The organism is Paraburkholderia tropica (assembly GCF_914484835.1).
In the GTDB taxonomy this organism is placed as follows: Bacteria; Pseudomonadota; Gammaproteobacteria; order Burkholderiales; family Burkholderiaceae; genus Paraburkholderia; species Paraburkholderia tropica_A.
Genome location: NZ_CAJZAR010000002.1, coordinates 56,434 through 114,104 on the forward strand (window position 1 = coordinate 56,434; position 57,671 = coordinate 114,104).

Sequence of the window (57,671 nt, forward strand, 5' to 3'; positions counted from 1 at the left end):
GACGACGAGCCACCCGTCACAGGCGCGCTCACCCGCGGCGCGGCCGCGAGCGCGCGCACGCCGCTCGAAATCGCCTGCGACAGCGACGCGACGGCGCGGCGGTGGCCGACCACGAGCGCGTCGTAACCGTCGCCGACCGGTTCGTTGAGCACGCTGCGGCAGGTCATGACGGTCTGCGAGTCGAGCGAGCGCACGCTCCAGACCGCGTCGATCAGCGCGTGCGAGCCCGGCCACGATTCGAAGCGCTGCACGTTCACGCTCACGCGGTAGACCGGCACGCCGTCGGGATGCGGCGAACCGTACACGTCGATCGTGTTCAACTGCTGCGTGAGGTCGCCCGAAAGCGCGCGGCGGATTTCGTCGCCGGGCATCGACGCCCAGCGTTCCTGTTCGAGCACGCGCACCTGCGTGGCGTCGGTCTGCACGACGAACTGCGCCTTCGCGACCTGCGGCGGCACGTCGACGGGCGCGAGTTCGATCAGCCACGCCGGGTTGCCGCTCGTCGCGGCGGCGGGCTGGGTGCGCGCCGCGTCGTCGGTCGGGCTCAGCGTGTAGAAGTGGCTCACGGGCGAGGCGCAGCCCGCGAGCGCCGACAAGGCAGCCACGGTAGCGAGGGCGGCAACGCGCCGGAGGGGGCGCCGGCGAAACGTCATGGCTTGTCTCCTGATTTGCCGCGCAGCAGCGATTCGGGATGGCGCTCCAGATAATCCGAGAGCGAGTTGAGCGATTGCAGCGTGCGCGTCAGTTCCTGCAGCGCCTGGTGCACGTCGGACTGCAGCGGCGAATCCTGCTGCAAGGTGGACTGCGCGGCGCTGAAGGTCTTCTGCGCCTCATCGAGCGTGCCCTTCATCTGCGGCAGAAGCTGATCGTTGACCTGGCCGAACAGCTGGTTCGCGCTCTTGAGCGATTCGTTCAGGTTGTTGCCGATCTTGTCGAACGGAATCTGATCGAGCTTCTTGGCGATGTCGGCCACTTGCAGCTGCAGTTCTTCGAGCGAGTTCGGCACGGTCGGCAGCTCCATCGGGTCGCGGTCGAGATCCACCTTGGCCGGACCGGCCTTCGGGAAGATGTCGAGCGCGATGTAGAGCTGGCCGGTGATCAGATTGCCCGTGCGCAGCTGGCCGCGCAGACCGCGCGAGACGAGCCGCTTGATCAGCTCGTGGCTCTGCGGCGTATGCGGCGCGGGCGCTTCGCCGCGCGTGCGGCGCGACAGACGCAGCGGATACAGATCCATCGTCACCGGCATGGTGAAGTTGTGTTCCTTCGGATCGTATTCGATGCCGATATCGGTCACCTGGCCGAGCACGATGCCGCGGAAGTCCACGGTCGCGCCCACCGCGAGACCGCGCAGCGACTGGTTGAAGTACATGACCACGCGCACCGGCGCGCCGTCCGGCTCGTGCATCGCTTCGCTTTCGTCGCTGGCGAGCGTGAAGGTGGCGGCGTCGGGCGCCTGCGGACCCATCGCCTGGCCCGGCGGCGCCTGGAAGGCGAGGCCGCCCGTCACGACCGTCGCGAGCGACTGCGTGTTGACCTTGAAGCCGCTCGAATCGAGCTGCACGTTCACGCCGCTCGCGTGCCACCAGCGCGTGTTGGTGCCCACGTACTGGTCGTACGGCGCGCTCACGAACACCTGCACGGTCACGCCCGTGCCGTCCTTGTCGAGCGAATAGCCGGTGACCTGGCCCACCTGGATGCGTCGATAGAAGATCGGCGTGCCGATATCGAGCGAGCCGAGGTTTTCGCTGTGCAGCGTGTAGCGATGGCCTTTCTCGTCGATGGTCACGGCGGGCGGCGTTTCCAGCCCGGTGAAGTCGCTGGCGGTTTCGTCGGAGCGGCCCGCATCGGCGCCGATATACGAGCCCGACAGCAGCGTGCCGAGACCCGAGACGCCGCTCGCGCCCACGCGCGGACGCACCACCCAGAAGCGGCTGTCCTTCTTGGCGAAGTTTTCGGCGTCCTTCGTCAGCTCGACGGTCACGAACACGCGCGAGAGGTTCGGCGAGAGCTTGATGGCGCGCACCGAGCCGATATCGACGTCCTTGTACTTGACCTTGGTCTTGCCGGGTTCGAGCCCTTCGGCGGTCATGAAGCTGATGGTGATGGTGGGCCCGCGCGTGGCCACCGACTTCACCACGAGCGCAACGCCGATCAGCGCCGCGACGAGCGGCACGATCCAGACGAGCGAGGGCAGCCAGCGTTTGGGCTTGACGATGTCCGGTTCGGGCAGGTCGGGCGGCAAGCCGCCGCCGCCTGAACCCGAGCCGCCGGCGGCCGGGGTGGGTCCTTTCGGACTATTCATGTGGGTGATCCTGAGAGTGTTGCGTGGGTTGTTGCTTGTCTTCGTCTACCGGATCCCAGATGAGACGCGGATCGAACTGCATCGACGCGATCATCGTCAGGATCACGACCGAGCCGAACGCGATGGCGCCGGGGCCCGCCGTGATCACCGCAAGCGACTGGAAGCGTACCAGCGCCACGGTCAGGGTGACAACGAAGACGTCCAGCATCGACCAGCGGCCGATGAATTCGACCAGCCGGTAGAGTTTGGTGCGCTCGGCGGGGCGCCAGGTGGAGCGGCGCTGCGATGTGAAGCAGAGCAGCGCGAGCACCGACAGCTTGAGCATCGGCACCAGGATACTGGCGATGAACACGATCACGGCGAGCGGCGCGTCGCCCGAGGTCCAGAAGTAGACGACGCCGCTCATGATGGTGTCGTCCTCGTCGCCGACCAGCGAGGCCGTGTGCATGACCGGCAGGATGTTGGCCGGAATATAGAGCAGCGCGGCGGCGATCAGCAGCGCCCAGGTGCGCATCAGGCTGTCCGGGTTGCGCGTGTGCAGCGGCGAGTGGCAGCGCAGACAGCGCGGGTGCGCGATTCGGCGCTGCAGCGGCTGCACGTGGCCGCAGGCGTGGCAGGAGATCAGGCCGGCGTCGGCGGCGGTGAGGTATTTGTTCATCGCGAGCCCTCGGGACGGGGATGCGGCGGGGTGTCTTGCCCGACGTCTTGCCGGGCGTCGTGGGCCGTGCCGCGGATTTCCGGGTCGGCGATCGCCCCCGATGCGCCGGCCTGGGCGATCACCGATGGCACGCCCGGATCGAGCAGGCCGAGCGGATCGATGCCGTGGCCGTCGGGCGTGTGCGGGCCTGCGGCGGTGTCGAGGCCGCCGCTGCCGCCCGGACTGCCCGAGCCGCCTGGACCGCCATTCGGACCGCCATTCGGACCGCCGTCCGGCACCGGACCCGCGCCGCCGCGGCGCGCCGCGAGCGCGCTGTCGCGCAGCGCATCGGCGATATCCCAGAGCGTGCGCGAGTCGAACGTCACGACCACGGTGAACATCAGCGTGAGCGCACCAAACGCGAACAGCGCCGTTTCCGGGATCACGCGCGCGAGGCTCACCATCTTCACGATCGTGATCAGCACGCCGAGCATGAACACTTCGAGCATGCCCCAGGGCCGCACGAACTGGATCGCGCGCAGCACGAGATCGAAGCCGGGCGGGATGAAGCCGCGCCGGATCGGCAGCAGCACGTAGAGCAGCGCCACCATCTCGGTGAGCGGAAAAAGGATGGTTGCGCAAAAAACCATCACCGCGACGATCTGCATGTCCTCGTTCCAGAGCACCACGAGCGCGCCGAACAGGCTCGATTCCGTGGTGATGCCGTTGGCGTCGAGTTCGATGATGGGAAACGACTGCGCGATGATGAAGGTGAGCAGTGCGGCGACGGTGATCGCGCAGATGCGGTCGAGCTGTGACGAAGCGCTGTGATAGAGCGTGGCGCCGCAGCGCGTGCAGCGCGCGGTTTCACGCCCGAGCAGGCGAGGTTTGCGGTAGAGCGCGTCGCATTCGTGACACGCGATCAGTTTTTCCTGGGCCATGCGGGCAGGTGGCGCAAAACGACGTGAACGGGGCATGCAGCGCGGGCCGAACGGCGGCACGGCCGCTCGACGTGCGCGGGCGCACGCGGCGCGCTTGCCGGCCATGTTACCAAACGGCCCGTGGCGCGGACGTTTGCTTGCCCGTGGGGTGCGGCGGCGTCTGGACGGCGCCGCGGCGCGTCCTGGCGCGCATGTCGGCAAGCGTCGGCGCTCGTCGGCAAGGCTTAGCAATTTGCGGGCCGAGGTCTCGCCGGACTCGCCGCCGGGCCGTGCTGCATGACGGGCGAGGGAGTGTGCCACGTTTGCGCGGCCCATGCGCGCACGCCGGCAGGCGCACGCGCGGCGGGCACGCCCGGCGCGTGTGCGCGGCAAGCCGCGCTATCCTCTATCCGCAGATGTTTGCAGTCGCGCGCATGGGCTATCTTTGCAGCTGAGGGGCCGATTCGACGGCCCTCCCTCCTCGGGGCCTGCGCGGGCGGCGGGCGTCGTTGTCGGAGGCGGCCGGCGCTCGCTGCGGGGAAGATCATGGAAGGAATGTCCAGGCTGGCGCGTTGGGTCAGAGGGCGGAGCCAGTGGGGGGCCGCGTTTGTGGCCGTGCTACTGGCGGCGATCTGCGTGCAGACCAGCGCGCTCGCGCAGATCGACGCCGACAAGAGCACGCTCGTGGCGATCTCGCGGCAGATGAACGTGCGGGTCGAAGGGCGCTTCATGAAGTTCGACGCGCAGATCGCCTTCGATCCGGCCAAACCGTCGGGCGGCACGGCGCGCATCACGGTCGACACGGGCAGCTACGATCTCGGCAGCCCGACCTACAACGATTCGGTGCGCGGGCCCGAGTGGTTCGATGCGAAGACGTATCCGCAGGCCACGTTCGTGTCCACCGCGATCGTCTCGACCGGGCCGAGCCAGTACAGCGTGACCGGCAATCTGACCATCAAGGGCCGCACCCAGCCCGTGACGGTGCCGGTCGTGCTCACGCAGCAGGGCGGCACGCAGACCTACGACGGCACCTTGCCCATTCACCGGCTGGCGTTCGCCATCGGCACGGGCGAGTGGAAAGACACGTCGACGGTCGCGGACGAAGTGCTGATCAAGTTTCATATCGTCGTCGCGCACAAGTAAGGGCAACGCACGCGGCGGCGCGCTTCTTTTCCATGACGTTGCCGACTCTGGAGACGCACTTGAACAAGCATGCCAAGCACACCGCGAAGTCCGCCGCAAAATCCACCGCGCAATTCGCCTTGCCAAAAGCCGCGGCCGCCGTCGCGCTGCTCCTCGCCGCCTCGTTCGCCGCCCCGCTCGCGCACGCCGCCGACGTCTATCAGCTCGATCCGAACCACACCTATCCGAGCTTCGAGTCCGACCACTTCGGCGGCCTCTCGGTGTGGCGCGGCAAGTTCACGAAGACCACCGGCACGGTCACGCTCGACCGCGCGGGCAAGACCGGCACCGTCGACGTGACGATCGATCCGGCTTCCGTGCAGACGGGCAACACGGAGCTCGACAAGCACCTGCGCAGCGACGAATTCTTCGACGTCGCGAAATATCCGACGGCCACCTACAAGGGCACGCAGATCGTGTTCGACGGCGACCGGCCCAAGGAAGTGATCGGCACGCTCACGCTGCACGGCGTGACGAAGCCGCTCAAGCTCGAAATCGAATCGTTCAAGTGCATGCAGCACCCGATGCTCAAGCGCGAGGTGTGCGGCGTGGAAGCCGAAGCCGAGTTCGACCGCGACGCGTTCGGCATGGACATGGGCAAGAAGTACGGCTTCAAGATGGAGACGAAGCTGCACATCCAGGCCGAAGGGATCAAGCAGTAAGCATTAAGCGCCATGCCTTGCCTGACGCACGCACGCGCGCGCAAAAAGAAAAAAGCCCCGCGATTGCGGGGCTTTTTTTGCACGGCTGCGTTCGAAGGAACGAAGCGCGTGATCTATACCAGCATTAAACCTGTGCGCCGGCGTTCGGATCGTTCGGATCGTACTTGTCCTTCTTGTCCTTGATGAGGTCTTCGCGCTTCACGCCGAGCCACATCGACAGCGATGCCGCCACGAACACCGACGAGTAGATACCGAACAGAATACCCACGGTCAGCGCCAGTGCGAAGTAGTGCAGCGTCGGGCCGCCGAAGAAGAACATCGACAGCACCATCATTTCCGTACAGCCGTGGGTGATGATGGTTCGCGACATCGTGCTCGTGATCGCGTGGTTGATGACCTGCACGACGCTCATCTTGCGTTCGCGGCGGAAGGTCTCGCGAATCCGGTCGAAGATAACGACCGATTCGTTCACCGAATAACCGAGCACCGCGAGCACCGCCGCGAGCACGGAGAGCGAGAACTCCCACTGGAAGAACGCGAAGAAGCCGAGAATGATCACCACGTCGTGCAGGTTGGCGATCACGCCGGCCACGGCGTATTTCCACTCGAAGCGGAACGACAGATAGATGATGATGCCGGCGACCACGCACGCGAGCGCGAGCAGGCCGTCGGTGGCGAGTTCCTTGCCCACCTGCGGACCGACGAATTCCACACGCTGCAGCAGCACTTGCGGATTGTCGGCCTTGAGCGTGTTCATCACCTGGTCGCTTTGCTGCGCCGAGGAGAGGCCCTGCTTGATCGGCAGGCGGATCAGCACGTCGCGCGAGGTGCCGAAGTTCTGCACCTGGGCGTCGCCGTAACCGATCTTGCCGAGCGAGTCACGCAGCGGTTCGAGCGGCACCGCCTGCGGGTACTGCACTTCGATGACCGTGCCGCCCGTGAATTCGATCGACAGATGCAGGCCGCGGTGGAACAGGAAGAACACCGCCGCGATGAACGTAATGAAGGAGATCGCGTTGAAGATCAACGCGTGCTTCATGAACGGGATGTCTTTGCGGATGCGGAAAAATTCCATTTTCTAGTCTCCGTATCAGCGGGGCGAGCCGGTGTTGTCCGGGCCGTTCGCGCCGTTGCGGCGGCGCACCGTGGGCTTGGCGCGCGCGCTGCCCTTCGCGCCGGCCTTGGCCGGTTCGCGTTTGGTGGCGTTCGCGGCGTTGCTGGCGAGGGCACGGCCCGTGTCGGTGTCGGTGTCCGCGTCGGAGAGCGCGGGCGCGCCCGCCGTCTCGGGTTCGGGACGCCAGACCTGACCCACGGCCAGCGACTTCAGCTTCTTCTTGCCGCCGTACCAGAGGTTCACGAGACCGCGCGAGAAGAACACGGCCGAGAACATCGAGGTCAGGATGCCGATACAGTGCACGATCGCGAAGCCGCGCACCGGGCCCGAACCGAACGCGAGCAGCGCGAGACCGGCGATCAGCGTGGTGACGTTCGAGTCGAGAATCGTCGCCCAGGCGTGCGCATAGCCGTTCTGGATAGCCAGTTGCGGCGGCGCGCCGTTGCGCAGTTCTTCACGCACGCGCTCGTTGATCAGCACGTTCGCGTCGATCGCCATACCGAGCGCGAGCGCGATAGCGGCAATACCCGGCAGCGTGAGCGTGGCCTGCATCATCGAGAGCACGGCCACCAGCAGCAGCAGGTTGACCGAGAGGCCGATCATGGAGATCATGCCGAACAGCATGTAGTACGCGATCATGAACACGGCGATCGCGGCAAAGCCGTAGACCACCGAGTCGAAGCCCTTGCGGATGTTGTCCGCGCCGAGGCTCGGACCGACCGTGCGTTCTTCGATGATGTCCATCGGCGCCGCGAGCGAACCGGCGCGCAGCAGCAGCGCGAGGTCGGCGGCGGCTTGCGGCGTGGGCTGGCCCGTGATCTGGAAGCGGTCGCCCAGTTCCGACTGGATCGTGGCCACCGTCAGCACTTCGCCCTTGCCCTTTTCGAACAGCACCATCGCCATCGGCTTGCCGATGTTGTCGCGCGAAACGCTGCGCACCGCGCGGCCGCCCGCCGAGTCGAGACGGATGTTGACCGACGGACGCTGATGTTCGTCGAAGCCCGCCGACGCGTCGATGATGCGGTCGCCCGTGAAGATCACGGCCTTGCGCAGCAGCACCGGCGCGGCGTTGCCTTGCGTGAACAGCTCGTCGCCCGGCGGCACCGGGTCGCCCGGGCTCGGGTGCAGGCCGTTCGGGTCGGCGAGGCGCGCTTCGAGCGTTGCCGTGCGGCCGATGATGTCCTTCGCCTTCGCGGTGTCCTGCACGCCCGGCAGTTCGACCACGATGCGGTCGTCGCCTTGCTGCTGGATCACGGGCTCGGACACGCCCAGTTCGTTCACGCGGTTGTGCAGCGTCTGGATGTTCTGCTTGAGCGCGGCGTCCTGCACCGCTTTCTTGACTGCCGGCGTGAAGGTGCCGACCAGCTGCACGCCGCCTTCCGGCGCGTTCTGCGTGGCCCACACGAGTTCGCCGATGCCGCCCGAACCCGACAGCACCTTGTTCGCCTGGTCGGCCACGGCCGGGTCGGCGAAATTGATCACGACGCTTTGGCCGACGCGGTTCACGCCGCCGTCGCGGATATTCTTGTCGCGCAGGAGCGTGCGGGCGTCGGAAGCGTCGGAATCGAGCTTCTTGTTCAGCGCGCCGTTCATGTCGACCTGGAGCAGGAAGTGCACGCCGCCGCGCAGGTCCAGACCGAGGTACATCGGCAGCGCGTGCAGCGCCGTCAGCCAGCGCGGCGAGGCGCTCTGCAGGTTCAGCGCGACGATGTACTGCGGATCGCTCGGGTCGGCGTTCAGCGCTTTGCTGAGCGCGTCCTTGAGGCGCAGCTGGGTGTCGGTGTCGGCCACGCGCACGCGGATGTTCGCGTTCATCGACGAATTGTCGAAGGTGACGTCGTCGGCCTTGATGTTGGCCGCGGCCACCGCGGCTTCGACCTGCGCGAGCGTGCCGGAGTCGAGTTTGACGGTGGCTTTACCGCTCGACACCTGGACCGCGGGCGCTTCGCCGAAGAAATTGGGCAATGTGTACACGAGGCCGATGACTAGCGCCACCAGCATCACGACATATTTCCAGAGGGGATAACGGTTCATTGGTTGGCCCAACGGGGGAGGGGAATTGCCATCTCGATGCGCGCGCGTCCGGCAAGGCCCGCTTGCCGCCCCGTGCGAGGCGCTTCAGTGCGCCTCAGGGTGATGCAGGGGGCCGGGCCGGACGCGCCGGGCCGCGGACTCAGCCGCGGCCTGAAGTGATCGACGAGGTGATCGATCGTCTCGCGCTTACAGCGACTTGATCGTGCCCTTCGGCAGGATGGTCGTTACCGACGACTTCTGCACGGTGACTTCCGTGCCGTCGGAGATTTCGACGCCAACGTAGGCTTCGCTGACTTTGGTGACCTTGCCGACGATACCGCCGCTGATGATGACTTCGTCGCCCTTGGCCATGGCGGCGAGCATGTTGCGGTGTTCCTTCTGGCGCTTCATCTGCGGACGGATCATGATGAAGTACAGCACGGCGAACATCAGAATCAGCGGCAGGAAGCTCATCAGGCTCGATTCTGCGCCGCCAGCTGCGGAGCCTTGGGCGAAGGCATTGGAAATGAACGACACGTTGGTCTCTCCGTTTATACGATCACTACGATCAAAGGTACGATCAAAAAGCGAGCCGGTTATTCTACCACCGGCTTAATACGCGACGACGACGCCAAATGGGCTTTGCGATCAAGCTGTTAACACCTGGTGCTCACCTGGTTGATACCTGGTTGCCTCGTTGCGCGAAGCATGTGTTGCAGAGGTGTTGCAGCCCGATCGGCGATTCGCCCGGCTCGGCGCCGATGTCGCGAAAGGCAATTGTAAAGTCTGAGGGCGCTTGCCGTCGCGCGCGATCGGAATCCTTCTAAAGCGCGCTCGGGCTGGGCAATCCTGGTCAAAGCGGGTTGAATCCCGCGTCAATCCACCCCGCGTGCGCGGTTTTCGGCGAAACGCAGACGGAAGGCCTCGAAGGTCTTCGTCTCGATCGCCTCGCGCATCTCGCTCATCAGTTCCAGGTAGTAGTGCAGGTTGTGGATCGTGTTGAGCTGCGCGCCGAGGATTTCGCCCACGCGGTGCAGGTGATGCAGATAGCCGCGCGTGAAGTGGCGGCAGGTGTAGCAGCCGCACTGCTCGTCGAGCGGGCGCAGCGAGTTCTTGTGCGTGGCGTTGCGGATCTTGATGTCGCCGAAACGCGTGAAGATCCAGCCGTTGCGCGCGTTGCGGGTGGGCATCACGCAGTCGAACATGTCGACGCCCGAGGCCACGCCCGCCACCAGATCTTCGGGCGTGCCGATGCCCATCAGGTAGTGCGGCTTGTCGGCGGGCAGCTTCGGCGCGATGTGCTGGAGCACGCGCATCATGTCTTCCTTCGGCTCGCCCACCGAGAGGCCGCCGATCGCGTAGCCGTGGAACGGCATCTGCGACAGACCGGCCAGCGATTCGTCGCGCAGATCCTCGAACATGCCGCCCTGCACGATGCCGAACAGCGCGTTCGGATTGCCGAGGCGGTTGAATTCGTCGATCGAGCGCTGCGCCCAGCGCATCGACATGCGCATCGAGTCGGCGGCTTCCTTGTGCGTGGTCGGCACGCCGTTGGTCGCGTAGGGCGTGCATTCGTCGAACTGCATGACGATGTCCGAGTTCAGCACCTTCTGGATCTGCATCGACACTTCGGGCGAGAGGAACAGCTTGTCGCCGTTCACGGGCGAGGCGAAGCGCACACCGTCTTCCGAGATCTTGCGCAGGTCGCCGAGCGAGAACACCTGGAAGCCGCCCGAATCGGTGAGGATCGGCCGGTTCCAGCCCATGAAGCGGTGCAGGCCGCCGTGCGCCTCGATGGTTTCCAGACCCGGACGCAGCCAGAGGTGGAAAGTGTTGCCGAGGATGATCTGCGCCTTCATCTCTTCCAGCTCGCGCGGCTGGGTGGCCTTCACGGTGCCGTAGGTGCCCACGGGCATGAAGATCGGCGTTTCGACCACGCCATGATTGAGCGTGACGCGGCCGCGGCGCGCGAGGCCGTCGGTGCCGAGCAGTTCGAATTTGAGGCCGTTTTGCGGGCGTTCGCCCAGATAGGCGCCGTGTTCGGCGCGTGCGTTGCTGTGCTGACCGTCGGTCATGCGTTTGACTCCTGTGCAACCGGAAAACAGTCCGGCGCGGATGGTGATACGCCGTCGCGCGGGTTGCTTACGCGCGCGGCGGCGGGGAAATGGGGCGTGAACTACGCAACGATCGACGCCACGATCGACGCTGTGCTTTAAGCCTTGAGCGCGTCGGCGGTGCGCGTGAGCAGCATGGCGTCGCCGTAGCTGAAGAAGCGATAACGCTCGGCGATGGCGTGACGATACGCCGCACGAATCGTCTCGATGCCCGCGAACGCGGACACCAGCATCAGCAGCGTCGATTTCGGCAGGTGGAAGTTCGTCACGAGCCGGTCCACCACGCGGAACTGATAGCCCGGCGTGATGAAGATATCGGTTTCGGCCTGGGTGGCCGCGAGCGGGCGGCCTTCGCGGTCAGCGTCGCGCGCGGCCGCTTCGAGCGCGCGCATCGAGGTCGTGCCGACGGCGATCACGCGTCCGCCGCGTGCACGCGTGGCCGCGATCTTGTCGACGAGCGACTGCGGCAGCTGATACCACTCGCTGTGCATCGTGTGATCGGCGATGTTTTCCACGCGCACCGGCTGGAACGTGCCCGCGCCCACATGCAGCGTGAGCGTCGCGCGCTCCACGCCTTGCGCGTCGAGCTTGGCGAGCAGCGCGTCGTCGAAGTGCAGGCCCGCCGTGGGCGCGGCCACCGCGCCCGGATTCTGCGCGAACACGGTCTGGTAGCGGGTTTCGTCGCTCGCGTCGGCGTCGTGCGTGATGTACGGCGGCAGCGGCAGACGGCCGAACTGCTCGATCAGCGTGAGGCAGTCGTCGGGGAAATGCAGCGTGTAGAACGGCTCGACGCGCTCGCCCACCGTCACGTCGAAGGCGTCGGCCAGACGCAGCACCGTGCCGGGGCCGGGGCTCTTGCTCGCGCGGATCTGCGCGAGCGCCGAGCGCGCGCCGGTCAGGCGCTCGACGAGCACCTCGATCTTGCCGCCGCTGGCCTTTTGGCCGAAGAAGCGCGCCTTCAGCACCTTGGTATCGTTGAACACCAGCAGATCGCCGGGCGCGATGCACGCGGGCAGGTCCGCGACGGTGCGGTCGGTCAGCCGCGCGGGCTGCACGGAATTGTCCACTTCCAGAAGGCGGCTCGCGCTGCGCTCGGGCAGGGCGATCTGCGCGATCAGTTCTTCGGGAAGATCGAAATCGAAATCGGAAAGCTTGAACATGCGGCCTGATGAAACGGAAATGCGCCAAACGGCACTGCGCCGACGATGCGGCGCGCGGCGGTGAAAAGCGGTTGTTGCTGCGGTCTTTGCCGCGCCCAAGGCGCGCTGGGGACGCACTCAGGACACCCTCGGGACGCCCTCAGGACGTACACTCGCGCCCCAAAAAAGCGCCCGTACTGTCGGCCCGCGCGCGTTGAAACGCTATGATTGCGGGGGTGCGCTCGACGAGGCGGCCTGCACGGCAGGCGGTCGCGCCGATGCGCCGCGCCTGACCGGAAAGCCGATATTGTACTTGCGAAGCCGCCCATGCCCTCGTCCGTTAGCCGAATGATGTCCGAAGCCGAATCCGCGAGCGTCCCGCACGACGACACGCGTGCGGACGCGCGCGACGAGGCGGCGGACGCGCCCGCGCCGCGCAAACGCGCGGCCGCAAAGAAAAGCGCCGCGAAAAATGCGCCAGCCGCTGAAGAAAATGGCGCGGAAAAAGCCGCTGGAAAAGCCGCTGGAAAAGCCGCGTCGAAAGCGGCAGCCAAAGACGCAGCGAAAGACAAACCCAAGCTCGCCAAAACCGCCGACAAGCTCGCCAAACTCGGCCTGCGCAGCGACATCGACCTCGTGCTGCATCTGCCGATGCGCTACGAGGACGAAACCACGCTCACGCCCATCGGCGAACTGCTGCCAGGCGGCGTCTCGCAGACCGAAGGCGTGGTGTTCGACAACGAAGTCGCGTATCGCCCGCGCCGCCAGCTGGTCGTCAAACTGCGCGACCACAACGGCGACGAACTGCATCTGCGCTTCCTGAACTTCTACGGCTCGCAGGTCACGCAGATGGCGGTCGGCAAGCGCCTGCGCGTGCGCGGCGACGTGCGCGGCGGCTTCTTCGGCATGGAGATGGTGCACCCGGCCGTGAAGGTCGTGGAAGGCGACGCGCCGCTGCCGCAGGCGCTCACGCCGGTCTATCCGTCGACGGCGGGCGTGAGCCAGGCGTATCTGCGCAAGGCCATCGACAACGCGCTGTCGCGCGCGCATCTGCCCGAACTGCTGCCGGAATCCGTCGCGCGCGAATTCATGGCGCCGCTCGATCTGCCCGGTCTAATGGACGCGGTGAAGACGCTGCACCATCCGCCCATCAACGCCGACGAACACGCGCTGATCGACGGCACGCATCCCGCCTGGACGCGCATCAAGTTCGACGAACTGCTCGCGCAGCAGCTCTCGCTCAAGCGCGCGCACGAGGAGCGCCGCACGCGCGCCGCGCCCGCGATGCCGCGCCACGTCGCGGGCCGCAACAGCGAGACCACGCTGCTCGCGCGGCTGCGCGAACAACTGCCGTTCACGCTGACGAACGCGCAGGAGCGCGTGGTCGGCGAGATCGCGCACGATCTGGAACAGCCGCATCCGATGCAGCGTCTGCTGCAAGGCGACGTGGGCGCGGGCAAGACCGTGGTCGCGGCGCTCGCGGCCGCGCAGGCCATCGACGCCGGTTATCAGGCCGCGCTGATGGCGCCCACCGAAATTCTCGCGGAGCAGCACGCGCGCAAGCTGCGCGGCTGGCTCGAACCGCTCGGCGTGCAGGTGGCCTGGCTCTCGGGCAGCCTCAAGGCGAAGGAAAAGCGCGCCGCGCTCGAAGCCGCCGCGCTCGGCACCGCGCAGCTCGTGATCGGCACGCACGCGATCATTCAGGACGCCGTGGAATTCGCGCGGCTCGGTCTCGTGATCGTCGACGAACAGCATCGCTTCGGCGTGGAGCAGCGCCTCGCGCTGCGCGCGAAGGCGCAGAACGCGAAGTCGCCGGACGACGCGAAACGCGAGTTCCAGCCGCATCAGCTGATGATGACCGCGACGCCGATCCCGCGCACGCTCGCGATGACCTATTACGCCGACCTCGACGTCTCCACCATCGACGAACTGCCGCCCGGCCGCACGCCCATTCTCACCAAGCTCGTCTCCGACGCGCGCCGCGAGGAAGTGATCGCGCGCGTGCGCGCGGCGGCGCTCACGGGGCGTCAGGTGTACTGGGTCTGTCCGCTGATCGAGGAAAGCGAGACGCTGCAGTTGCAGACCGCCGTGGAGACTTACGAGACGCTCGTGGCCGCGCTGCCCGAACTCACGGTCGGGCTCGTGCACGGGCGGCTGGCGTCGGCGGACAAGGCGGCGGTCATGGATGGCTTTTCGCGCAACGAAGTGCAACTGCTGGTCGCCACGACGGTGATCGAAGTGGGCGTGGACGTGCCCAACGCCTCGCTGATGGTGATCGAGCACGCCGAGCGCTTCGGCCTCGCGCAGCTGCACCAGTTGCGCGGGCGGGTGGGGCGCGGCACGGCGGCCTCGGTCTGCGTGCTGCTGTACACCGGGCCGCTGTCGCCCACGGGCCGCGCGCGCCTGCAAACCATGCGCGAAACCACCGACGGCTTCGAGATCGCGCGCCGCGACCTCGAAATTCGCGGCCCCGGCGAGTTCCTCGGTGCGCGTCAGTCGGGCGCGGCCATGCTGCGCTTCGCCAATCTCGAAACCGACACCTGGCTGATCGACCCGGCCCGCGACGCGGCCGAACGCCTGCTGCACGAGCATCCGCATGTGGTCACGCAGCATCTGAACTGCTGGCTGGGCGCGCGCGAGCAGTATCTGAAGGCCTGATCCGAAGGCGTCAACAGTTCATTTCTTCAACTAACGGCACGCTTGCGGAACCTGCGGGCGTTCTCGCCGTCTGACCCTGTTCGTGATCCCGCCCCGCATAGGGGCGTTGATTATTGGCGAATCGCCGCCATAGGTGTATAAGTACAAACTATTGATTCACCCTTTTTGATTGGTCCCTAGAAATGACGCTCACTGAATTGAAATACATCGTCGCGGTTGCTCGTGAGCGCCACTTCGGACGGGCCGCGGAAGCGTGCTTCGTGAGCCAGCCTACGCTGTCGGTCGCGATCAAGAAGCTCGAAGACGAACTCAACGTGCAGATTTTCGAGCGCGGCACGAGCGAAGTGAGCGTCACGCCGATCGGCGAACAGATCGTCACGCAGGCGCAGCGCGTGCTGGAGCAGACGCTCGCCATCAAGGAAATCGCCAAGCAGGGCAAGGACCCGCTGATCGGGCCGCTGCGCCTCGGCGTGATCTACACGATCGGGCCGTACTTGCTGCCCACGCTCGTCAAGCAGATGATCAAGCGCGTCCCGCAGATGCCGCTGATGCTCCAGGAGAACTACACGCTCAAGCTGATCGAGCTGCTCAAGCAGGGCGAGATCGACGTGGCCATCATGGCGCTGCCGTTCCCGGAAACGGGCCTTACGCTGCGTCCGCTCTACGACGAGCCGTTCGTCGTCGCGCTGCCGTCGGGCCATGCGTGGGAAAAGCGCCCGAAGATCGACCCGGACGATCTCAAGCAGGAAACCATGCTGCTGCTCGGCAGCGGCCATTGCTTCCGCGACCACGTGCTGGGCGTGTGCCCGGAACTGATGCGCTTCTCGCAGAACGCGGACGGCATCCAGAAAACCTTCGAGGGCTCGTCGCTGGAGACGATTCGCCATATGGTCGCGAGCGGCGTCGGCATCACGGTGCTGCCGCGCATGTCGGTGACCGAGGTCAAGCCGCATGCGGGCGGCGTGGATTCGGGCCTGCTCTCGTATGTGCCGTTCGACGAACCCGTGCCCGATCGCCGCGTCGTGCTCGCGTGGCGCAAGAGCTTCACGCGCATGCCCGCGATCGAGGCGATTGTCGATGCGATTCACGCCTGCGAACTGCCCGGCGTGAAGAAGATCGAGACGCCGGTCGAGACGGTCTGAACACCTTTCCTCTCAGTTGTTGCACCGCGCCCTGACACTGGGCGCGGTGTTTTCCTTCCTGCCGCGCGGCATTCGCCTGCGTTCTTCTGCCTTCCCTCCGACGCATCTTGCGACCCCAATAAACTCAGCCTATTTGATAGATTAAGTAAATCAAATTATCACTATCAATAGCGTTTGATACAGTTTCCTCAACCGATCCCCAACACGATCAACCGGAGGAAGCGATGCAAAACCAGGCCAACACGACCGCTACGACCACCGCCCCGACGCGCACCGCGTCGAGCCTGCGCACCGTCGCGTTTTCGCTGCTCGTCGACCGCGCGCTGTCGGCCTGATCTGGCCTGATTTGGGCTTGATCGCCCGCCGCATCGCATTCCCCGCAATTGGCAGAACGCTGAAACCCCCACGAAATACAGGAGTCCAGGATGACCGAACGCACTCTCACCTCGGCCGCAGGCGCACCCGTCGTCGATAACCAGAATTCGCAGACCGCCGGCCCGCGCGGCCCCGTGATGCTCCAGGACGTGTGGCTGCTCGAAAAGCTCGCGCACTTCGACCGCGAAGTGATCCCCGAGCGCCGTGTGCACGCCAAGGGCTCGGGCGCGTTCGGCACGCTCAAGGTCACGCACGACATCTCGCGCTTCACGAAGGCCAAGGTGTTCGGCGAAGTCGGCAAGGAAACGCCGATGTTCATGCGCTTTTCGACGGTCGCGGGCGAGCGCGGCGCCGCCGACGCCGAGCGCGACGTGCGCGGCTTCTCGATCAAGTTCTACACGGAAGAGGGCAACTGGGACATCGTCGGCAACAACACGCCGGTGTTCTTCATCCGCGATCCGCTCAAGTTCCCGGACTTCATCCACACGCAAAAACGCGATCCGCGCACCAATATGCGCAGCAACGTGGCGGCGTGGGACTTCTGGTCGCGCCATCCCGAATCGCTCCATCAGGTGACGATTCTCATGAGCGACCGCGGCATTCCGAAGAACTATCGCCAGCAGCACGGCTTCGGTTCGCACACGTTCTCGTTCATCAACGCGAACAACGAGCGCTTCTACGTGAAGTTCCACTTCAAGTCGGCGCAGGGCGTGGAGAACTACACCGATGCCGAAGCCGCGCAGGTGGTGGCGCAGGACCGCGAATCGGCGCAGCGCGATCTGTACAACGAGATCGAGAAGGGCAATTTCCCGAAGTGGCATTTCCGCGTTCAGGTAATGCCGGAAGCCGATGCCGCGAAGGTGCCGTACAACCCGTTCGACATCACGAAGGTGTGGCCGCACAAGGATTACCCGCTGATCGACGTGGGCACGATCGAGCTGAACCGCAATCCCGAGAACTATTTCGCCGACGTGGAGCAGGCCGCGTTCACGCCCGCGAACGTGGTGCCGGGCATCAGCTTCTCGCCCGACCGTCTGTTGCAGGGCCGCCTGTTCTCGTACGGCGACACGCAGCGTTACCGTCTCGGCGTGAACCATCACCAGATTCCCGTGAACGCGCCGCGCTGCCCGTTCCACGCGTATCACCGTGACGGCGCGATGCGCACCGACGGCAACCTCGGCGGCAACGTGAATTACGAGCCGAACCGTTTCGGCGACTTCGCGCAGCGTCCGGGCGCAGGCGAGCCGCCGCTCGCGGCCGGTGCGGTCGATCACTACGATCATCGCGAGGACGGCGATTACTACAGCCAGCCGGGCGCGCTGTTCCGTCTGTTCGACGCCGGTCAGCGCGAGCGTCTCTTTGCGAACATCGCGCGGCATATCGCCGGCGTGCCGTCGGAGCTCGTGCAGGTGCAGCTCGAACATTTCCGCCGCGCCGACCCGGCTTACGCGGAAGGCGTGATCGCTGCGATGGCGGCGCTCGCGGAAGCGAAGTGAAGCGATAAAACAGCAGGCAAATCAGGGAGCCGCGGCGGGGCGCATCGACGTCCCGCCGCATCAGCTTCCGGTGGCGAGCCTCAAGCAAAGGAGCAGGATCATGACCCGAACGATGACGATGACGCTCAAGACCGTCGGCCCTGGCCGCGGCGCGGAGATGGCGCGCACGCGCGCGCAAGGCACGCAGTTCGTGCGCAACGTGGTGAGTTTTGCGATCGTGACGAGCGCGCTCGTGGCGGTCGCCGCGCAAGGCCTGGCGCATTTCGCCGCGCGCTGACGACGCCGGGAACACGCGCTGCTTGAGCCTTGTCCGACCTTGGGGCCGGATGCCCTTGGGTTTTACGCTACACTGACGCCCGATCGAGCGTTCGCGAATCGCCTGCCGTATCGACGTATCCAGGCGAGCGCGGCGTCAGCGACCGGAAGTCTCACTGCTACAAAATAGGAGTCGTCATGGCCAAGAAATCTGCTGTGCAGCACGTGAATATCGGCATCAGCGACAAGGATCGCAAGAAGATCGCGGACGGTCTCTCGCGCCTGCTCGCGGACACCTACACGCTGTATCTGAAGACGCACAACTTCCACTGGAACGTCACGGGTCCGATGTTCAACACGCTGCACCTGATGTTCGAAGGGCAGTACAACGAACTGGCGCTGGCCGTCGACGCGATCGCCGAGCGCATCCGCGCGCTGGGCGTGCACGCGCCGGGCAGCTACAAGGAATTCGCGAAGCTCTCGTCGATCCCGGAAGCCGACGGTGTGCCGGCCGCTGAAGACATGATCCGTCAGCTCGTGGAAGGTCAGGAAGCCGTGGTGCGCACCGCGCGCGCGATCTTCCCGGCAACGGAAGCCGCCAACGACGAGCCGACCGCCGACCTGCTCACGCAGCGCATGCAGACGCATGAAAAGACCGCGTGGATGCTGCGTTCGCTGCTGGCTTGATCTGCGTTTGATGCGCACGATCCCTGGCTGAAGCGCCATGCGCCGATGCAGGGACACAAAGCCCGCTGGTTGATCTGATGGATCCGGCGGGCTTTTTCATTTGGGCCGCGTGTTTGGAGGTTCGTGCGCCAGGGCGTTCGGACGCATCGCGCCCGATTTACACCGCACTCGCCGATGATGAACTCGCGGCGAAGCGCCGCCGCCGTGGCCTACAATAGCGGCATCGTTTTTCGCGCTCCCATCATGTTCGCCCGACTCCCGCTCTATCTGCGGCTCGTCCGCATGGACAAGCCGATCGGCAGCCTGCTGCTGCTGTGGCCGACGCTCAACGCGCTGTGGATCGCCTCGAACGGCCATCCGTCGCTGTCGCTGCTCGTGATCTTCACGGTGGGCACGGTGCTGATGCGCTCGGCGGGCTGCGCGATCAACGACTACGCCGACCGCGACTTCGACCGTCACGTCAAACGCACCGCCGAACGGCCGATCACCTCGGGCCGCATCCGCGCCTGGGAAGCGGTAGCGATTGCCGCCGGTCTTGCGATCGTCTCGTTTCTGCTGATCCTGCCGCTCAACGGGCTCACGAAGCAGCTTTCCGTCGTGGCGCTGTTCGTGGCCGCGTCCTATCCGTTCACGAAGCGCTTTTTCGCGATTCCGCAGGCGTATCTGGGCATCGCGTTCGGCTTCGGTATTCCGATGGCGTTCGCCGCGATTCAGGACCACGTGCCCGCGCTCGCGTGGATCATGCTGATCGCCAACGTGTTCTGGTCGGTGGCCTACGACACCGAATACGCGATGGTCGATCGCGACGACGACATCAAGATCGGTATCCGCACCTCGGCGCTCACGTTCGGCCGTTTCGACGTGCTCGCGATCATGCTCTGCTACGCGGTCACGCTCGGCATCTACGTGTGGGTGGGCATGACGCTGCAGTTCGGCTGGCTCTACTGGCTCGGTTGGGCGGCGGCGGCGGGCTGCGCGATCTATCACTACACGCTCATCAAGAACCGCGAGCGCATGCCGTGCTTCGCCGCGTTCCGTCACAACAACTGGCTGGGCGGCGTGCTGTTCGTGGGCATCGCCGCGCATTACCTCGTGGCCGGTTCCTGAGTGCGACTGCGACGCAGGATTCGGATGTAAAAAAAGCGCCTCGATAGTCGAGGCGCTTTTTCTTTGTGCTGAGGTTTTGTGCGGCGCTTGTTCTGCGCTTGTGCGTGGCAATTTTGCGTGGCGTACTGCCGTGCCGCGAACGTCGAGCAAAATGCCGACGCAAGGCCGCCAATCGCGCGTGACAGTCGAACGCCGCCACGCGCGCCGCTTCCGGCTTGCGGCTTACTGCTTGCCGAATTCCTCGCCCATTTCCTTCGCACGCGCGTCGGCGGCCAGCGCGCCGCGCACGATGGCGTCCTTCACGGCCGAAGCGTCGAACGACGCAAGCGCCGCCGCCGTGGTGCCGCCCTTGGACGTGACGCGCTCGCGCAGCACGGCGGGCGTTTCGTCCGACTGCAGCGCGAGTTGCGCCGCGCCCGCGAACGTGGCGATGGCGAGCGCGCGGCCCTGCTGCTCGTCCATGCCGAGCTGGCGGGCGGCTTCCTCGAGCGCTTCGATGAAATAGAACACGTAGGCCGGGCCGCTGCCCGAGATGGCCGTGACGGCGTCGATCTTGCTCTCGTCGTCGAACCAGACGGTCTGGCCGACCGCGCCCAGCACGTTCGAGGCGAGTTCGCGGCCCGCTGCGTCCACGCCGCCGCTCGCGACGAGGCCGGTCGCGCCCATGCCGATCAGCGCGGGCGTGTTGGGCATCGTGCGAACGATGCGCGTGTGGCCCTTGAGCCAGCGCGAGAGATCTTCGATACGGATGCCCGCGAGAATGCTGATGACGACCTGATGCGCGCCGAGGTGCGGCGCGAGCGATTCGGCGACGACCTTGGCGATCTGCGGCTTGACCGCGAGCAGGATGGCGTCGTAGTCGGCCAGCGCCGCGTCGGCGCCCGCGCCGGTGCGCACGCCGAACTGTTCCTCGCTGCGTTTGCGGGCGTCCTCGTTCGGATCGATCGCGTACAGGTTGGCGGCGGGAACGCCCTTGCGGATCAGACCGCCGATGAGTGCGGCGGCCATGTTGCCGCCGCCGATGAAGGCAATTTTCATGGTGTGGAGTGCGTACTTGAATCAGTGGGAGTAATCGCGCCCGCCAAAGATCGCGGTGCCGACGCGCACGATCGTGGCGCCTTCGAGCACGGCTGCTTCGAGATCGGCCGACATGCCCATGGAGAGCGTGTCGAGCGCGAGGCCGTCGGCGCGCAGCGCGTCGAACAGCTCGCGCAGCTGCCGGTGCGGCGCACGCTGTGCCTCGGGCGTGTCTGCCGGCTCGGGAATGGACATCAACCCGCGCAGGCGCAGGTTGGGCAACGCGGCGATTGCGTGCGCGATTTGTACGGCTTCCTCCGGCGCGGTACCGCTCTTGGAAGCTTCGCCGCTCACGTTGACCTGCAGGCACACGTTGAGCGGCGGCATGCCCGCGGGTCGCTGTTCCGACAGGCGCTGGGCGATCTTCAGTCGATCGATCGAATGAACCCAGTCGAAACGCTCGGCCACGGGCCGCGTCTTGTTCGATTGCAGCGGCCCGATGAAATGCCATTCGAGGCTCGCGCGCAGGTCCGCGAGCGCCTCGATCTTGTCCACCGCTTCCTGCACGTAGTTCTCGCCGAACGCACGCTGACCGGCGGCGTGCGCGGCGCGCACGTCGTCGGCGGGGAAGGTTTTCGACACCGCGAGCAACGCAACGGATTCCGGCGCGCGCCCCGCACTGCGGGCGGCAGCGGCGATGCGCTCATGGACGGCTTCGAGATTGTGGACGAGATCGGTCATCGGATTGGAGGCCGGCCGCGCAGCGCTGCCCGCGGCCGTTACGGCGCACATGAAACGAACGAAGGCAATTATACGGACTGCGCCGGGCCGCGAAACCTCCGCCAAAAGACGTAGGGCTTTTCCGCGTCATGCGACGGTCAAATTCTGTCGGCGCGCCTGGGCGGCGCGGGCCTGACAGGCTGGCTCCTACGCCATCAGGCCGACTGTTGGCGTGATCGGCGGATCGCTACGCTGGGACGTGTTTTTTCAATTCGCGGCCAGCATATGTTCGACCAGCTCAATCCAGTGCGTGACCGGAATCGGCGTGCCGCTTTGCAGGTGCGCGATGCAGCCAATGTTCGCCGAAACGATCAACTGCGGCTCCAGCGCCTTGAGCCGCTCCACCTTCTGGTTGCGCAGCGTGTACGAGAGGCGCGGCTGCGTGATCGAATAGGTGCCCGCGGAGCCGCAGCACAGGTGACTGTCCACCGGCAGGCGCACGTCGAGCCCGAGCGCGCCCAGCACGTGTTCCACGCCGCCGCGCACCTGCTGGCCGTGCTGGAGCGTGCAGGGCGGGTGATACGCCACGGTATGGATGCCGCGCCGGCGCGTGGCTGCGAGCAGTTGCTCCTCGAATTGCGGCAGGATCTCGGCCAGGTCGCGCGTGAGTTCGGCCACGCGCCGCGCTTTCTCCGCGTAGGCCGGATCGTGGCGCATCAGGTGCGCGTATTCCTTGACGGTCGCGCCGCAGCCGGAAGCGTTCATCACGATCGCCTCCACGCCTTGCTCGATATACGGCCACCAGGCATCGATGTTCGCGCGCACGTCGTTCAGGGCGTCGTCGGCGTAACCCATGTGCAGGCGGATCGCGCCGCAGCAGCCCGCCTGCGGCGCCACCACTGTCTCGATACCCAGTGCGTCGAGCACGCGCGCCGTGGCCGTGTTGATGTTGGGCATCATCGAAGGCTGCACGCAACCGGCGAGCATCAGCATCTTGCGCGTGTGTTTCGCGGTCGGCCAGGCGAGCGGGCGCTGGCGTACCGGTACCTTGTCGCGCAGCCGTCGCGGCAGCAGCGCGCGCACCTGCTGGGCGAGGCGCATGGCCGGCGAAAACAGCATGCGTCGCGGCAGAAAGCCCGCGAGGAAGCGCCGCGTGAGGCGCTGGCGCAGCGGGCGCGGCGCCCGTTCCTCGGCGAGCTTGCGGCCGATTTCCACGAGCCGGCCGTACTGCACGCCCGAGGGGCAGGTCGTCTCGCAACTGCGGCAGGTCAGGCAGCGGTCGAGGTGGGTGAGCGTGCTTTTCGAGACCGGCGCGCCTTCCACCATCTGCTTCATCAGATAAATGCGGCCGCGCGGGCCGTCGAGCTCGTCGCCGAGCAGCTGGTAGGTCGGGCAGGTCGCGGTGCAGAAGCCGCAATGCACGCACTTGCGCAGGATCGCGTCGGCTTCGTCGCCGTCGGGGGTGTTGCGAATGAAGTCCGCGAGGTTCGTCTGCATCGCCGCGTGATGGTCAGGTCAGAAGTCGGAATACAGGCGGCCGCGATTGAAGATGCGGGCCGGGTCGAACGCGGCTTTCAGGCCGCGATGGATCTTCATGAGCGGCGCGGGCAGCGGCGTGAACACGCCCGCGCTGCGGTCGTACTCGCGGCCGGTGCGGAACATCGTGGCGTGGCCGCCCGCCTGCTTGGCGGTGATGCGCACGGTCTGCGCGTCGGTTTCGGTGATCCACCAGCGCTGCGCGCCGCCCCATTCCATCAGCTGCGCGCCGGGCAATTGCAGCGGTTCGGCGATCGACGGCAGCGCGAGGCGCCAGAGGGCGGCATTGGGCGCGATCGAGGCGAAAAACGGGTCGGTTTGCTCGCGCAGGCACGCCCAGAAACGCTCGGCTTCCACGGCGTCCACCACCTCGCCGCCCAGCGAGGTGCGCGCGGCTTTCACGCCGGCCTCGGCACCCGCCAGACGCACGACCAGCGTGCCGTTGCGCCAGGCGCTGGCCGTCATCGGCAGCGGGCGGCCGCCCCATTCGTTGAGCTTGCGCACGGCGTCGGTGCCGTTCATGTCGAAGCGCAGCGTGGTTTCGGCCTGCGGCACGGGCAGCACCTTGACCGACAGTTCGAGCATCAGGCCGAGCGTGCCGAGCGATCCCGCCATGAGCCGCGAGACGTCGTAGCCCGCCACGTTCTTCACGACCTGGCCGCCGAAATGCAGCACCTCGCCGTGACCGTTCATGACCACGGCGCCCAGCACGAAGTCGCGCGCCGCGCCCGCCGCCGCCCGGCGCGGCCCGGCGATGCCGGCGGCAATGCAGCCGCCGAGCGTGGCCTGAGCGCCGAAGTGAGGCGGCTCGAACGCCAGCATCTGTCCGCGCGCGGCGAGCGCCTGCTCGATTTCGAGCAGCGGCGTGCCCGCGCGCGCCGTGATCACCAGCTCGGCCGGATCGTACGCGACGATGCCCCGGTGCGCGCGCGTGTCGAGGACTTCGCCTTCGAGCGCCTGGCCGTACCAGTCTTTGGTGCCGCCGCCGCGAATGCGCAGCGGGCGGCCGTCGGCGGTCGCCGCGCGAATGCGCTCGGACCAGACCGCGACGATGTCGTCCTCTTCCATGTCGTCCATGGCGCGTTTGTCGTTGTGGTGCGTTCGATTGTACTGACGCGCCCCGTGCTGACAAGCCGGGGCAGGCCCGCATGGCGCACGCTTACAAGCGTGTTTGACCCGGTGCGCATGACACGCCGCAAGCCGCATGCGCGGCGCATCGCGAGGGGGCAAAACTGGCGTGCGCCGCCGCGTGCGCGCTCGCGCCGTCCGTTGTGGCTGCCGCCGCGCGGGGTGGATGAGGCGGATGAAGCGCGTGGCTCTCCCGCCCCGGCGTGTGCGTCAGGGTGTGCGTCAGGGTGTGCGTCAGAAGCGCGGCAGATCGGGATGCGGCAGCAGATTGCCGCGCACATGCATGCGTCCGTATTCGGCGCAGCGCGCGCGCGTGGGGATGCCCTTGTCGGGATTGAGCAGCCCGGCCGGATCGAACGCGTGCTTCACGGCATGGAACGCGTCGCGCTCCTGGGGCGAGAACTGCACGCACATCGAATTGATCTTTTCGATGCCCACGCCGTGCTCGCCCGTCACCGTGCCGCCCAGTTCGACGCAGGTTTCGAGAATATCGGCGCCAAAGGCCTCGGCGCGGTGCCATTCGTCGAGGTCGTTGCCGTTGAAGAGAATCAGCGGGTGCATGTTGCCGTCGCCCGCGTGGAACACGTTGATGCAGCGCAGCCGGTACTGCGCCTCCATCTCGTGAATGCGCGCGAGCAGCGGCCCGATGGCGCGGCGCGGCACCGTGCCGTCCATGCAGTAGTAGTCAGGGGAAATGCGTCCAGCGGCGGGGAAGGCGTTCTTGCGGCCCGACCAGAAGCGCAGGCGCTCTTCCTCGGTGCGCGAGATCTGGATGCGCGTCGCGCCGTGCTCGCGCAGCACGACGGTCGTGCGCGCGATCTCGTCGGCGACTTCCTCGGGCGTGCCGTCCGCCTCGCACAGCAGGATCGCGGCGGCGTCGAGGTCGTAGCCCGCTTTCACGAATTCCTCCACGGCGCGCGTGGCGGGCTTGTCCATCATCTCGAGACCGGCCGGAATGATGCCGGACGCGATGATGCCGGCCACGGCGTCGCCGCCTTTCACCACGTCGTCGAAGCTCGCCATGATGACTTGCGCGGTCTGCGGACGCGGGATCAGCTTGACGGTCACCTCGGTCACGATGGCGAACATGCCTTCGCTGCCGATCATGACTGCGAGCAGATCGAGCCCCGGCGCGTCGAGCGCCAGCGAGCCGAACTCCACGATCTCGCCGTCCATCGTCACCGCGCGCACGCGCAGCACGTTATGCACGGTGAGACCGTACTTGAGGCAGTGCACCCCGCCCGAGTTTTCGGAGACGTTGCCGCCGATCGTGCAGGCGATTTGCGACGACGGATCGGGCGCGTAATAGAGGCCGTAAGGCGCGGCCGCCTCGGAAACGGCCAGATTGCGCACGCCCGGCTGCACGGTGGCCGTGCGCGCGTAGGGATCGACTTCGAGAATGCGCTTGAAGCGCGCGAGCGAGAGCACGATGCCGTGGCGGATCGGCATGGCGCCCCCGGAGAGACCCGTGCCCGCGCCGCGCGGCACGATCGGCACGTCGAGCCGCCGGCAGATCTGCACGATGCGCTGGACCTGCGATTCGGTTTCCGGCAGCGCCACCGCGAGCGGCAGGCGCCGGTAGGCCGCGAGGCCGTCGCACTCGTAGGCGACCGTGTCTTCTTCCCGGTGCAGCAGGCAGTGCGCGGGCAGCACGGCCATCAGCGCCTGAACCACTTCGCGCTGCCGCTGCGCGAGGGCTTCGGGCGAGAGTTCGGGCATCTTCGCCTCGGGTGCGTTCATGTCTCCTCCTGCTCGTGTGGTTCGCCGCGTACGGCGATCGCTGCGGTCGCTGTGTTCGCTGTTTTCGTTACGGGCGCGCGTCTCGCGGCGCGCCTCGCCAGCGTCAGCTTACGCCGCCCAGCTGAAGATCTTGCCGGGATTCATCAGATTATGCGGATCGAGCGCGCGTTTGATGGCGCGCATGGTGTCGATGGTATCGGCGCCATGCTCCTCCACGAGAAAGTCCATCTTGTGCAGACCCACGCCATGCTCGCCGGTGCAGGTGCCGTCCATGCGGATCGCGCGCTGCACGATGCGATGGTTCAGGCGTTCGGCTTCGTCGATCTCCTCGGGCTTGTCGGGGTCGATCAGGATCGCCACGTGGAAGTTGCCGTCGCCCACATGGCCCACGATCGGGCAGGGCAGGGGCGAGGCCTTCAGGTCCGCTTCGGTTTCCACGACGCATTCGGCGAGGCGCGAGATCGGCACGCAGACGTCAGTGGTCACCGCGCGGCAGCCGGGCTTCAGTTGCAGCATCGCGAAGTACGCGCTGTGACGCGCGTTCCACAAGCGGCTGCGGTCCTCGGGGCGCGTGGCCCACTCGAAACCTTCGCCGCCGTTTTGCGCTGCCAGTTCCTGCACGGTTTGCGCCTGCTCGGCCACGCCCGCTTCGGTGCCGTGAAACTCAAAGAACAGCGTGTGCTTTTCGCGCAGACCGAGGTTCGAATGCTTGTTGATCGCGCGCACGGCGAGTGCGTCGATGAACTCCACGCGCGCGATCGGCACGCCCATCTGGATCGTTTCGATCACGGCGCGCACGGCTTCGGCCATCGAGGGAAACGCACACACCGCCGCCGACACCGCTTCCGGCTGCGGATAAAGGCGCACGGTGATTTCGGTGATCACGCCGAGCGTGCCTTCGGAGCCCACGAAAAGGCGCGTGAGGTCGTAGCCCGCCGACGACTTGCGCGCGCGCGTGCCGGTCTTGATCACGCGACCGTCCGCGAGCACGGCGGTCAGACCGAGCACGTTCTCGCGCATCGTGCCGTAGCGCACGGCGTTGGTGCCCGAGGCGCGCGTCGCCGACATGCCGCCGATGCTCGCATCCGCGCCCGGATCGATCGGGAAGAACAGGCCCGTGTCGCGCAGCGCTTCGTTGAGCTGCTTGCGCGAGATGCCGGGCTCGACGGTCACGGTCAGGTCTTCGGCGTTGATCGCGAGCACGCGGTTCATCTGCGAGAGGTCGATCGACACGCCGCCTTGCACGGCCAGCAAGTGGCCTTCGAGCGAGGAGCCGTTGCCGTACGGAATGATCGGCACGTTATGGCGCGCGCACAGCTTGACGATGGTTTGAACCTCTTCGGTGCTCTGCGCGTAGACCACGGCGTCGGGCAGTTGCGGGTCGAAACGGGATTCGTCACGGCCATGATGGGCGCGCACGGCTTCGGCGGTCGAGACGCGTTCGCCGAATGCGCTGCGCAAGGCGTCGAGGAGTTCGGCGGGGAACGGGCGGCGTGCGAGGGCCGGCGGCGCGGGATGATTCACGCGGGTGTCTCCTTCGTTGGTCGCGGCCGATCGCGCAGATCGGCCTCTATGCGTGTGGGACGTGCTATCGGGTGCGTTTCATGGGTGCGTTTCATTTTACGCTGAACGTTCGCGGACGCGTTCGCGCCTCGGCGGGCGCGGGCGGACGCATGTTGCACCGCACGACGGGCACGCGGCGGAGCGCGCGGCGAAGCGCACCGTGGAGGTCACGGCCGTACCTATAATGAGCCGCGTGAGCTTTACCGCATGCCAGTCGAGGCACGACGGATTTGCGCACCGCGCATCAACGAAATCTGGAGAAACACGATGGGCAATCGCCTGAGCAAGATCGCCACGCGCACCGGCGACGACGGCACGACGGGACTCGGCGACGGCAGCCGCGTGGGCAAGGACGACGCGCGCATCGCGGCGATCGGCGACGTCGACGAACTCAATTCGCAGATCGGCGTGCTGCTGTGCGAGCCGCTGCCCGATGACGTGCGCGCCGCGCTCGTCGCGATCCAGCACGACCTGTTCGATCTGGGCGGCGAGCTTTGCATGCCCGGCCACACGATGGTCAGCGACACGCATCTGGCCCGCCTCGACGACTGGCTCGCCGAGTACAACGCCGCGCTGCCGCCGCTCAAGGAGTTCATCCTGCCGGGCGGCTCGCGTGCCGCCGCGCTCGCGCATGTGTGCCGCACGGTCTGCCGCCGCGCGGAGCGGGCGATCGTCGCGCTCGGTCAGTCGGGGGCGACGATCGAAGCGGCGCCGCGCCGCTACGTGAACCGGCTCTCGGACCTGCTGTTCGTGCTCTCGCGCGTGCTCAACCGCGCGGCGGGCGGCGACGACGTGTACTGGCGTCACGACCGTGGCGCAGCGGGCGGTGCGGCAAACGCTGCAACAGACGGCGCAACGAGCGGCGGCGAATTCTCGAACGAGTGAGCCTTAATTGGGGTATGAGTGCGTCGCGATGGTTGCTCCCGTTGCTCCGGTAACGCCGGGCAATTAGCGTCGGCGCGCAGCCCCAGCTCGCGGCACCCTTGCGCTCCGGCTGGAAACCGCGCCACGCCCGCTCATGCTGTGGTGCGACAAAATGCCCGAGTCGGCGTGCGGCGTTAAACATGTATCGTATATACATCTTTAACGAGGAGAAGCCGCAAATGACTGCGCTCACCGCTGACCAGATCGCCCGAGTCAAGGCCACCGCGCCCGTTTTCGCCGAGCACGGCACCACGATCACGAAGCACTTCTACCAGCGCATGTTCAACGCGCATCCAGAGCTGAAGAACATCTTCAACCAGACGCATCAAAAGAGCGGCAGCCAGCCTGAAACGCTCGCGCGCGCGGTCTACGCCTACGCGGCCAACATCGACAATCTGGGCGTGCTCGGCGGCGCGGTCACGCACATCGCGCACAAGCACGCGAGCCTGAACATCCGTCCCGAACACTATCCGATCGTCGGCCGCCATCTGCTGGGCGCGGTCGTCGACGTGCTCGGCGATGCCGTCGACCAGCCGACGCTCGACGCCTGGGCCGTGGCCTACGAGCAGCTCGCGAACATCATGATCGGCGCCGAGGCGAAGCTTTACGAAGCCGCGCCGTGGAGCGGCTTCCGTCCGTTCAAGGTGATGCGCAAGCAGGTCGAAAGCGACGAAATCACCTCGTTCTATCTGGCGCCCGCCGACGGCGCGAGCGCAGGCGGCTTCGAGCCGGGCCAGTACGTGAGCGTGACGCGCTATGTCGACCAGCTCGGCGTCGATCAGCCGCGCCAGTACAGCCTGTCCGACGCGCCGCACGGCCGCTGGCTGCGCATCTCGGTCAAGCGCGAGGACGGCCGCGCCGACACGCAGCCGGGCCACGTCTCGAACATCATGCACGCCGATGTCGAAGAGGGCACGATCGTCCACGTGAGCGCGCCGATGGGCGAATTCACGCTCGACCGCAAGAAGACCACGCCGGTCGTGCTGATGAGCGGCGGCGTCGGCATCACGCCGATGACGTCGATGCTCGCCACGCTGCTGGCCGAGCGCAGCGAGCGCCAGATCGCGTTCGTGCACGCCTGCCGCAACGCCCGCGTGCATGCGTTCAAGGACTGGCTGCGCCGCAGCGCCGCCGAGCATCCGAACCTCAAGCGCGCGGTGTTCTACGAAGCCGTGGGCGCGGAAGACCGCGCGGGCGTCGACTACGATTTCGAAGGCCGCATGGACATCGGCCGCATCGAAGCCGCCGTGATGCTGCCGGACGCCGACTACTACCTCTGCGGTCCCGTTGCGTTCATGCGCGAGCAGAAAGAAGCGCTCGTCGCGCGCGGCGTCGATCCGGCGCGCATCCACACCGAGATCTTCGGCTCGGGCATGCTGTAACGACACGCGGGCGCGTCAAAGCGTCGTCGCCATGAAGAACGCCGCGCGGGCTGCATGTCCGCGCGGCGTTTTGCATTGAAGGCGCGAAGGCGTCGTCGATCAATCGTTCGACGCGCGCCGGTTCACCGCGCGATAGCCCGACGGCGAGATCGACAAACGGCGTCGAAAGATCCGCGCGAGGCGTTCGCCGCGCGGCACGCCGCAGCGCTGCGCGATTTCGTCGATGGGGAGATTGGTTTGCGCGAGCAGCAGACAACTCGCGTCGAGGCGCGCGCGCAGCAGATATTCCGAAGGCGTGAGGCCCGTCTGCGTCTTGAAGTGACGCAGGAAGTTGCGCATGCTCATTTGCGCGACGCGCGCGGCGTCGGCGACCGAAATCGGCTGATGGTAGTTCTCGCGCAGCCAGTGCGCGGCCGAGCTGATCTTGCCGTTCGGGCTATCCGATTCGCCGTCGTCGAGCATCGGGCCGAGACGTTCCCACGCGCCGGGCATCGTATCTTCCGAGATCCGCTGCGCGAGCGCCACGCCGTGATTGCGCTTGAGCACCTTGAGCGCGGCGATCAGCGCTTCGGGCGGCGTGACGACCGAGGCGCACGCGTGATGCGCTTCGAGCGCGCGCCGCAGCCGTTGCGCCGAAGCCGCCGCGATCAGGCCGCTGCGCAGAAACGAGACGTCGGCGGCCGCGAGCACGGTGCGCCCTTCGCCGAGCGCGCGAATGATGCGCACCTTGGGCGCGAGCGCCTGCAGGCGCGCGAGCAGGCGTTCGTTTTCGCGCGCCTCCTCGGCGCCGGGGCCGCCCGCGATGAACAGCGTATCGAAGCCGTTGCGCAGCGGGCCATGCACGCTGTCGGTCCAGATCCGCAGGCCGCAGCCGCTCGCGACGCTGCCGCCGTCCTCGGAGAGCACGACGAGCGAATAGACGGGGAGCGGTCCCGTGCCGGAGTCGTTCGCGAGACGAAAGACGTCGGCGAGCAGGCTCACGTCGCCGAGCGGAAAGCCCTCGAAAACCAGGATGCCGATGCGTTTGGCCATGGTCGCCAGCTTCAGGTGGGGGCGCGTCCGCAAGGCGGTTTGCCGGCAGATCACCCGATCGATGTGCATGGCCGGTTCCTCGCGCAAGAATGGATTCGCAGGAGTACGTTGCATTGTGCGGGGCGCTCGCGCGCCACGTTCGACTGGGCTCCATGATAGGACGCGTGTCGCGCGCGCCGCGCACCGCAGTCGGAAAACGCCGAGAGATTGGCAGAATGGCTCGATATGCGCTGGTTAAGCTGGCCTCGCGTCGTTCGTGGACGGGCGCGGCATGATCGCTGCACGTCCGGTCAGACGACGCAGCGAAACGATGTCGCAAATCGACGCCGCAAATCGATGCCGCACACCATGCGGAACATGACGCAAAAAACCACGCGCGGCGCACCCGGCGGCGCGATCCACCGAACGGCGAGGCGAACATGATCAAGCTGCGCAAGGCGGTCTTTCCGGTTGCCGGTCTCGGCACGCGATTTCTCCCGGCCACGAAGGCGAGTCCCAAGGAAATGCTGCCGGTGGTCGACAAGCCGCTGATTCAGTACGCCGTCGAGGAAGCGGTCGCCGCCGGCATCACCGAGCTGATTTTCGTGACGGGTCGCGGCAAGCGCGCGATCGAGGATCATTTCGACAAGTCCTATGAGATCGAGCGCGAACTGGAAGCGCGCGGCAAGGCGGCGCTGCTCGCGACCGTGCGCAGCATCAAGCCGTCGCATGTCGAGTGCATTTTCGTGCGTCAGCCGGAACCGCTCGGGCTCGGCCACGCGGTGCTGTGCGCGCAGAAGATCATCGGCGACGAGCCGTTCGCCGTGCTGCTCGCCGACGATCTGATCGACGCGCAGCCGCCCGTGCTCGCGCAGATGGCGCGGCGCTTCGATCACTATCACTGCTCGCTCGTGGCGGTCGAGGAGATCGCGCGCGCGGATGCGGGCGCGTATGGCGTCGTGAAGGGGCGCGCGTGGGACGACCACGTGTACCGCATGTGCGGCATCGTCGAAAAGCCCACGCCCGACGAGGCGCCGTCGACGCTCGGCGTGGTGGGCCGCTACGTGCTGATGCCCGGCATCTTCGAGCATCTGCGCCGCTTGCGCCCCGCGCCGGGCGAGGAACTGGAGCTGAGCGACGCGATCCAGTCGATGCTTGCCGACGAACAGGTGCTCGCGCATCGATTTACCGGGCGGCGTTTCGATTGCGGCAGCAAGCTCGGCTATTTGCAGGCGACCGTCGAGTACGCGTTGCGTCATGCCGAAGTGGGCGAGGCGTTCGGCGCGTGGCTACAGGCGCGCGAGGCGGACGCGCCGGATGCATTGCACGCGTCGCACACGTCACACAAGCCGCACGACGGCCACGGCGCGCCGGACCTGCATCTCGTGCGCGATACGGCGGATGCCGAACTCGCCGCGGACGCCGATGCCGACGCCGCCGACGATTTCGCCGCGCCGCTTACGGCGACCTGAATACACGAAGCGAAAACGCGGGAACGTGCGCGCGATCTTCGCGCGCACACAGGCATCACGCGTCACACATCGCGCATCACGTATCGCACATCGCGCGCATTCAACGCAACGGCGAAGATCGCGTCGACAATCCTCTCGCACGCGCGATCAGGCGCCACCACGCGCCACCACCCGCTACGAAAAATACGCCTTCGTATTCGCATGCACATCGTCGCGCGCGAGGATTTCCTCGGGCGTGAGCCACGCGTACTGACTGTGCTGATCGAAGCGCCCGACCGGCACGGTGCTGTCGAGCGTGAACGCGTAGGCGAGCACCACATAGTGCGTGCCGATCCCGTTCTCCGCCGCGAAATTATCCGGGTACAGATGCTCGTACACGCCGCCGAAACGCGCCGCCGCGCGCTGCATGCCCGCGATGCCCAGCTCCGTTTCGACGATGCGCGTGAACGCCGCGTCGAGCCGTTCCTCCTTGCGAATGCGTCCGCCCGGCACGAACCAGGTGCCGCGCGCAGGACGATTGCGCCGCTGGCCGAGCAGCACGCGGCCTTGCGCATCCACGACGATCAGGTCGATCGCGACGAGCGGCGCGAGGCGCACCACGTCGAGAAATTCGGTTGGCGACAGCATGAGCGAGCGGTCCAGTGGGAAGGGAAGGGCACAGCCCGACGCGCGCTCGCCTCGTATGCGTGGCGGACGACTGGACGAAACCGGCGAAGCAGGCCGCAGCGCGTTCAACAGCAGTCTAGGCGTGCCAATTTTGCGGCGCACTGTCGTTTGCCGCCTAAGTTTCGCTATCGCGGGCCAAGTTGCGCATTCCCGGTTGCCGCGGCGATTCGATTGGCGTAACGATCCCACGTATTGAAGCGGCGGCGTGCAATGCAGCCCCGACCGCGCACGCCGATGAGATTCAACGCGCGACGTATCCCGCCGGCGTGATCGCGTTCGCCTTCGCGATCGCCGCGTTCCCCGACACCACATAGACCGGCGATTCGGTCAGGCTCAGCGGCAGCATGCCGTCCTTGTAGCTCATCGTGCGCGCGTTGCCCATCATGTCGAACACGCTCACGTTGCCCGCGCTGCCGCGCGCGTCCACCGGCAGCGCCCAGTTGGTCGCGCGTTTCGCGTCGAAGCCGACGTTCGCGCTCCAGCGCGCGTCGTCGTGGCTCCAGAGCGCGGTGACGATCTTGCCGTCGGGGCGCGCGAACGCGTACGCGTAGACGCCCGGCGGCGTGTTGCGCAGCGCGCCGAGCGTGATCGTGCCGTCGACGATGCGCGTCATCGCCGCGACCGCGAGCGCGGCCGGTTTCGGGCTGATGTTGCCCGCGCCGTACGCGCCATCCGCGTGATCGAGTTCGAAGAACACGCCATAGCCCGCCGAGGTCTGCGGCATGTCCTGCGAATAGAACACGAAGGTCACGTCGGCGCCTTCGCCGAGCATGATCAGATGCGTGCGCGCGACCACCGCGCCTTGCGCGTAGAGCGTTTGCGCGTCGGGATAACGCGGGCCATATGTCTTGCCGATGTCGTAGCTGATGCCGGTTTCGGTGACGAACAGCGGCGCGCCGGGCTTGAGCAGATCGCGCATCGTGGCGCGCAGATCGCGCATCGCCATGGGCAGCGCGGGGCCTTTGCCCGTGGGCGTGTCGATCACGCGTTCGGGCGGATGCGAGGGGCTCGTGCCGAAGTCGTAGTAGCCGTGGATCGTCAGGCCGTCGAGATAGTTCTGAATGTTCAGTTTTGCGAAGTGTTTGAGCCACTTGGTGTTGTCGCTGACGCCCGAGTACGTGAGGCCCATCACGACGGCGTTCGGATCTGTCGCGTGGATGCCCTGATACACCGACGCATAGGTCGCGACGAAATTCGCGTCGGAGTCGCGCCAGGGCAGGCCGCCGTCGGGGTCGGGTTCCCACGTCACCTGATAGTAATTGCGCGACTGGCGCGGGAAAATCTTGGCGCGCACGCGCGCGGACTCGGTGCCCACGCGCGTCATGAACTCGCGCAGCGCGGCCTGCGAGGCGGGCGCGTAGCTGTGCGTGAAGTTGGTGTCCGTGATCTTCGCGGCCTTGTCGGGCGGCGCGGCCCACTTCGGAATGCCGTCGAGCAGGATCAGCCGCATGATGTCGCCGCGCTCGAACCAGCTCGCGAGCTGCGGTTTGGACGGATCGAAAGTGTTCGGCGCGTCCGGCTCCATCGTGTACCACTTGCGCTCGTCGTTGGCCCACGTGAGGCCGAGATCGGTATAGAGCGGACGATAGCCGTCGCCGCCGCAGCAGTGCTGGCCCGGCGCGATGAACGCGGTGCCCTGGCCGCCGAAGCGGTGCAGGTCCTGACGCGCGAGACGCGGCTCGGGCAGCACGGCGCTCACGTCCGGCAGCACGCCGAAACTCGCGATGCCGCCCGGACGCGTGCCGCGTCGAGGCAGCGTGCCGTCGGGGTCCGATGCCATCGACGCGAGCGTGGCGCTGAACGCGAAGTAGCCCGCTTGCGGCATCGTGCAGGTGAGCGTCGTCACGCGCTTGCCGGGCGCCACGGCGAAGGAGCCGGTCGCTTGCGGGCGGCTCCACGTGTCGTCGATCTGCCATTGGACCTTGTCGTTGCCGCGTGCGCGCGTGACGACGTCGATGCGCACGCTCTTGCCGCGAGGAAAGAGACGCGTGCCGTCGCTGCCCGGCGTGTCGGCCGTGATCGGATCGTCGCCCGCGGGCGCGGCGGCCGCGTCGCCGGGCGCGTTACGGCACACGACGGCCTCGTCGGCGCGGCAGGTGGCGGCGCCCAGCGCGCCGAACATCAGCACGCACGCGAAGAATGCGAACCTCGCGCTTGCGCCACGTTGGCCACGCTGGCCACGTAGGCCGCGTGTCGCGTGGTGATGGCGCGCGTTGTCATTGTGCTGATGTTTCGAACGCTTGAGTGTTGCGGCCACGCTTGCCGCCACGTTCACGAGCGCAAACACAGCGGTCTGCGCGATGGCGCTTCGCAAGCCGCGTGTCAGCCACGCGTCGGGGATCGATCGATCCGACCTGTCACGTGCGATGAATGCAGTCGTGTGCGGCGCAGCAGCACCTGGCGCGATTGGCCAGGTTTTGCGCGCATTGTGTGTCGGCCACGCATCACGCGAACGCGCGAGTGCGGATATCGTGCAATATCGCAGCGGATTCATCGGCGGATTCCTGACTCGGTTTCGCGGGTTAAAAGAGCATGAAAAACCAAGCCTAAAGGCTGCCGATGAACGTGCGCCGCCAGGCTTCAGTCGTTTCGCGCAATTCTGTGCGCTGGCCCACATAATTCACACAAATACGCCAATGCGTATCGATAAAACAACTGCAATTGTTATCTGATATTGTGCAGTGCAACTTGATTTAAAAACGTCTAATATCCTGTCAGTGCGTATGAAATTGACGCTTTCAGGTTAATTTTACGTCTTTAAATCAGACGAATAAGCGCGCTGTCTTTGTATTCCCGCCTCATTCCATCCTGCGCGATGCGTAAAGATCGGAAGACTCCGTAGTATTCGTCGTATCAATGGTGCGTTTGTCGAGGCTTTAATCTGAGCCATTCCGCGGACCACCGGCCATTATTCGACATATCGATCGAATGGTCGCCGGGGCGGATTGCGTCTGATCGAAGCCGTGATGCACATGCTTCAAATCGGTCCGCGACCGGACTAAATGCGCCAATGTCTCGCCACTTTCGGTCAGTCGTCGTTGCGCGATTTTTTATCTGCCTATGATGCACTGCACACGGAATGCTATTACCAGGACTTTTCACTAGGACGGGGGCTGTTTAGGGGAAAAGCATGGCATACGCAAGTCTGGATTTGCCGTCGTTTGCTCACCCGCATTTCGTTACCGCGGGTGTGAGTCGTGAAGTGCGTCATATCGCAATACTGCTTTTCGATGGCTGTTCGTTGCTTGGTGCCGGTATCGTGGCGGAAGTGTTTCATGTCGCCAACGAGTTGTCGTCCGATACCGCCAGGCGCTCGCCTTACGATGTCAGCATTCTTTCCGCCGATGGCGGCAACGTCACCTGCTCGTCGTCGGTGCGCGTGTGGACGGACGGCCTCGATGCGCGTCATTACGTCGGCTTCGACGCGCTGTTCGTCGCGGGCGGCAAGGGCGCTTTCGCCGCGGCCAACGACGAACGCTTGATCGCGTGGCTGCGTCATGTGCATGCGAACACCGCGACCATCCGGCCGATCGGTGAAGGACGTTCGTTGCTCGAAGCCGCGAATCTGTGCGGCCAGCGCACGCAGCGCGAGTTCGGCTCCTACGCGATGCAGAACACGCGTGAGGACGCGGGCGGCGACGCCGGCGACCGGCTCGAGTCGATGAAGAGTGCGCTTACGCTCGTCAAACGCGATCTCGGCGTGGACGTTGCGCGCGCCGTGACCGAGCGGCTGATGCCCGATTCGGGCGGCAACCTCTTGCCGTTTCTCGGCGATGCGCTCGGCAGCGCGCCCGCCGACAAGGTGAGGGCGGCCGCGCGCTGGCTGCAGGAGAATTGCCAGCGGACGATCTCGATCGCCGACGCCGCGCAGGTTGCGGCGATGAGCGAGCGGAATTTTCTGCGCCGTTTCAAGCTGGAGATGGGCATCACGCCATCGGACTATCTATTGCATGCACGGTTGGCGATCACCTGCAGTCTGCTCACGGATTCGGAGTTGCCGGTCGACAAGATCGCGCGGCGCACGGGCATGGGCAACGGCGACCGTCTCGCGAAAATTTTCCGTAAACGCATGATGATCTCGCCCTCCGAATATCGCGAGCAAAGCCGCCGGGAAGCGGGCGGATGAACCTCGCAGCCGCTCGCCGGCATGCCGCGCGAAGCTGCGCGGTATGGCGCGGCGGCGCACGGGCATGCACGAGTCCGCATGAACATACATGAGCCCGCATGAGCCGCTAGTGCGCGGATACTGAGCCACAAGCCACAGGTCCGATAGCCGCCTGTCTGCATGTCGACGCGGCCGTCCATCGCCTCTATCGTTTTGCCGCCGCTTGTTCGCGGTCCCGGGTCGCTTGTCGCGAGACACGGCGATCCCGCCAGATATGCAGGAGTCCGAACATGATGCAAAGATCAGGGATTCAGCAATCCGCCGCTCAACCACCGATGCCACCTCTGCCACCCATGGCGTCCGAGCCGACGCCGCAAGCGCCGATCGCGCAGGACACGGCGTGCACGCGCATCGTCCCCGTCGTGCTGGCGGGCGGTTCGGGCACGCGGCTGTGGCCGATGTCGCGCGAGCACTTTCCGAAGCAACTGATTGGCGTGGTCGGCAGCGACACGCTTTTGCAGGCCACCGTGCATCGCCTCGACGGCTTCTCGCCCGAATGGCAGGTCGCGGGCGCGCCGATCGTCGTCTGCGGCGAGGCGCATCGTTTCGTAATCTCCGATCAATTACACGCGTGCGGCATCGATGCGCGGCTCGTCGTCGAGCCCGCACGCCGCGACACCGCGCCTGCGCTCACGCTCGGCGCCGCGCTCGCGAGCGCCAACGGCGACGACGCGATTCTCGTGGTGATGCCGTCCGATCACGCCATCGCCGACGTGAAGGCCTTGCAGCGCGCGCTCGAATGCGCCGCGCGCCACGCACAACGCGGCGCCATCGTCACGCTCGGCGTGCCGCCGCGCTCGCCGGAAACGGGCTTCGGCTACATCCGCATCGGCGAGGCGCTCGAAGCGGGCGCGCATCGCATCGACGGCTTCGTCGAAAAGCCCGCGCCGGAACTCGCCACGCAGTACGTGGCGCAAGGCGGCTACTGGTGGAACAGCGGCATCTTCGTGATGCGCGCGAGCGTATGGCTCGAAGCGCTGCGCGCGTTGCAGCCCGACATGCATGCGGCCTGCCTCGCGTCCTTCGTCGGCGGCCAGCAGGACGGCGACGTGTTCCGTCCGTCGGCGCAGGCCTTCGCGGGCACACCCGCCGATTCGATCGACTACGCGGTGATGGAGCGTCTTTCGGGCAGCAACGGCTGGGCGCCCGAGGGCGTGGTGGTGGCGCTCGACGCGGGCTGGTCGGATCTCGGCTCGTGGGACGCCGTGTGGGCCGCGATGGACAAGGACGAAGCGGGCAACGTGGGACGCGGGCGCGTGATCTTCGAAGGCGCCGTGGCGAGCTACGCGCATTCGGAAGGCCGCCTCGTGGCGTGCGTGGGCACGACCAATCTCGTGGTGGTCGAAACCGCCGACGCCGTGCTCGTGGTCGATCGCTCGAAAGTGCAGGACGTGAAGGGACTGGTCGCGCGCATCAAGGCGCAGCATGCGCCCGAAGCCGACGCGCACCGCAAGGTGCAGCGCCCGTGGGGCTTCTACGACTCGATCGATCAGGGCGAGCGCTTCCAGGTCAAGCGCATCGTCGTGACGCCGGGCGCGCGGCTCTCGCTGCAGCTGCATCATCACCGCGCCGAACACTGGACGGTGGTGCGCGGCACCGCGCTCGTCACACGTGGTGAGGAATCCTTCCTGTTGAGCGAGAACGAATCGACCTATATTCCGCTGGGCACGCGCCATCGACTCGAGAATCCCGGCAAGGTGCCGCTCGAGATCATCGAGGTGCAGTCGGGCGCGTACCTGGGCGAGGACGACATCGTCCGTTTCGACGATACCTACGGACGCTGCAATTGAGCGGCCCGGCACGATCGGCAAGGTGACCGACATGCGCGAGCTTCAAAATCTGATGGCGAGAGTGCTGGACGTGACGGCGGTGTTCGTCGGCGCGAGTGTGGCGGCGCAGATTCGTTTCGACGATCTCACGCCGCGTGGCATGAACGAGGCATTCGTTTTGCTGGCGGCGGCGTTCGCGCTCGTGATCTTTCCGGCGTTCGAACTCTATCAATCGTGGCGCGGCCGTTCCAAGGCGTTGATGGCCGGGCAGGTGGCGGTGGCGTGGATCGTCGTGCAGGGCTGCGCGCTGATCGCCATGTACTCGACGATGCATCACGTCGATGCGGTTTCGCGGCTCTGGTTCGCGTACTGGACCGCGGTGGCCGCCGGGCTCCTGATTGCATGGCGCGTGATCGCGCACGGCGTGCTCTCGCACGTGCGGCGCGCGGGCATGAACCTGCATCAGGTGGCGATTGCGGGATCGGCGGCGCAGTGCGACGAGATCGTGCGGCGCATCGATTCGGAACCGGGCTCGGGCTTTCGCGCTTCGGCGCTTTACAACACCGTGCCCGAGACGCCGCCGCGCAACGGCACCGGCGCCGCGCTGTGCGACACGATCGAAGGCTTCGCGCAGTACATCCGCGAGCACGATGTGCACGAACTGTGGCTTGCGCTCTCGCTCGCTGAGGAGCGCACGGTGGTGCGTCTCGTCACCGAGTTCCGCAACGACCTCGTGAACATCCGCTTCATTCCCGACGTGCGTTCGCTCGCGCTGTTCGACACCAGCAGCGTGATCGAGCTGCTCGGCGTGCCCGCGATCAATCTCGTGGCCTCGCCGCTGCCCGCGAGCGCGCAGTTCAAGAAGGCCGTGTTCGACCGCGTGTTCGCGACCTGCGCGCTCATTAGCCTGACGCCGGTGCTGCTCGGCATTTCGGTCGCGGTGAAGCTCTCGTCGCCGGGACCGATTCTGTTCAAGCAGCGCCGCAAGGGCGCGGACGGCCGCGTGTTCACGATCTACAAGTTCCGCACGATGCGCGTGCACTGCGAGGCCGCCGGCACGCTCAGCCAGGCCACGCGCGGCGACCGCCGCGTGACGCGTGTGGGCGCGTTCCTGCGCCGCACGAGTCTCGACGAGCTGCCGCAGTTCTACAACGTGCTGCGCGGCGACATGTCGGTGGTCGGCCCACGCCCGCACGCGCTCGAACACGACGACCTCTATCAGCGTGTGGTGACGGGCTACATCCACCGTTACCGCATCAAGCCCGGCATCACCGGCTGGGCGCAGGTCAACGGTTTTCGCGGCGAGACTGACCGGCTCGAAAAAATGGAGCTGCGCGTCGCGCACGATCTGTATTACCTGGGCCACTGGTCGTTCTGGCTCGACATGCGCATCATCGCGGCGACGATCGCGCATGGACTGTTCAGCCCGAACGCCTATTGAGCGCTCGGGCCCTGGAGCCGCGCGGTCCGGTCCCCGCGCGGCTCCCGCATGCGAAGCGCGCAGCCGACGCGCGGCGCATGGGTTTCACCGGATCTCGGGAGACGGAAGATGGCGATGAACTATGTTGACGGCGGCTACGCCGTGAGCACCGAAGAGCGGTATCTGGGCGATTACCTGCAAACGATCGTCGCCAACTGGCGCACGATCGCGATCGTGACGCTCGCGGTCACGCTGCTGGGCGCGAGCTACGCGTTTCTCGCGAGGCCGACGTATCGCGCCGACGTGATGTTCCATCTCGTCGACAAGGCGGACAACGGCAAGAAGGATGCGGGCCTGCCGCCGATCAACGGCATGTTCGACGAAAAGACCTCGGCCAACGGCGAGATCGAGATGTTGAAGTCGCGGCTCGTCACGCAGGAAACGGTGAACCGGCTGCATCTGGACATCGGCGCGAAGCCGCGCGAAATGCCCGTGATCGGCGGCCTGCTCGCGGGGCTCGAAAACGGCAGCTGGGGCATCAAGCTGCCCGCGTTCCTGCGCTCGAATAATTACGCGTGGGGACGCGGCGAGATCACGGTGTCGCGTTTCGATACGCCCGACGCGCTCTACGACCAGGACTTCACGCTGGTCGCGGGCGAGGACGGCGCGTATGTGCTGCGCGACCCCGAGGGCGTCGCGCTACTCGAAGGCCGCGTGGGCGAGGATGTCTCCGCCAACACGGCCGACGGTCCGATCTCGCTGCACGTCGACCGCCTGAACGGCCCGGCGGGCACGCCGTTTTCGCTGACGCGCGCCTCGACGCTCACCACCGTCGAGCGGCTGCAACGCGCGCTCGACGTGTCCGAAGTGGGCCTGCAGTCGGGCGTGATCCGCGCGAGCCTCGAAGGCCACGACAGCAAGCTCACGGCCGGCATCCTCAACAGCATGGCGCACGAGTTCATCCGCCAGGACGTGCAGGGCCGCTCGGCCGAAGCCGAGCATATGCTCGCCTTCCTCGACGAACAACTGCCGCAACTGCGCAAGCAGCTCGACGACGCCGAGCAGAAGTACAACAACTTCCGCAATCAGCACGGCACCGTCGATCTCGGCGAGGAAAGCCGCCTGCTGCTGCAACAGGTCGTGGACAACAAGACGCGTCTCGAAGACCTGCAACAGCAGCGCGCCGAACTCGCGCAGCGCTTCACCGAGCATCACCCGGCCGTGGCCGCGCTCGACGCGCAGATCGCCGCGCTGTCCAGCTCGCAGGGCGCGCTCCAGAGCAAGGTCAAGAGCCTGCCCGACACCGAACAGGCGGCGGTGCGCCTGCTGCGCGACGTGCACGTGAATACCGAGCTTTACACGAACCTGCTCAACAGCGCCCAGCAACTGCGCGTGGCGAAGGCCGGTCAGGTCGGCGACGTGCGCGTGGTTGATTTCGCGGAACCGCCCGACGATCCGGTGCGCCCGAAGCGTGTGCTCGTGATCGTGCTGTCGATCGGCGCGGGCATCGTGCTCGGCATCCTGATCGCCTTCATGCGCAAGTCGCTGTACGGCGGCGTCGAGCGTCCCGACGAACTCGAAGCGGCGCTCGGCGTGCCGGTCTTCGCGGTGGTGCCGCGCAGCCACAAGCAACTGCGCCTGCAACATCATGTGGCGTCGCGCCGGCGCGGCCTGCACGTGCTCGCGCAGCAGTCGCCGCAGGACATCGCGGTCGAAGGCGTGCGCAGCCTGCGCACCACGCTGCAGCTCTCGCTCAACGAGGCGCGCAACAACATCGTGATGCTCACGGGCTCGCGGCCCGATATCGGCAAATCGTTCCTCTCGGTCAATCTCGCGGCGCTGGTCGCCTCGGTGAACAAGCGCGTGCTGATCGTCGACGGCGACATGCGGCGCGGCGACGTGCACTCGCACTTCGGCATCGCGCATCAACTGGGTCTCTCCGACGTGCTGCTCGGCGCTGACCTGAACGCCGCGATCCAGCGCGAAGTGCTGCCGGGTCTCGACGTGCTCGCGAAGGGCTCGCTGCACGCGCATCCGTCCGAGCTGCTGATGAGCGCGCGCTTCGAATCGCTGCTCGAAGAACTCAAGTCGAAGTACGACATCGTGATCGTCGATACGCCGCCGGTGCTCGCGGTGACCGACTCGACCGTGATCGGGCGTTATGCGGGTACGACGCTGCTCGCGATCCGCCACGGCCGGCATCCGCTTTCGGAGCTGGAAGAGACGGCCAAGCGGCTGCGCAACGGCGGCGTGAATCTGTGCGGCGTGCTGCTCACGGACGTGCCGCAAACGGGCGCGTTCGTCGGCGGCGGCTATCGCGGCGGCTACTACGGTTACGAAAGCATCGCAGGGTAAGTCCGCGGCGCGCCGGCCCGCGCGCGGGCGGCCGATGCGCCGAACAATCCATTTCGCTTTGACGCGAGGAGAGAACGATGGCTCGGAAGGTTGCGTTGATCACCGGCATCACCGGTCAGGACGGTTCGTATCTGGCAGAACTGCTGTTGAACAAGGGCTACGAGGTGCATGGCATCAAGCGCCGCTCGTCGCTGTTCAATACCGATCGGATCGACCATCTGTATCGCGACGTGCACGACCCGGAGCAGGGCATCCAGCTGCATCACGGCGAACTCACCGATTCGACGGCGCTGTTGCGCGTGATCCAGCGCGTCGGCCCCGACGAGATCTATAACCTCGCGGCGCAAAGCCACGTGGCGGTCTCGTTCGAGGAACCCGAATACACGGCGAACGCCGACGGACTCGGCACGCTGCGCATTCTCGAAGCGATCCGCATTCTCGGGCTCACGCAGAAAACGCGCTTCTATCAGGCGTCGACTTCGGAACTCTACGGGCTCGTGCAGGAAGTGCCGCAACGCGAGACCACGCCGTTCTATCCGCGCAGCCCGTATGCGGTCGCCAAGCTGTTCGCCTACTGGACCACGGTGAACTATCGCGAAGCGCACGGCATCTACGCGTGCAACGGCATTCTGTTCAATCACGAATCGCCGCAGCGCGGCGAGACCTTCGTCACGCGCAAGATCACGCGCGCGATCGCGCGCATCGCGGTCGGCCTGCAAAAAGAGCTGTATCTCGGCAATCTCTCGGCGATGCGCGACTGGGGCCACGCGCGCGATTACGTCGACATGCAATGGCGCATGCTTCAGCAGGAGACGCCCGAGGATTACGTGATCGCGACCGGCGTGCAGTACAGCGTGCGCGATTTCGTCCGCACGGCGGCGGAGGAACTCGGCATCACGGTGCGTTTCGAGGGCACGGGCGTCGATGAAGTGGGCATCGTCGAGCACGTGGAAGGGCGCGAGACGCGTCTCGCAGCGGGCGATGTGATCGTGCGCGTCGATCCGCGCTACTTCCGTCCGACCGAAGTGGAGACGCTGCTCGGCGACGCCACCAAGGCGCAGGAAAAGCTCGGCTGGCGTCCGACCACGTCGTTCCATTCGCTCGTCAAGGAAATGGTGCGCTCCGACTACCAGATCGCACGCCGCGACGCGCTCGTTACGCTCGCGGGCTTCCGCGCGCTCGAACATCACGAGTGACGAGCATGGACACGAACTCCCGCATCTTCGTGGCCGGCCATCGCGGCATGGTGGGCTCGGCGCTGGTGCGCGCGCTGCAGGCGCGCGGCTACTGGAACCTCGTCACGCGCACGCGCGCGGAACTCGATCTCACCGATCAGTCGGCCGTCGATGCGTTCTTCGACGCCGAGCAGATCGACGCGGTGCTGCTCGCGGCCGCGAAAGTCGGCGGCATTCTCGCGAACTCGACGCAGCCCGCGCAATTCGCGTACGACAATCTCGCGATCGAAACCAATGTGATCCGCGCGGCCTACAACACGGGCGTGGAGCGGCTGGTGTTCTTCGGGTCGTCGTGCATCTATCCGCGCGAATGTCCGCAGCCGATCCGCGAGACCTATCTGCTGACCTCGCCGCTGGAGCCGACCAACGAGGCCTATGCGATCGCGAAGATCGCGGGCCTCAAGCTCTGCGAGGCGTACAACCGGCAGTACGGCACGCACTACGTTTCGCTGATGCCGACCAATCTCTACGGTCCCAACGACAACTACGACCTCGGCAGCAGCCACGTGCTGCCGGCGCTGATCCGCAAGGCGCACGAGGCGCGCGCGAGCGGCGCGCGCTCGTTGACGGTGTGGGGCTCGGGCACGCCGCGCCGCGAGTTCCTGCACGTCGACGATCTCGCGGATGCGACGATCTTCGTGCTCGAGCACGAGACCGGCGACGGCGTCTACAACGTGGGCGTCGGCGAGGATCTGTCGATCCGCGAACTGGCCGAGCGCATCTGCGAGACGGTGGGCTTCGACGGCGAACTGGTGTTCGACACCAGCAAGCCCGACGGCACGCCGCGCAAGCTGCTCGACGTCTCGCGCCTCGGCGGACTCGGCTGGCGCGCGCATATCGGGCTGGGTGAGGGACTCGCGCGCACTTACGGCGACTTCCTGCACACGCACGGCGCGCCCGTGCCCGAAGCCAGCGCCCACGCCCACGCCCACGCCTGAGCGGCCCGACTGACACGCGGTTGTTGTTGGCGGCGGGCGTCCTGTGCGGACCGGCGAATGGCGCCCGCTTTTTTTTCCGGTCCGGCGTGGCGTCGCGCGCCGTTCGGACAGGGCAGAACACGACAGAGCACGAACCTGGCACGAGCCGATGAGAATCCTGATCTACGGTCTGAATTTCGCGCCCGAAGTCGCGGGCGTCGGCAAGTACACGGCGGAAATGGTCGACCAGCTCGTGGCGCGCGGCCACGAGGTGCGCGTGGTGTGCGCGCCGCCGTATTACCCGCAATGGCGTGTGCAGGACGGCTATCGGGCGTGGCGCTACCGGCGCGAAAACTGGCACGGCGTGCCGGTGTCGCGCGCGCCGCTGTGGGTGCCGCCGAAGCCCGGCGGACTCAAGCGCATCATCCATCTGGCGAGCTTCGCGCTGATGTCGCTGCCGGTGCTCGTGCGCGAGGCGCGCTGGCGTCCGCAGGCCGCGATGCTGATCGCGCCGACCTTGTTCTGCGCGCCGGGCCTGCTCACGGTGGCGCGCTTGATCGGCGCGAAAACCTGGCTGCATATTCAGGACTTCGAAGTGGACGCCGCGTTCGATCTCGGCCTGCTGCAAGGCGGCGCGGGTTCGCGCGTCGCCAGCCTCGCGCGCGCGTTCGAACGCGCGGTGCTGCGGCGCTTCGACGTGGTCTCGTCGATCTCGCCGCGCATGGTCGAGCGCGCCGTCGACAAGGGCGTGGACGCGGCGCGCGCCGTGTCGCTGCCCAACTGGGTCGACACGCACGCGATCTTTCCGCTGCCGCAGCCGAGCGTCTATCGCGCGAAGCTCGGCATTCCGCTCGATCATACGGTGGTGCTGTACTCGGGCAGCATGGGCGCGAAGCAGGGCATCGAAATTCTCGCCGATGTGGCGGCGACGCTCGCGGTGCGACCCGACATCAGCTTCGTGTTTTGCGGCGACGGCGCGGGCAAGGCCGATCTCGAAGCGCGCTGCGCGACGCTGCCGAACTGCCACGTGCTGCCCTTGCAGCCGACGGCGATGCTCAACGAACTGCTCAATGTCGCCGACATACACGTGCTGCCGCAGCGTAACGACGCCGCCGATCTCGTCATGCCTTCGAAGCTGACCGGCATGCTCGCGAGCGGGCGCGCCGTGGTGGCGATGGCGCGGCCCGGCACGAGTCTCGCCGACGTGGTGACGGAAACCGGCATCGTGGTGCCGCCCGAAGACGGCGCGGCGCTTGCGCAGGCGATCGTCGCGCTCGCCGCCGATCCGGCGCGGCGCGCGGCGCTCGGCCAGGCCGCGCGGCATTACGCGCAGCGCATGCTGTCGCCGCACGCGATCATCGGCGCGCTGGAGGCGCGGCTGGCGGCGCTGGTGGGTGCGATCGTGGGCGACGAGGCGGTGGTGGCCGCGCAGGCGTCGGCGCAAGATCAGGCCGAGGCGACCGGCGCGCCGCTCAGCGAGGTCGAGCACCGCGACGCGTGATGGGTGTGTGGGATCGCGGCGGCTTCGGCGCGTGTTACGGCACGCGCCGAAGCGATTCAGTTTCGTGGCGAGCTTCGTCGCGTGCGCGATACGTTGCGCGTCACCACGGCGAGCGATACAGCTGCGCGGCGGCCGCGCGTTGCGAGCCATACGGATTGCCGTAGATCTTGGCGGTCGGCGAGGTGGTGCTTGCGCCCCAGTCGTAGGCCGCCCAGCCGCCGCCTTGCGCGCCCGAGGCGGCGTTGTCCGGCCTGGCGTGCGTGATGCGGCTGTGCGTGCTGCTGCGGCCCGCGCTGGCGCCGTTCATCGCGCTGGCGCCGCGCGCGCGGCTCGATGCGCCGCTACCTGTCCCGCGGCCGCCGCCGCCCGATGCGCCAGTGCCCGTCGCATAGAAGTCGGTCGGGCTCACGATGTGCATCCGCGATTCGGTCGTCAAAGCTTTTTCCTGGCCTTCGGGCGAGGCGCCGTCGCTGCTATAGGCGCCACCGCCGCCATACGGATTGTGTGACGCACCCGGGCTGCCGAGCAGGCGCTGTTCGTCGGCGCGAGCGCGGCGCGCGGCGGCGGTGAGTGCGCTCTCCCCGCTGGCGGAGCCGCGCTGGCCATTCGCCGACGCCGAGGTGCCCGACGCCGCGTCGCCCTGCGCGTGCACGATCGACGGCCACGCCGCGAGCGCCGCGCAGAGCGTGACGAGCGCGGCAAGCGGAATCATCGGCGGATACGGACGGCGAGGCGTGATCATGAGCGTCATTCCCGCGCGCCGCACGGTGCGGCGCCATGCTTGCATGGTGCCCACGCTGCGTCGCGTGGCTGCGCCAAAACCCCGGCCATCTCGGCCACGCGTGCGAGGCGCGCGGGCCGCCGCCCGATAATGGAGGCGCTTGCCGTCGTGCAATCGAAGCCGCGCCACCCCTACAGCAGCATCACGACCGGCAAGATCGACAAGATCGACAAGAGCCACAAGATCAACAAGCGAAGTCGAACCGGCCCCGACGGGCAAGGAGCGCGCATGGCTGAAACGGGCGAAGGATACGCGGCGCACGCCGCTGGCGCGATGCCGCCGCCGCGTGCGCAGGAAGCCCCCGCCGCGCGCGCGGATCTGCCTGTGATCGATCTGAGCCGCGCGGGCAAGGGCAATTACGTCGCGCGGCGCGGCAAGCTCGTGCAGGCCGCGTGGTACATCGTCGAGACCTGCGTGCTCGATAACCGCCTGCTGCCGTTCTCGGCGCTGCGCGTGGGGCTGCTGCGGCTGTTCGGCGCGAAGGTCGGGCACGGCTGCCGCCTCGTGCATCCGATGCGCGTCAAGGCGCCGTGGAATCTCGAACTCGGCGATCACTGCTGGATCGGCGTCGACGTCTGGCTCTACAACCAGGCGCCCATCCGCATCGGCTCGAACGTCTGTCTTTCGCAGGGCGCGTTTCTGAGCGCGGGCTCGCACGACATGCGCACGAACATGGATCTGCGCGTCGCGCCCATCGTGATCGAGGACGGCGTCTGGGTGTCGTCGAAATGCGTGGTGCAGATGGGCGTGACGATCGGGCGCTCTGCCGTCGTCACGCCGCTCTCGGTCGTGCATCGCTCGCTCGAAGCGGGCGGCGTGTATGGCGGCAATCCGTGCCGGTTCATACGCTGGCGTTTCGAGTGAGCTGCGAATAAGCCGCGAATAAGCCGCGAACAAGAAAGCGCGCGAACATAAAAAACGGGCCCTTGAAACAGGGCCCGTTTTGCGTGAAGCGCGTCACTACGCGAAGCGTCGTCGATCAATAGCCATACCCCACGGCTCGCCCGGCCGAGGCCGCCTGCGTGCTCGGCAGGATCAGGTTCACCACGCGGCTCCACTTCACGAGCGACGAGGCGTCGACGAAGATCACATCGCTCGGATTCAGCTCGAACTCGTCGGCGGTGGCCATCGATTCGGGCGACGAGGCGTCCAGGTGATACACGGTGCGGTGGCCTTCCTTCTGTCCGCGCACGACGTAGACCTGCGAGGCGTCGCCGGAACCCTGGCTGATGCCGCCCGCGTTGCCGAGCGCCTCGTTGAGCGTGAGGCGGCCGTTGTCGAGCGGAATGCTGCCCGGATGCCCGACTTCGCCCAGCACGTAGACCTTGCTGTCGTTCTCCGAATAGACGCGGATCAGGTCGCCGTTCTGCAGGATGATGTTGTCGGGATTCACGCCCTTCTTGATCATGTCGGGAATGTTCACGAGCACCGTCTTCTTGCCGCGCGTCACGCTCACGCGCGAACGGTCGCCCGCCGCCGTGAAGCCGCCCGCGCGGTTGATCGCCTCGGGCAGCGACATCGTCATGTCGTTGAGCACCATCAGGCCCGGCGTGCGCACCTCGCCGTCCACATAGACGCGGCGGCTGCGATACGCCTCGATGCGCAGCGTCACCTGCGGATTGTGCAGATAGTACGAGAGCTTGCTGGCGACGAGATTGCGCGCGTCGAGTTCGGTCAGTCCGGCCACGTGGATCGGCCCGACGTACGCGACCTGGATCGTGCCTGACGAATCGACCGTATAGCCCGACACCACCTGGCTCGTGCTCTGATCCTGCTGGCTGTTGCTGCCGGTCGAGGAGGTCGGCAGATTCATCTCGGGGTGATCCCAGACGACGATGGACAGCACGTCGCCGGGGCCGAGCGTATAGGGCTTGGGCGTGCCGAACAGCGACTCGACGTCGTTGGGCACGATAGTCGGTCTCGCGGCGTGTTCCTTCGCGATCAGCGCGGGGTTGATTTCGATGAGCGCGTTCGGCGGCGGAGCGTCGTTGTTCGTGCCGCCCGAAGCGTGCGCCGCTTCGGTGGCGGCCTTCGCCTGCGTGACGCTCGACGGCGCGGTCATGCCCGGCGAGAACGCGCAGCCCGCGAGCAGCGAAACGAGCGCGGCCAATGCCGTCGCCGCGCTCAGCGCGCCGCGCCGTTTTGCGCGTCCGTACGGTGCGGATGCGCCTGCTTGTGTGATCGCCTGTGTGACTGCCTGTTTATCCGCGAGCGCCGCAGCGTCGGCGCCCGTCACGCTCGAACCACCCGATATGCTGTGTGACATAGCCTTGTCCCCTCAGTTCAGGAATCGCTTACCCCCGGCCGGCGCGCGCATCGCGATCTCGCGCGGCGCCGTTCCGTCGCGACGCGGCCTGACTGCACCGTGTCCGATTTTCAATCGTTATCCTTATGACATTCAGTTGCGCAGCGTCACGGTCGCTTCCGGCTGATCGGCGGTATCGACATGCAGCGCGCGCTGCGTGCGGGCCCGCGCGGCGGCGTGCGACGGATGCTCGTGCAGCAGCGCGAGCAGCGAGCGCACCATGCCGCCCATCGCGAAGCGCGCGTCGAAGGTGCGTTTCGCCTGCGCGCGCATCATGCCGCGCTGTGCGTCGTCGAGTCCGCGCCACGCCGAGAGCAGCCCTTGCGTGCCCGCGACCGTGTCGGGCGCGACGAAGCCCGCGCCGTCCGATTCGATTTCGCGCCACACGTTGACCTTGTCCGAGACCAGCACAGGCAGGCCGCACGCCAGCGCCTCGGCCACCGACACGCCGAAATTCTCCTGATGCGAAGGCAGCACGAACACGTCGCTCGCATGGAACGCGCCCCACTTGAGATTGCCTTGCAGCATGCCGGGCCAGCTGATGCGATGCGCGATGCCGTGCGACTGCGCGATCGCCTGCAAGGCGGGCTGCCAGTCGTTCTTGTCGGGGCCGGCCATCAGCAGATGGGCGTCGGGCGTCGCGCGCGCATGCTCGGCGAACGCGTGCACGAGCAGGTCGCAACCCTTCTTCGGATGCAGGCGGCCGAGAAACAGCACGATGCGCTTGTTGCGCAGATGCGGCGACGCCTGCAAAAACTCCTCGCGCAGCGTGTTCGCGTCGAGCGTGGGCGGATTGGTGCCGAACGGCACGACGCGTTCGTTGGCGCGATAGAGCCAGAACGATTCGCGCGCGAGCAGGCGTTCCTCCTCGGTCGTGAAGATCACGGCGGCGGCGTCGCGCAGCACGCGGTATTCGGCCCACGGCCAGTACGCCCACTTCTTCAGATGCTTGAGCGGATAGGTGAGGCGGAACCACGGATCGAGCATGCCGTGCGCGTAGACGTAGTAGGGCAGGCGCGTCGAGCGCAGCGCGCGCCACGCGCCGTAGCCGTGGTATTGCCAGAGGCCGTGGACGATGGCCGCGTCGAAGCGCGTGGCGTTCGCGCGCAGCCACTGCGCGTAGGCGGGGCAATAGCCGTAATGACCGCGCGCGGGACCGAGCGCGTGCAGCGGGAGCGGAAAATCGCGCACATAGGGCGCGTCGATCGGATCGAGCGAGACGACTTCGATGCGATGGCCGAGCGCCGCCATCGCAAGACCGCTTTGACGCACGCCTTCGATGGGACCGCCCGAACGCGGATCGACGGTGGACACGAGATGCAGGATTTTCATCGGGGCTCCGGGGTCGCGTAGGGAGAGAGCGGCGCCGGCGCGGGCGCCGGAGGTCGGAAGGCGGGCTCGGCGCGTTCGCGCCGGCGCGGGCGTTGCTGCGGATGCGCGTACGGATCGCCATGGGAGCGGCGGCGCAGTATGTCGATGCGGTAATGAAGCTGCGAATACAGCGCGACCACGAGGCCGAGCGCGATGCCGTAGACGAGCCCGGAGAAACGCGGCCCGAGCGGATTGCCGCCGATCGACGCGCCCGGCAGCGCGGCCAGCACGAGGATCGCCATGCTGAACGGCATCAGCAGCGGCTCGCGTGGCGCGAGGCGGTGCCAGCGCCGGAACGCGACGCCGCCCGCCACGAGCGCGACCAGCACCGCGATCGGCATGCAGGCGCCGAACACGATGCCTTCGGCGTAGAGCTGATAGACCCAGAAGTTGTGGCCCGCGACCCAGTCGCTGGTGTCGAAATAGTCGGACTTGCTGAAGGTCTCGCGCACGTAGGGGAAGTAGATCGGCGAATAGCGGTAGACGTGGCCGTAGCCCTTGCCGAACAGCAGCGTTTCCGCCGACGCCGTCACCTGATCGTATTGATCGCGGATTTCGGCGATGCGCGTGATGGTGGTCGGATCGCGGTCGGAGTCGGAATTCTGCGCGGCGTTAATGCGCTGCGACCAGTGATTCGTGATCGACGGAAAGAGCCACGCGGTGCCTGCCGCGAGCGCCACGACGCAGAGCAGCGCTGCGAGCGTGCGCACGGCCGATTTGATCAGATGGCTGATCGACGGCGCGGCGAGCCACGCGGCGAAGATGGTGAGCATCACGGTCGCGACCAGCAGGCTGCGCGTGACGCTCAGCAGCTCGACCACGAGCGTGGCGAGGAACACCAGCACCATCCACACCGAAAAGCGCCGCGCGACGATGAACTGATGCAGCAGCATCGCCTGCAGGCCGAGCATGGTCGGCGAGACGATGCGAAAGCGGATATCGGACAGCGGCCCGCCCACGGCGAACATGCCGAACAGGAACGTGAAGATCAGGCCGAGCACGTTCGCGTAGTAGAGCGCGTTCTGCATCTGCGCGAGGCGCACCGGATGCCACGGCCGGCACATCGCGAAGTAGCCGAGCGCGAACAGCAGAAACGGCAGGATCACACGCAGATAGTTGCCGATCGGATTGTGCTGAAGCAGTTGCGCGACGAGGCTGCCGCCGAGACTCAGCGCGAGCATGATCGTCACGAATGAACGCAGCCGGGACTCGCGCGTGAAGCGCGGGCCGATCATCATGAGGATGGCCGCGCCGGCCAGCGCCGGAAACACGACCAGCCATTGCGCGCCATGGCCGAACTGCGAATCGGGCGCCTTGTAGTCGAATGCGAGCGGCACGAAGCACAGCCAGATCCAGAGGACCGCATGTTTGTTTCGCATCGGCGTTCCTCCCGCAGCGGTGCGTGGTTGCGCATACGGCCAGCGCCGCATGCGGAGTTTCGCCCCAATATAAAACGCCGCGAACGCGTTGCCATGCCGCTGGCGCGAAGGGACAGAATTGTGGCGGGCCGAAAAAAATGATCGATCGGGCGTGATGGGGTCTGTCCGAGAATGCCGGGAAGTTGGCGCACGCCGACAGGCGCGCTTGCGCAAGATGGGGGCGACCAGGTCGGTCCGACGGGGGCGCGGACGCGGATCGAAGTCACTGCTGAAGTTACTGCTGACGTCACTTCGGAAGTCACGCCTGAAGCCCCTTCGGAAACCGTATCGGAAGCAGCAACGCCAGCCACACCGGAAGCCACATCGGAACGCGGATCGGCTCGCCAGCCGGACCGCCATTGCGAGGAGCCGACATGAACCTGTTGCGCGGCGCGCCGCCCGCGGTGCGCGGACGATCGATCGAGCTCGACTTCGTGCGCGGCATCGCGATCCTCGCGGTGATGGGCTTTCATTTCCACACGGTGCACACCGGTCACGCGTGGGTCGACTTCATCGAATATCCGCTCAAGAGCTTCGGCCACGAGGGCGTCAATCTGTTCTTCACGCTCTCGGGTTTTCTGGTCGGCGGCCTGCTGCTGCGCCAGTACGCGCAGAACGGCCGCATCGCCGCGCGCCGTTTCATCGTGCGGCGGATCTTCAAGATCTGGCCCGCGTATTACGTGCTGATCCTCTTTCACGTGCTGGCCGGACGGCATCCGCGCGACACCTTCCTGTGGCAGAACCTCACGCATCTGCAGAACTATTTCGGCACCTCGATTGCGCAGACGTGGAGCCTCGCCGTCGAGGAGCATTTCTATCTGTTCCTGCCCGCGCTGCTGATCGTGCTCGCGCATTTCCGGCTGCGCGCCAATGCGCTGATCGGCGTGATGGCCGTGCTTTGCACGCTCGTGCTCGGCGCGCGCAGCATCGCCGTGGCGAGCGGCAATCTCGACGCCGCGTTCAACTACACGCAGTACCGCATCGACAGCCTGCTGTTCGGCGTGATGCTCGCGACCGTCTACTGGATGAAGCCCGAAGTCTGGCGCGGGCTCGCCGCGCGCAAGGGCTGGCTCGTGGGCGTGGTGGTGCTGCTGGTCGCGTGGCTCACGCTGGCGACGCGCCATGTCGCGCTCGACGAGAGCATCGGCTTCACGCTTCAGGCCGCCGGTTTCTGCGCGCTGATCGTGCTCGTGCTCGAACATTCGGGCGGGCTGCGCGCGTCGTGGCTGTATCGCGCGATTGCGTGGCTCGGCGTGTATTCGTATGGGATCTATCTCTGGCATTCGCTCGCGCTCGCGCCCGGCGATTTTCTGATCCGCAAGCTCGACGCGCTGCACGTGCCCGCGCTGGCCGCGTGGCCGGTCGTGCTCGGCGCGCAGTTCTTCGTCGCGATCGTGCTCGGCTATGTGACCACGCGCGCGATCGAGTTTCCGTTCCTGCGTCTGCGCGATGCGGTGTTTCCCGACCGCCGTCCGGCCCGCGCGAGCGCGGCCTCGGCGCCGACCTCACCGGCGCCTGTCACGGCGACGCCCGCGGCAGGCGCAAGCGACGTCGATGGCAAGGTGGGCGGCGTGGCGTGAGGTGGCCCGCGCTCACCATCACGCTCAAACCATCGCGTTCTGCAAGGTCTGCTTGAACTGATCGAGCGTGTTGCGCGCGAGCAGATGCGCGTCGGCGCGCGCGATGCCCGCGCCGGGCGCGCGCTCGCGCCAGCTTTGCGCGAGCGTGCCGATCGCGCGCGCGATGGTGGCGGGTTCGAGATCGTCGAGCAGCGGACCGAGCGCGCCGTCGCGGCAGAACCAGCCGATCAGGCCGTCGGCGCTCGCGAGCACCGGCTTGCCGAAGCGGTACGCCTGCACCAGCACGCCGCTCATGCCGTAATGCCTGCGGTAGCCGAGCCACACGGCGTCGCAGGCCGAGAACAGATCGCGCTCCATCTCGTCGGGCACGAAGCGGTCGAGGATCACCGGCGCGGGCATCAGCTGCGGCGCGTGCGCGTTGATGAACGCGCGCGTTTCCTCGTCCTGCTGGCCCGCGATCACGAGGCAGGGCGCGCCGTGCATCTGCGCCAGCGCCTCCATCAATTCGCGGATGCCCTTGCGCTCGCCGATCGCGCCGTAGACGAGCAGATAGCGCGTCTGCGCATTGAGCCCGAGACGCGCGCGCGCGATCTGCGGATCGACGGCGTCGATCTCGGGAAACGGGTCGGCGACGTAGGCGAGGCGCGTCGAGCCCGCCACCGATGAGACAGACGAGGCCGACGTGGCCGACCGCGTGCGCGCGAACCACTCCGGCAGCGTCGGATCGATGGTGAGCAGCGTGCGCAGGCCGCGCGCGCGCACGCCGCGCCGGAACAGCATCGACTTCACGAGATCGACGAACGGACGGCGCGGCGTGCGCAGCCCCGCCTGCGCGTGATGGAAGGTCATGCCCATCACGATGGCGATCCACGGCGTCTCGCCGAACGGCGTGTCGAGGGCCGCGAGCGTGTAGAAGAAGTAATCGGCGTAGGGCACGACCACGAGGCGCACGCGCGTCGAGCGGCTGATCTCGGCGAGCGCGCGTGAATAGAAGTCGCGAAAGCGCATGTAGACGCTGCACGCGTATGGCAGGCCGCGCGGCACCGTGTGCAGGTCGAGCAGCATGACGCGCCGATCGGGGCGCGCCTCGCGCTCGATGCGCTGCACGAGCGGATGTTCGGCGTAGGCGGTATCCGTGACGACGAGACAGCGGTGGCCGGCTTCCACGCACGCCTGCGAGACCCATTCGACGTAGCGCCAGCGATGCCCCGTGAAGTTGGGCTCGATGATCGCGATCCATGCGTCGTCGGCCGCCGCGCCGTCGCTGGCGGAGCCGGTGGCTGTGCCGGGCCCGACGGCGTCGTTTCCGTCGGCGGCATCGTCGGCGTCGTCACGGCGGTATCTGGCGATCGACACGGTATCCATGTAGTCGGCCCGTCTGAGGATTGTGCGTCTCACCATAGCAGCGCGGCGCGCGCGCCACGCGCCAAAATGCGGGCCGGGGTGGCCGAAAACGCCTGGCGGCGCGACGCCGGTTATCCGCCTGGCGCGCTGCCGCACGTTGACACACGCTGTCACGCGGCGCGTCCGATTCCGCCTGGCAGATGGCGTCTGGTGACGTTTGCGCCGGGTTAACGTCGCAAGGTCGGCCCCGCGAGACCCGGGGCGGCGGCGCGTATACGGCGCGCTCGCGGCGACAGGACAAAGGACAACGCAAGGAGAAGCGGATTGCGCGCGATGCGGGTGCCGGCGTGGCCGGTCAAGGCGGGGTTCGGTCCCGGCGCGGCGACGTGGGTGTTGCTGCAGCAGGTCGTCGTGCGCGGCCTCGTGGCCGTCAAATTTCTCGTGATCGGACGCATTCTCGGGCCGTCCGCGATCGGTCTCGCGAGCGTGGCGCTGCTCGCGGTCGCGATCGCCGAAGCGCTCTCCGACACCGGGCTCGCGCAGGCCGTGATCCAGGGCCCGACGGCGCCCACGCGCGATCAGAACGGCGCGATCTGGACCACGCTCGCCACGCGCGGCCTGCTCATCGCGCTGCTGCTGGTCGCCAGCGCACCGCTGATGGACGCGCAGTTTCAACTGGGCGGCGCGCTCGGCCTCGTGCAGCTCGCCGCGCTGCTGCCGTTCCTGCGCGGACTGGCGTCGCCGGCCTATTTCATCGCGCAGCGCGAGCGGCGCTTTCAGCATATCGCGGGCATCGAAATCGCCGCCGCGTGCGTCGATTGCGCCGTGGGCGTCGGCCTCGCGCTGGCGGGCGCGGGTCCGTATGCGCTGCTGTTCGGCATGATGGTCGGCGAGGCCTTCAAGAGCGTGCTGACGTGGACCACGCTCGCGCCGCGTCCGCCGATCCGGCTGCGCTGGTCGGGCATCGGCCATTACGTGGGCTTTTCGCGCTGGATCTGGGCGAGCAGCGTGATCATCCTGATCACCAATCAGTTCGACAAGGTGGTGGTCGGCAAGCTGCTCGGGCCGACGCAGTTGGGCGCGTGGCAGATGTCGTCGAAGCTCGCGCAGATGCTGCTCGCCGACGCCGCCATCGCCATGTCGCAGTATCTCTTTCCGACCTTCGCCGCGCATCATCGCGGCGGCGCGCAGGCGGCCGCGCGGCTGTTCCGTATTTATCTCGGCGTGACGGCGCTCGGGCTCGCCGCCGTGGTGATCGTGCTGCGCTTCGCCGCCGAGCCGCTGTTCTCGATCGTGCTGGGCGCGGCGTGGCTTTCGGCGGTGCCGCTGTTTCGCATCTTCGTCATCAACATGGCGATCAGCGCGCTGAACTCGGTGCTGGCCTCGTATCTCCGTGCGGTCGGCGACGCGCGCGCCGTGACGGTCGCCTCGCTGATCCAGGTCGGCACGCTCGCGGTCAGCGTGCCCATCGCCACGCACCAGTGGGGCGTGATGGGCATTGCGTGGTCGATGACGCTGGGGCTTGCGTCGGGCGCGGGCTGGATGCTGTATCGCGTGGGGTGCAAGCGCTGAGCGGCGTGTGAAGCGCATCGCACGATCAGCGCCTGAAATGCGCCTGAATCGCGCCTCAAATACGACTCAGACGCACTCAAGCACGCAGCGACGCCTCGACGATTTCCGCAAGCTGATGCCCGAGCGTGGGCGTGTTGAGCCGGCAATAGGCCGCGTGCGCGGCGGCGGCCATCTCGCGCATCGCGTCGGGCGGCAGCGCCCACGCGCGGCGCAGCGTGGCGGCGAGCGCCGGCGCGCCGCCGTCGCGGCCGAACAGGAAACCGGTGCTGCCGTCCTCGACGTAGCCCGGCTCCGGTCCCATGTGCTGACGCAGCCGGTCGTGGACCACGGGCGGCAGACTCAGCGCGAACATATGCACGACCGACAGTCCCGCCGAACCCGGATAGCAGCCCACGCGGCAGCGGCGGCTGATGGCGGCGATGGTGTCGTCGTCGTAGAGCGCGCCGTACCAGATCACCTCGCCGCGGTCGCGATAGCGGCGTTGCAGGCTCGCGGCATGTTCGCCGCCGCCGATCACGTGCAGCGCGATATCGCAGCCTTCGCGATGCATTTGCGCGATCACTTCGATCAGGCGCTCGATCTGCGAATCCTCGCGCAGCCGGCCGATGAACAGCACGCCGTTTTCGGTGCCGGTTTTCGCTGCGGGCTCGACCGTCGACGACACCGTGAGCGAGTTGTTGGCGACCACGAGCTTGCGCGCCGGACAGCCGATGCGCACGAGCGAGCGCCGCGACGCCTCGGTATAGCAGACGTAACGCTGCGCGAGCGCGACGGCGAGCCGGTAGCAAAGCGTGCGCACGAGGCCCGCGTGCTTGTGGCGATACAGTCCCTGACCGTGGATCAGCACCGGCACGCGCATGGCGCGGCCCGCGACGAGCGCGAGCCACAGCGAGAGATAGCGGACGTCGGCGAAAATCAGCACGGCGTCGGGACGTTCGAGAACGATGCGTTCGAGCACGCGGCTTTGCATGCGGAT

The 57,671-nt window shown here is 66.8% G+C and carries 45 protein-coding genes and 1 pseudogene (2 of these 46 only partly in view); 22 read left to right on the forward strand and 24 right to left on the reverse strand.

Going from position 1 to position 57,671, the window contains the following annotated elements; translation table 11 throughout:
- The 4 genes and pseudogenes from LDO54_RS01060 to LDO54_RS01075 form a co-directional block, all read right to left on the reverse strand.
- Nucleotides 1–653, reverse strand: the 5' portion of a protein-coding gene (locus LDO54_RS01060; protein ID WP_224004830.1) for a PqiC family protein. 118 nt of this gene lie to the left of the window's left edge; 653 of the gene's 771 nt are visible here — the first part of the coding sequence; its start codon is at nt 651–653; its stop codon lies beyond the left edge, outside the window.
- The gene (locus tag LDO54_RS01065) at nt 650–2,302 is read right to left on the reverse strand and encodes an intermembrane transport protein PqiB (RefSeq protein ID WP_224004833.1); all 1,653 of its coding nucleotides are present in this window, start codon (nt 2,300–2,302) and stop codon (nt 650–652) included. The genes LDO54_RS01060 and LDO54_RS01065 overlap by 4 nt, the downstream gene beginning before the upstream one ends.
- Nucleotides 2,295–2,960: a paraquat-inducible protein A gene (locus LDO54_RS01070; protein ID WP_224004836.1), complete on the reverse strand. Its 666-nt coding sequence runs from the start codon at nt 2,958–2,960 to the stop codon at nt 2,295–2,297. Before LDO54_RS01070 ends, LDO54_RS01065 begins: the two co-directional genes overlap by 8 nt.
- Nucleotides 2,961–3,238: 278 nt before the next feature.
- Nucleotides 3,239–3,880: pseudogene (locus LDO54_RS01075) on the reverse strand (paraquat-inducible protein A); the annotation flags it as partial.
- Nucleotides 3,881–4,414: 534 nt separating this feature from the next.
- Between LDO54_RS01075 and LDO54_RS01080 the strand changes: the two are divergent.
- Nucleotides 4,415–5,002 carry a YceI family protein gene (locus LDO54_RS01080; protein WP_436975466.1) on the forward strand — a complete coding sequence of 196 codons (588 nt, stop codon included), beginning with the start codon at nt 4,415–4,417 and terminating at the stop codon, nt 5,000–5,002.
- Between the two features lie 146 nt (nt 5,003–5,148).
- Nucleotides 5,149–5,703: a YceI family protein gene (locus LDO54_RS01085; RefSeq protein ID WP_224005185.1), complete on the forward strand. Its 555-nt coding sequence runs from the start codon at nt 5,149–5,151 to the stop codon at nt 5,701–5,703.
- Between the two features lie 124 nt (nt 5,704–5,827).
- Here LDO54_RS01085 and secF read toward each other — a convergent pair whose 3' ends face one another.
- The 5 genes from secF to queA all read right to left on the reverse strand — a co-directional run bounded on the left by secF (nt 5,828) and on the right by queA (nt 12,104).
- Entirely contained in the window at nt 5,828–6,778 is a 951-nt protein-coding gene (gene secF, locus LDO54_RS01090; RefSeq protein ID WP_224004845.1) for a protein translocase subunit SecF, read from the reverse strand.
- Nucleotides 6,779–6,793: 15 nt separating this feature from the next.
- A complete protein-coding gene (gene secD / locus LDO54_RS01095; protein WP_224004848.1) occupies nt 6,794–8,851 on the reverse strand; it encodes a protein translocase subunit SecD in 2,058 nt (685 codons plus the stop codon).
- Between the two features lie 186 nt (nt 8,852–9,037).
- On the reverse strand, nt 9,038–9,367 hold the full coding sequence (gene yajC / locus LDO54_RS01100) for a preprotein translocase subunit YajC (RefSeq protein WP_065065097.1): 330 nt from the start codon (nt 9,365–9,367) through the stop codon (nt 9,038–9,040).
- 338 nt (nt 9,368–9,705) lie between these two features.
- On the reverse strand, nt 9,706–10,905 hold the full coding sequence (gene tgt / locus LDO54_RS01105) for a tRNA guanosine(34) transglycosylase Tgt (protein WP_224004851.1): 1,200 nt from the start codon (nt 10,903–10,905) through the stop codon (nt 9,706–9,708).
- Nucleotides 10,906–11,042: 137 nt separating this feature from the next.
- Nucleotides 11,043–12,104, reverse strand: a complete 1,062-nt coding sequence (gene queA, locus LDO54_RS01110) for a tRNA preQ1(34) S-adenosylmethionine ribosyltransferase-isomerase QueA (protein ID WP_224004854.1) — start codon at nt 12,102–12,104, stop codon at nt 11,043–11,045.
- A 306-nt stretch (nt 12,105–12,410) separates the two neighbouring features.
- On the opposite strand from queA, the gene recG reads away from it, so the two are divergent.
- The 6 genes from recG to ubiA all read left to right on the forward strand — a co-directional run bounded on the left by recG (nt 12,411) and on the right by ubiA (nt 19,803).
- Nucleotides 12,411–14,741, forward strand: a complete 2,331-nt coding sequence (gene recG, locus LDO54_RS01115; RefSeq protein ID WP_224004857.1) for an ATP-dependent DNA helicase RecG — start codon at nt 12,411–12,413, stop codon at nt 14,739–14,741.
- 182 nt (nt 14,742–14,923) lie between these two features.
- Nucleotides 14,924–15,883, forward strand: a complete 960-nt coding sequence (locus LDO54_RS01120; protein ID WP_205996654.1) for a hydrogen peroxide-inducible genes activator — start codon at nt 14,924–14,926, stop codon at nt 15,881–15,883.
- Between the two features lie 425 nt (nt 15,884–16,308).
- Complete coding sequence (locus tag LDO54_RS01125) at nt 16,309–17,754, forward strand: catalase (RefSeq protein ID WP_224004860.1); 1,446 nt, start codon at nt 16,309–16,311, stop codon at nt 17,752–17,754.
- Between the two features lie 100 nt (nt 17,755–17,854).
- On the forward strand, nt 17,855–18,031 hold the full coding sequence (locus LDO54_RS01130; RefSeq protein WP_224004863.1) for a hypothetical protein: 177 nt from the start codon (nt 17,855–17,857) through the stop codon (nt 18,029–18,031).
- A 176-nt stretch (nt 18,032–18,207) separates the two neighbouring features.
- Nucleotides 18,208–18,696, forward strand: a complete 489-nt coding sequence (locus tag LDO54_RS01135) for a Dps family protein (protein WP_224004866.1) — start codon at nt 18,208–18,210, stop codon at nt 18,694–18,696.
- Between the two features lie 243 nt (nt 18,697–18,939).
- Nucleotides 18,940–19,803, forward strand: coding sequence for a 4-hydroxybenzoate octaprenyltransferase (ubiA, locus tag LDO54_RS01140; RefSeq protein WP_224004870.1), 864 nt, complete (start codon nt 18,940–18,942; stop codon nt 19,801–19,803).
- Between the two features lie 222 nt (nt 19,804–20,025).
- On the opposite strand, the gene proC is transcribed toward ubiA, so the two are convergent.
- From proC to LDO54_RS01170, 6 genes are all read right to left on the reverse strand, one after another.
- Complete coding sequence (gene proC / locus LDO54_RS01145; protein WP_065065091.1) at nt 20,026–20,841, reverse strand: pyrroline-5-carboxylate reductase; 816 nt, start codon at nt 20,839–20,841, stop codon at nt 20,026–20,028.
- 21 nt (nt 20,842–20,862) lie between these two features.
- Complete coding sequence (locus tag LDO54_RS01150) at nt 20,863–21,561, reverse strand: YggS family pyridoxal phosphate-dependent enzyme (protein WP_224005188.1); 699 nt, start codon at nt 21,559–21,561, stop codon at nt 20,863–20,865.
- Between the two features lie 246 nt (nt 21,562–21,807).
- Nucleotides 21,808–23,037 (reverse strand): glycolate oxidase subunit GlcF, encoded by a 1,230-nt coding sequence (gene glcF, locus LDO54_RS01155; RefSeq protein WP_224004873.1) that lies wholly within the window; start codon nt 23,035–23,037, stop codon nt 21,808–21,810.
- 18 nt (nt 23,038–23,055) lie between these two features.
- Nucleotides 23,056–24,144, reverse strand: a complete 1,089-nt coding sequence (glcE, locus tag LDO54_RS01160) for a glycolate oxidase subunit GlcE (RefSeq protein ID WP_224005191.1) — start codon at nt 24,142–24,144, stop codon at nt 23,056–23,058.
- Between the two features lie 294 nt (nt 24,145–24,438).
- Nucleotides 24,439–25,944: an FAD-linked oxidase C-terminal domain-containing protein gene (locus LDO54_RS01165; protein ID WP_065065089.1), complete on the reverse strand. Its 1,506-nt coding sequence runs from the start codon at nt 25,942–25,944 to the stop codon at nt 24,439–24,441.
- A 108-nt stretch (nt 25,945–26,052) separates the two neighbouring features.
- Complete coding sequence (locus tag LDO54_RS01170) at nt 26,053–27,468, reverse strand: FAD-binding oxidoreductase (RefSeq protein ID WP_224004876.1); 1,416 nt, start codon at nt 27,466–27,468, stop codon at nt 26,053–26,055.
- A gap of 306 nt (nt 27,469–27,774) precedes the next feature.
- On the opposite strand from LDO54_RS01170, the gene LDO54_RS01175 reads away from it, so the two are divergent.
- Both LDO54_RS01175 and hmpA read left to right on the forward strand, forming a co-directional pair.
- A complete protein-coding gene (locus LDO54_RS01175) occupies nt 27,775–28,392 on the forward strand; it encodes a cob(I)yrinic acid a,c-diamide adenosyltransferase (protein WP_224004895.1) in 618 nt (205 codons plus the stop codon).
- 218 nt (nt 28,393–28,610) lie between these two features.
- On the forward strand, nt 28,611–29,813 hold the full coding sequence (hmpA, locus tag LDO54_RS01180; RefSeq protein WP_224004899.1) for an NO-inducible flavohemoprotein: 1,203 nt from the start codon (nt 28,611–28,613) through the stop codon (nt 29,811–29,813).
- A gap of 99 nt (nt 29,814–29,912) precedes the next feature.
- On the opposite strand, the gene LDO54_RS01185 is transcribed toward hmpA, so the two are convergent.
- Nucleotides 29,913–30,914, reverse strand: coding sequence for a GlxA family transcriptional regulator (locus tag LDO54_RS01185; protein WP_224004902.1), 1,002 nt, complete (start codon nt 30,912–30,914; stop codon nt 29,913–29,915).
- Between the two features lie 350 nt (nt 30,915–31,264).
- Here LDO54_RS01185 and galU point away from each other — a divergent pair, with 350 nt between their 5' ends.
- Nucleotides 31,265–32,296 carry a UTP--glucose-1-phosphate uridylyltransferase GalU gene (gene galU, locus LDO54_RS01190; protein WP_436975464.1) on the forward strand — a complete coding sequence of 344 codons (1,032 nt, stop codon included), beginning with the start codon at nt 31,265–31,267 and terminating at the stop codon, nt 32,294–32,296.
- Between the two features lie 174 nt (nt 32,297–32,470).
- On the opposite strand, the gene LDO54_RS01195 is transcribed toward galU, so the two are convergent.
- Nucleotides 32,471–32,923: a GDP-mannose mannosyl hydrolase gene (locus tag LDO54_RS01195; protein ID WP_224004905.1), complete on the reverse strand. Its 453-nt coding sequence runs from the start codon at nt 32,921–32,923 to the stop codon at nt 32,471–32,473.
- 280 nt (nt 32,924–33,203) lie between these two features.
- Nucleotides 33,204–35,084 carry a hypothetical protein gene (locus LDO54_RS01200; protein WP_224004908.1) on the reverse strand — a complete coding sequence of 627 codons (1,881 nt, stop codon included), beginning with the start codon at nt 35,082–35,084 and terminating at the stop codon, nt 33,204–33,206.
- Between the two features lie 178 nt (nt 35,085–35,262).
- Here LDO54_RS01200 and LDO54_RS01205 point away from each other — a divergent pair, with 178 nt between their 5' ends.
- From LDO54_RS01205 to LDO54_RS01240, 8 genes are all read left to right on the forward strand, one after another.
- Nucleotides 35,263–35,634, forward strand: coding sequence for a hypothetical protein (locus LDO54_RS01205; RefSeq protein WP_224004911.1), 372 nt, complete (start codon nt 35,263–35,265; stop codon nt 35,632–35,634).
- A 458-nt stretch (nt 35,635–36,092) separates the two neighbouring features.
- Nucleotides 36,093–37,088 (forward strand): GlxA family transcriptional regulator, encoded by a 996-nt coding sequence (locus LDO54_RS01210; protein ID WP_065065081.1) that lies wholly within the window; start codon nt 36,093–36,095, stop codon nt 37,086–37,088.
- A gap of 332 nt (nt 37,089–37,420) precedes the next feature.
- Nucleotides 37,421–38,917 carry a mannose-1-phosphate guanylyltransferase/mannose-6-phosphate isomerase gene (locus LDO54_RS01215; RefSeq protein WP_224004913.1) on the forward strand — a complete coding sequence of 499 codons (1,497 nt, stop codon included), beginning with the start codon at nt 37,421–37,423 and terminating at the stop codon, nt 38,915–38,917.
- 31 nt (nt 38,918–38,948) lie between these two features.
- On the forward strand, nt 38,949–40,337 hold the full coding sequence (locus tag LDO54_RS01220; protein WP_224004916.1) for an undecaprenyl-phosphate glucose phosphotransferase: 1,389 nt from the start codon (nt 38,949–38,951) through the stop codon (nt 40,335–40,337).
- Between the two features lie 108 nt (nt 40,338–40,445).
- Nucleotides 40,446–42,671 carry a polysaccharide biosynthesis tyrosine autokinase gene (locus LDO54_RS01225; RefSeq protein ID WP_224004919.1) on the forward strand — a complete coding sequence of 742 codons (2,226 nt, stop codon included), beginning with the start codon at nt 40,446–40,448 and terminating at the stop codon, nt 42,669–42,671.
- A gap of 77 nt (nt 42,672–42,748) precedes the next feature.
- The gene (gene gmd / locus LDO54_RS01230) at nt 42,749–43,867 is read left to right on the forward strand and encodes a GDP-mannose 4,6-dehydratase (RefSeq protein ID WP_224004937.1); all 1,119 of its coding nucleotides are present in this window, start codon (nt 42,749–42,751) and stop codon (nt 43,865–43,867) included.
- A gap of 5 nt (nt 43,868–43,872) precedes the next feature.
- Nucleotides 43,873–44,844: a GDP-L-fucose synthase family protein gene (locus LDO54_RS01235; RefSeq protein ID WP_224004940.1), complete on the forward strand. Its 972-nt coding sequence runs from the start codon at nt 43,873–43,875 to the stop codon at nt 44,842–44,844.
- 148 nt (nt 44,845–44,992) lie between these two features.
- Nucleotides 44,993–46,324, forward strand: a complete 1,332-nt coding sequence (locus LDO54_RS01240; protein WP_224004943.1) for a glycosyltransferase WbuB — start codon at nt 44,993–44,995, stop codon at nt 46,322–46,324.
- A 100-nt stretch (nt 46,325–46,424) separates the two neighbouring features.
- On the opposite strand, the gene LDO54_RS01245 is transcribed toward LDO54_RS01240, so the two are convergent.
- Nucleotides 46,425–47,066, reverse strand: coding sequence for a hypothetical protein (locus tag LDO54_RS01245; protein ID WP_224004946.1), 642 nt, complete (start codon nt 47,064–47,066; stop codon nt 46,425–46,427).
- A 312-nt stretch (nt 47,067–47,378) separates the two neighbouring features.
- On the opposite strand from LDO54_RS01245, the gene LDO54_RS01250 reads away from it, so the two are divergent.
- Entirely contained in the window at nt 47,379–47,969 is a 591-nt protein-coding gene (locus LDO54_RS01250; RefSeq protein ID WP_224005194.1) for a putative colanic acid biosynthesis acetyltransferase, read from the forward strand.
- A gap of 115 nt (nt 47,970–48,084) precedes the next feature.
- Here LDO54_RS01250 and LDO54_RS01255 read toward each other — a convergent pair whose 3' ends face one another.
- The 3 genes from LDO54_RS01255 to LDO54_RS01265 all read right to left on the reverse strand — a co-directional run bounded on the left by LDO54_RS01255 (nt 48,085) and on the right by LDO54_RS01265 (nt 52,160).
- Nucleotides 48,085–49,371: a polysaccharide biosynthesis/export family protein gene (locus LDO54_RS01255; RefSeq protein ID WP_224004950.1), complete on the reverse strand. Its 1,287-nt coding sequence runs from the start codon at nt 49,369–49,371 to the stop codon at nt 48,085–48,087.
- Nucleotides 49,372–49,503: 132 nt separating this feature from the next.
- Nucleotides 49,504–50,742, reverse strand: a complete 1,239-nt coding sequence (locus LDO54_RS01260) for a glycosyltransferase (RefSeq protein ID WP_224004954.1) — start codon at nt 50,740–50,742, stop codon at nt 49,504–49,506.
- Entirely contained in the window at nt 50,739–52,160 is a 1,422-nt protein-coding gene (locus LDO54_RS01265; RefSeq protein ID WP_224004956.1) for a hypothetical protein, read from the reverse strand. Before LDO54_RS01265 ends, LDO54_RS01260 begins: the two co-directional genes overlap by 4 nt.
- Nucleotides 52,161–52,573: 413 nt before the next feature.
- Here LDO54_RS01265 and LDO54_RS01270 point away from each other — a divergent pair, with 413 nt between their 5' ends.
- Nucleotides 52,574–53,779, forward strand: a complete 1,206-nt coding sequence (locus LDO54_RS01270; protein ID WP_224004959.1) for an acyltransferase family protein — start codon at nt 52,574–52,576, stop codon at nt 53,777–53,779.
- A 24-nt stretch (nt 53,780–53,803) separates the two neighbouring features.
- On the opposite strand, the gene LDO54_RS01275 is transcribed toward LDO54_RS01270, so the two are convergent.
- Complete coding sequence (locus LDO54_RS01275) at nt 53,804–55,135, reverse strand: glycosyltransferase (protein WP_224004962.1); 1,332 nt, start codon at nt 55,133–55,135, stop codon at nt 53,804–53,806.
- Nucleotides 55,136–55,447: 312 nt separating this feature from the next.
- Between LDO54_RS01275 and LDO54_RS01280 the strand changes: the two genes are divergently transcribed.
- The gene (locus LDO54_RS01280) at nt 55,448–56,695 is read left to right on the forward strand and encodes an oligosaccharide flippase family protein (RefSeq protein ID WP_224004965.1); all 1,248 of its coding nucleotides are present in this window, start codon (nt 55,448–55,450) and stop codon (nt 56,693–56,695) included.
- A gap of 76 nt (nt 56,696–56,771) precedes the next feature.
- Here the strand turns inward: LDO54_RS01280 and LDO54_RS01285 are convergent, their stop codons facing one another.
- Nucleotides 56,772–57,671, reverse strand: the 3' portion of a protein-coding gene (locus LDO54_RS01285) for a glycosyltransferase (protein ID WP_224004968.1). It continues 261 nt past the right edge of the window; the window shows 900 of its 1,161 coding nt (coding positions 262–1,161); the start codon falls outside the window, past its right edge; its stop codon occupies nt 56,772–56,774.

Coding starts and splice junctions, on each gene's coding strand:
- LDO54_RS01150 (WP_224005188.1), bottom strand. CDS start 21,561: ATGACCGATCTCGTCCACAATCTCGAAGCCGTCCATGAGCGCATCGCC.
- LDO54_RS01260 (WP_224004954.1), bottom strand. CDS start 50,742: ATGAAAATCCTGCATCTCGTGTCCACCGTCGATCCGCGTTCGGGCGGT.
- LDO54_RS01165 (WP_065065089.1), bottom strand. CDS start 25,944: ATGAACGCACCCGAGGCGAAGATGCCCGAACTCTCGCCCGAAGCCCTC.
- LDO54_RS01255 (WP_224004950.1), bottom strand. CDS start 49,371: ATGTCACACAGCATATCGGGTGGTTCGAGCGTGACGGGCGCCGACGCT.
- LDO54_RS01065 (WP_224004833.1), bottom strand. CDS start 2,302: ATGAATAGTCCGAAAGGACCCACCCCGGCCGCCGGCGGCTCGGGTTCA.
- LDO54_RS01070 (WP_224004836.1), bottom strand. CDS start 2,960: ATGAACAAATACCTCACCGCCGCCGACGCCGGCCTGATCTCCTGCCAC.
- LDO54_RS01125 (WP_224004860.1), top strand. CDS start 16,309: ATGACCGAACGCACTCTCACCTCGGCCGCAGGCGCACCCGTCGTCGAT.
- ubiA (WP_224004870.1), top strand. CDS start 18,940: ATGTTCGCCCGACTCCCGCTCTATCTGCGGCTCGTCCGCATGGACAAG.
- LDO54_RS01265 (WP_224004956.1), bottom strand. CDS start 52,160: ATGCGAAACAAACATGCGGTCCTCTGGATCTGGCTGTGCTTCGTGCCG.
- LDO54_RS01080 (WP_436975466.1), top strand. CDS start 4,415: ATGTCCAGGCTGGCGCGTTGGGTCAGAGGGCGGAGCCAGTGGGGGGCC.
- LDO54_RS01175 (WP_224004895.1), top strand. CDS start 27,775: ATGGGCAATCGCCTGAGCAAGATCGCCACGCGCACCGGCGACGACGGC.
- tgt (WP_224004851.1), bottom strand. CDS start 10,905: ATGACCGACGGTCAGCACAGCAACGCACGCGCCGAACACGGCGCCTAT.
- hmpA (WP_224004899.1), top strand. CDS start 28,611: ATGACTGCGCTCACCGCTGACCAGATCGCCCGAGTCAAGGCCACCGCG.
- LDO54_RS01135 (WP_224004866.1), top strand. CDS start 18,208: ATGGCCAAGAAATCTGCTGTGCAGCACGTGAATATCGGCATCAGCGAC.
- LDO54_RS01130 (WP_224004863.1), top strand. CDS start 17,855: ATGACCCGAACGATGACGATGACGCTCAAGACCGTCGGCCCTGGCCGC.
- secD (WP_224004848.1), bottom strand. CDS start 8,851: ATGAACCGTTATCCCCTCTGGAAATATGTCGTGATGCTGGTGGCGCTA.
- LDO54_RS01200 (WP_224004908.1), bottom strand. CDS start 35,084: ATGTTCGGCGCGCTGGGCGCCGCCACCTGCCGCGCCGACGAGGCCGTC.
- secF (WP_224004845.1), bottom strand. CDS start 6,778: ATGGAATTTTTCCGCATCCGCAAAGACATCCCGTTCATGAAGCACGCG.
- proC (WP_065065091.1), bottom strand. CDS start 20,841: ATGAAAATTGCCTTCATCGGCGGCGGCAACATGGCCGCCGCACTCATC.
- queA (WP_224004854.1), bottom strand. CDS start 12,104: ATGTTCAAGCTTTCCGATTTCGATTTCGATCTTCCCGAAGAACTGATC.
- glcF (WP_224004873.1), bottom strand. CDS start 23,037: ATGCAGACGAACCTCGCGGACTTCATTCGCAACACCCCCGACGGCGAC.
- recG (WP_224004857.1), top strand. CDS start 12,411: ATGCCCTCGTCCGTTAGCCGAATGATGTCCGAAGCCGAATCCGCGAGC.
- gmd (WP_224004937.1), top strand. CDS start 42,749: ATGGCTCGGAAGGTTGCGTTGATCACCGGCATCACCGGTCAGGACGGT.
- LDO54_RS01235 (WP_224004940.1), top strand. CDS start 43,873: ATGGACACGAACTCCCGCATCTTCGTGGCCGGCCATCGCGGCATGGTG.
- LDO54_RS01250 (WP_224005194.1), top strand. CDS start 47,379: ATGCCGCCGCCGCGTGCGCAGGAAGCCCCCGCCGCGCGCGCGGATCTG.
- LDO54_RS01220 (WP_224004916.1), top strand. CDS start 38,949: ATGCGCGAGCTTCAAAATCTGATGGCGAGAGTGCTGGACGTGACGGCG.
- LDO54_RS01225 (WP_224004919.1), top strand. CDS start 40,446: ATGGCGATGAACTATGTTGACGGCGGCTACGCCGTGAGCACCGAAGAG.
- LDO54_RS01205 (WP_224004911.1), top strand. CDS start 35,263: ATGGCGCTTCGCAAGCCGCGTGTCAGCCACGCGTCGGGGATCGATCGA.
- LDO54_RS01185 (WP_224004902.1), bottom strand. CDS start 30,914: ATGCACATCGATCGGGTGATCTGCCGGCAAACCGCCTTGCGGACGCGC.
- galU (WP_436975464.1), top strand. CDS start 31,265: ATGATCAAGCTGCGCAAGGCGGTCTTTCCGGTTGCCGGTCTCGGCACG.
- LDO54_RS01195 (WP_224004905.1), bottom strand. CDS start 32,923: ATGCTGTCGCCAACCGAATTTCTCGACGTGGTGCGCCTCGCGCCGCTC.
- LDO54_RS01240 (WP_224004943.1), top strand. CDS start 44,993: ATGAGAATCCTGATCTACGGTCTGAATTTCGCGCCCGAAGTCGCGGGC.
- LDO54_RS01270 (WP_224004959.1), top strand. CDS start 52,574: ATGAACCTGTTGCGCGGCGCGCCGCCCGCGGTGCGCGGACGATCGATC.
- LDO54_RS01245 (WP_224004946.1), bottom strand. CDS start 47,066: ATGATCACGCCTCGCCGTCCGTATCCGCCGATGATTCCGCTTGCCGCG.
- LDO54_RS01215 (WP_224004913.1), top strand. CDS start 37,421: ATGGCGTCCGAGCCGACGCCGCAAGCGCCGATCGCGCAGGACACGGCG.
- LDO54_RS01120 (WP_205996654.1), top strand. CDS start 14,924: ATGACGCTCACTGAATTGAAATACATCGTCGCGGTTGCTCGTGAGCGC.
- glcE (WP_224005191.1), bottom strand. CDS start 24,144: ATGGAAGAGGACGACATCGTCGCGGTCTGGTCCGAGCGCATTCGCGCG.
- LDO54_RS01210 (WP_065065081.1), top strand. CDS start 36,093: ATGGCATACGCAAGTCTGGATTTGCCGTCGTTTGCTCACCCGCATTTC.